The sequence below is a fragment of the Asaia astilbis JCM 15831 genome, assembly GCF_000613845.1.
Taxonomy (GTDB): domain Bacteria; phylum Pseudomonadota; class Alphaproteobacteria; order Acetobacterales; family Acetobacteraceae; genus Asaia; species Asaia astilbis.
On the sequence record NZ_BAJT01000007.1, the window covers coordinates 1 to 56357 of the forward strand.

The 56357-nt window shown below is 58.2% G+C and carries 55 protein-coding genes and 3 pseudogenes (1 of these 58 running past the window's edge); 30 read left to right on the plus strand and 28 right to left on the minus strand.

Annotated features, from left to right (window positions below):
- From JCM15831_RS06320 to JCM15831_RS06340, 5 genes are all read left to right on the plus strand, one after another.
- The coding region (locus JCM15831_RS06320; RefSeq protein WP_025823548.1) for a beta strand repeat-containing protein at positions 1-4869 on the plus strand (4869 nt) is incomplete at its 5' end.
- Positions 4870-5077: 208 nt separating this feature from the next.
- Positions 5078-5209 carry a hypothetical protein gene (locus JCM15831_RS23300; RefSeq protein WP_269530363.1) on the plus strand — a complete coding sequence of 44 codons (132 nt, stop codon included), beginning with the start codon at positions 5078-5080 and terminating at the stop codon, positions 5207-5209.
- Complete coding sequence (locus tag JCM15831_RS06330) at positions 5206-6651, plus strand: ShlB/FhaC/HecB family hemolysin secretion/activation protein (protein ID WP_025823550.1); 1446 nt, start codon at positions 5206-5208, stop codon at positions 6649-6651. The genes JCM15831_RS23300 and JCM15831_RS06330 overlap by 4 nt, the downstream gene beginning before the upstream one ends.
- A gap of 289 nt (positions 6652-6940) precedes the next feature.
- Entirely contained in the window at positions 6941-7297 is a 357-nt protein-coding gene (locus JCM15831_RS06335; RefSeq protein WP_373277613.1) for a VOC family protein, read from the plus strand.
- 206 nt (positions 7298-7503) lie between these two features.
- Positions 7504-8241 (plus strand): SDR family oxidoreductase, encoded by a 738-nt coding sequence (locus JCM15831_RS06340; protein WP_025823553.1) that lies wholly within the window; start codon positions 7504-7506, stop codon positions 8239-8241.
- Positions 8242-8326: 85 nt separating this feature from the next.
- Here the strand turns inward: JCM15831_RS06340 and JCM15831_RS23650 are convergent, their stop codons facing one another.
- The 3 genes from JCM15831_RS23650 to JCM15831_RS17135 form a co-directional block, all read right to left on the minus strand.
- Positions 8327-8833 (minus strand): transglycosylase SLT domain-containing protein, encoded by a 507-nt coding sequence (locus tag JCM15831_RS23650; protein ID WP_306301828.1) that lies wholly within the window; start codon positions 8831-8833, stop codon positions 8327-8329.
- A gap of 159 nt (positions 8834-8992) precedes the next feature.
- Complete coding sequence (locus tag JCM15831_RS17130) at positions 8993-10333, minus strand: hypothetical protein (protein ID WP_306301829.1); 1341 nt, start codon at positions 10331-10333, stop codon at positions 8993-8995.
- A gap of 155 nt (positions 10334-10488) precedes the next feature.
- Positions 10489-11304: a uracil-DNA glycosylase gene (locus JCM15831_RS17135; RefSeq protein WP_051528356.1), complete on the minus strand. Its 816-nt coding sequence runs from the start codon at positions 11302-11304 to the stop codon at positions 10489-10491.
- 51 nt (positions 11305-11355) lie between these two features.
- Here JCM15831_RS17135 and JCM15831_RS06355 point away from each other — a divergent pair, with 51 nt between their 5' ends.
- From JCM15831_RS06355 to JCM15831_RS22510, 3 genes and pseudogenes are all read left to right on the plus strand, one after another.
- A complete protein-coding gene (locus JCM15831_RS06355; RefSeq protein ID WP_025823554.1) occupies positions 11356-13140 on the plus strand; it encodes a tetratricopeptide repeat protein in 1785 nt (594 codons plus the stop codon).
- A gap of 8 nt (positions 13141-13148) precedes the next feature.
- Positions 13149-14041: pseudogene (locus JCM15831_RS23910) on the plus strand (4-(cytidine 5'-diphospho)-2-C-methyl-D-erythritol kinase).
- Positions 13965-14558, plus strand: a complete 594-nt coding sequence (locus JCM15831_RS22510; RefSeq protein WP_232228029.1) for a hypothetical protein — start codon at positions 13965-13967, stop codon at positions 14556-14558. Before JCM15831_RS23910 ends, JCM15831_RS22510 begins: the two are co-directional and overlap by 77 nt.
- 492 nt (positions 14559-15050) lie before the next feature.
- Here the strand turns inward: JCM15831_RS22510 and JCM15831_RS21400 are convergent, their stop codons facing one another.
- From JCM15831_RS21400 to JCM15831_RS06380, 3 genes and pseudogenes are all read right to left on the minus strand, one after another.
- Positions 15051-15587 (minus strand): SDR family NAD(P)-dependent oxidoreductase, encoded by a 537-nt coding sequence (locus JCM15831_RS21400; RefSeq protein ID WP_198024260.1) that lies wholly within the window; start codon positions 15585-15587, stop codon positions 15051-15053.
- Between the two features lie 20 nt (positions 15588-15607).
- Positions 15608-16185: pseudogene (locus JCM15831_RS17150) on the minus strand (YqaA family protein).
- A gap of 48 nt (positions 16186-16233) precedes the next feature.
- Positions 16234-16596 carry a YnfA family protein gene (locus JCM15831_RS06380; RefSeq protein ID WP_456303428.1) on the minus strand — a complete coding sequence of 121 codons (363 nt, stop codon included), beginning with the start codon at positions 16594-16596 and terminating at the stop codon, positions 16234-16236.
- A gap of 225 nt (positions 16597-16821) precedes the next feature.
- Here JCM15831_RS06380 and JCM15831_RS06385 point away from each other — a divergent pair, with 225 nt between their 5' ends.
- Positions 16822-17400 (plus strand): TetR/AcrR family transcriptional regulator, encoded by a 579-nt coding sequence (locus tag JCM15831_RS06385; RefSeq protein WP_025823560.1) that lies wholly within the window; start codon positions 16822-16824, stop codon positions 17398-17400.
- Between the two features lie 72 nt (positions 17401-17472).
- Here the strand turns inward: JCM15831_RS06385 and JCM15831_RS17155 are convergent, their stop codons facing one another.
- Positions 17473-18735 carry a Hint domain-containing protein gene (locus JCM15831_RS17155; RefSeq protein ID WP_198024261.1) on the minus strand — a complete coding sequence of 421 codons (1263 nt, stop codon included), beginning with the start codon at positions 18733-18735 and terminating at the stop codon, positions 17473-17475.
- Between the two features lie 685 nt (positions 18736-19420).
- Between JCM15831_RS17155 and JCM15831_RS06395 the strand changes: the two genes are divergently transcribed.
- Genes JCM15831_RS06395 through JCM15831_RS06405 form a run of 3 tightly spaced genes read left to right on the plus strand, consistent with a single transcriptional unit; the run spans position 19421 to position 21895 of the window.
- Positions 19421-20236: a MetQ/NlpA family ABC transporter substrate-binding protein gene (locus JCM15831_RS06395; RefSeq protein ID WP_025823564.1), complete on the plus strand. Its 816-nt coding sequence runs from the start codon at positions 19421-19423 to the stop codon at positions 20234-20236.
- Positions 20233-21264 (plus strand): methionine ABC transporter ATP-binding protein, encoded by a 1032-nt coding sequence (locus JCM15831_RS06400; RefSeq protein ID WP_025823566.1) that lies wholly within the window; start codon positions 20233-20235, stop codon positions 21262-21264. The genes JCM15831_RS06395 and JCM15831_RS06400 overlap by 4 nt, the downstream gene beginning before the upstream one ends.
- Complete coding sequence (locus JCM15831_RS06405) at positions 21245-21895, plus strand: methionine ABC transporter permease (protein WP_025823569.1); 651 nt, start codon at positions 21245-21247, stop codon at positions 21893-21895. The genes JCM15831_RS06400 and JCM15831_RS06405 overlap by 20 nt, the downstream gene beginning before the upstream one ends.
- A gap of 47 nt (positions 21896-21942) precedes the next feature.
- On the opposite strand, the gene JCM15831_RS06410 is transcribed toward JCM15831_RS06405, so the two are convergent.
- The 3 genes from JCM15831_RS06410 to JCM15831_RS06420 form a co-directional block, all read right to left on the minus strand.
- On the minus strand, positions 21943-23490 hold the full coding sequence (locus tag JCM15831_RS06410) for an ATP-binding protein (RefSeq protein ID WP_025823571.1): 1548 nt from the start codon (positions 23488-23490) through the stop codon (positions 21943-21945).
- Positions 23491-23494: 4 nt separating this feature from the next.
- Positions 23495-24214, minus strand: coding sequence for a response regulator (locus tag JCM15831_RS06415; protein WP_025823572.1), 720 nt, complete (start codon positions 24212-24214; stop codon positions 23495-23497).
- Positions 24215-24290: 76 nt separating this feature from the next.
- Entirely contained in the window at positions 24291-25346 is a 1056-nt protein-coding gene (locus JCM15831_RS06420; protein ID WP_035774010.1) for a cysteine synthase A, read from the minus strand.
- A 161-nt stretch (positions 25347-25507) separates the two neighbouring features.
- Here JCM15831_RS06420 and JCM15831_RS17160 point away from each other — a divergent pair, with 161 nt between their 5' ends.
- A complete protein-coding gene (locus JCM15831_RS17160; RefSeq protein WP_051528357.1) occupies positions 25508-25819 on the plus strand; it encodes a rhodanese-like domain-containing protein in 312 nt (103 codons plus the stop codon).
- A 3-nt stretch (positions 25820-25822) separates the two neighbouring features.
- Here the strand turns inward: JCM15831_RS17160 and bioD are convergent, their stop codons facing one another.
- From bioD to JCM15831_RS06460, 7 genes and pseudogenes are all read right to left on the minus strand, one after another.
- On the minus strand, positions 25823-27208 hold the full coding sequence (gene bioD / locus JCM15831_RS06430; protein WP_025823574.1) for a dethiobiotin synthase: 1386 nt from the start codon (positions 27206-27208) through the stop codon (positions 25823-25825).
- Positions 27209-27425: 217 nt separating this feature from the next.
- Complete coding sequence (locus JCM15831_RS17165; RefSeq protein WP_051528358.1) at positions 27426-27836, minus strand: alpha/beta fold hydrolase; 411 nt, start codon at positions 27834-27836, stop codon at positions 27426-27428.
- Positions 27833-29017, minus strand: a complete 1185-nt coding sequence (locus tag JCM15831_RS06440) for an aminotransferase class I/II-fold pyridoxal phosphate-dependent enzyme (RefSeq protein ID WP_025823577.1) — start codon at positions 29015-29017, stop codon at positions 27833-27835. The genes JCM15831_RS17165 and JCM15831_RS06440 overlap by 4 nt, the downstream gene beginning before the upstream one ends.
- Before the next feature lie 109 nt (positions 29018-29126).
- Positions 29127-29987 (minus strand): SDR family NAD(P)-dependent oxidoreductase, encoded by an 861-nt coding sequence (locus JCM15831_RS06445; protein WP_084490594.1) that lies wholly within the window; start codon positions 29985-29987, stop codon positions 29127-29129.
- A gap of 131 nt (positions 29988-30118) precedes the next feature.
- On the minus strand, positions 30119-30547 hold the full coding sequence (locus JCM15831_RS06450; RefSeq protein WP_025823582.1) for a hypothetical protein: 429 nt from the start codon (positions 30545-30547) through the stop codon (positions 30119-30121).
- A gap of 216 nt (positions 30548-30763) precedes the next feature.
- Positions 30764-31720: pseudogene (locus JCM15831_RS17170) on the minus strand (glycosyltransferase); the annotation flags it as partial.
- Positions 31713-32345, minus strand: coding sequence for an NUDIX hydrolase (locus JCM15831_RS06460; protein ID WP_025823584.1), 633 nt, complete (start codon positions 32343-32345; stop codon positions 31713-31715). The gene JCM15831_RS06460 and the pseudogene JCM15831_RS17170, both read right to left, overlap by 8 nt.
- Positions 32346-32558: 213 nt before the next feature.
- On the opposite strand from JCM15831_RS06460, the gene mtnA reads away from it, so the two are divergent.
- The 4 genes from mtnA to JCM15831_RS06480 all read left to right on the plus strand — a co-directional run bounded on the left by mtnA (position 32559) and on the right by JCM15831_RS06480 (position 36508).
- Positions 32559-33662, plus strand: coding sequence for an S-methyl-5-thioribose-1-phosphate isomerase (gene mtnA, locus JCM15831_RS06465; protein WP_025823586.1), 1104 nt, complete (start codon positions 32559-32561; stop codon positions 33660-33662).
- A gap of 115 nt (positions 33663-33777) precedes the next feature.
- Positions 33778-34731 carry a DUF2272 domain-containing protein gene (locus JCM15831_RS06470; RefSeq protein WP_025823588.1) on the plus strand — a complete coding sequence of 318 codons (954 nt, stop codon included), beginning with the start codon at positions 33778-33780 and terminating at the stop codon, positions 34729-34731.
- 15 nt (positions 34732-34746) lie between these two features.
- Positions 34747-36021 carry an adenosylmethionine--8-amino-7-oxononanoate transaminase gene (locus tag JCM15831_RS06475; protein WP_035773997.1) on the plus strand — a complete coding sequence of 425 codons (1275 nt, stop codon included), beginning with the start codon at positions 34747-34749 and terminating at the stop codon, positions 36019-36021.
- A gap of 22 nt (positions 36022-36043) precedes the next feature.
- On the plus strand, positions 36044-36508 hold the full coding sequence (locus JCM15831_RS06480; RefSeq protein WP_025823592.1) for a nuclear transport factor 2 family protein: 465 nt from the start codon (positions 36044-36046) through the stop codon (positions 36506-36508).
- Between the two features lie 70 nt (positions 36509-36578).
- On the opposite strand, the gene sodC is transcribed toward JCM15831_RS06480, so the two are convergent.
- On the minus strand, positions 36579-37106 hold the full coding sequence (sodC, locus tag JCM15831_RS06485; RefSeq protein WP_025823593.1) for a superoxide dismutase[Cu-Zn]: 528 nt from the start codon (positions 37104-37106) through the stop codon (positions 36579-36581).
- 237 nt (positions 37107-37343) lie between these two features.
- On the opposite strand from sodC, the gene JCM15831_RS20930 reads away from it, so the two are divergent.
- Positions 37344-37595, plus strand: a complete 252-nt coding sequence (locus tag JCM15831_RS20930) for a DUF1272 domain-containing protein (protein ID WP_084490582.1) — start codon at positions 37344-37346, stop codon at positions 37593-37595.
- A gap of 51 nt (positions 37596-37646) precedes the next feature.
- On the opposite strand, the gene JCM15831_RS06490 is transcribed toward JCM15831_RS20930, so the two are convergent.
- From JCM15831_RS06490 to JCM15831_RS06500, 3 genes are all read right to left on the minus strand, one after another.
- Entirely contained in the window at positions 37647-38066 is a 420-nt protein-coding gene (locus JCM15831_RS06490; protein WP_025823594.1) for a hypothetical protein, read from the minus strand.
- Between the two features lie 50 nt (positions 38067-38116).
- Entirely contained in the window at positions 38117-38269 is a 153-nt protein-coding gene (locus JCM15831_RS21410; RefSeq protein WP_156938768.1) for a hypothetical protein, read from the minus strand.
- A gap of 272 nt (positions 38270-38541) precedes the next feature.
- Positions 38542-38760 (minus strand): hypothetical protein, encoded by a 219-nt coding sequence (locus JCM15831_RS06500; RefSeq protein ID WP_025823598.1) that lies wholly within the window; start codon positions 38758-38760, stop codon positions 38542-38544.
- A 3-nt stretch (positions 38761-38763) separates the two neighbouring features.
- On the opposite strand from JCM15831_RS06500, the gene JCM15831_RS06505 reads away from it, so the two are divergent.
- On the plus strand, positions 38764-38988 hold the full coding sequence (locus JCM15831_RS06505) for a hypothetical protein (protein ID WP_025823600.1): 225 nt from the start codon (positions 38764-38766) through the stop codon (positions 38986-38988).
- A gap of 81 nt (positions 38989-39069) precedes the next feature.
- Here the strand turns inward: JCM15831_RS06505 and JCM15831_RS06510 are convergent, their stop codons facing one another.
- On the minus strand, positions 39070-39537 hold the full coding sequence (locus JCM15831_RS06510; protein WP_025823602.1) for a hypothetical protein: 468 nt from the start codon (positions 39535-39537) through the stop codon (positions 39070-39072).
- Positions 39538-39666: 129 nt separating this feature from the next.
- Positions 39667-40662 (minus strand): aldo/keto reductase, encoded by a 996-nt coding sequence (locus JCM15831_RS06515; protein ID WP_025823604.1) that lies wholly within the window; start codon positions 40660-40662, stop codon positions 39667-39669.
- Between the two features lie 210 nt (positions 40663-40872).
- On the opposite strand from JCM15831_RS06515, the gene JCM15831_RS06520 reads away from it, so the two are divergent.
- From JCM15831_RS06520 to JCM15831_RS06530, 3 genes are read left to right on the plus strand one after another with little or no spacing between them, the layout of a single operon-like run.
- On the plus strand, positions 40873-42108 hold the full coding sequence (locus JCM15831_RS06520; protein WP_084490583.1) for an O-antigen ligase family protein: 1236 nt from the start codon (positions 40873-40875) through the stop codon (positions 42106-42108).
- A 14-nt stretch (positions 42109-42122) separates the two neighbouring features.
- The gene (locus JCM15831_RS06525) at positions 42123-43085 is read left to right on the plus strand and encodes a CobW family GTP-binding protein (protein ID WP_035773999.1); all 963 of its coding nucleotides are present in this window, start codon (positions 42123-42125) and stop codon (positions 43083-43085) included.
- Positions 43086-43090: 5 nt separating this feature from the next.
- Positions 43091-44116 (plus strand): WD40 repeat domain-containing protein, encoded by a 1026-nt coding sequence (locus JCM15831_RS06530; protein ID WP_025823610.1) that lies wholly within the window; start codon positions 43091-43093, stop codon positions 44114-44116.
- Between the two features lie 66 nt (positions 44117-44182).
- Here the strand turns inward: JCM15831_RS06530 and JCM15831_RS06535 are convergent, their stop codons facing one another.
- A complete protein-coding gene (locus JCM15831_RS06535) occupies positions 44183-44956 on the minus strand; it encodes an adenosylcobinamide-GDP ribazoletransferase (protein ID WP_025823611.1) in 774 nt (257 codons plus the stop codon).
- Complete coding sequence (cobT, locus tag JCM15831_RS06540) at positions 44957-45979, minus strand: nicotinate-nucleotide--dimethylbenzimidazole phosphoribosyltransferase (protein WP_025823613.1); 1023 nt, start codon at positions 45977-45979, stop codon at positions 44957-44959.
- Between the two features lie 45 nt (positions 45980-46024).
- Here cobT and cobU point away from each other — a divergent pair, with 45 nt between their 5' ends.
- The 3 genes from cobU to JCM15831_RS06555 are packed head-to-tail and all read left to right on the plus strand — an operon-like array spanning position 46025 to position 48573.
- Complete coding sequence (gene cobU / locus JCM15831_RS06545) at positions 46025-46522, plus strand: bifunctional adenosylcobinamide kinase/adenosylcobinamide-phosphate guanylyltransferase (protein ID WP_025823615.1); 498 nt, start codon at positions 46025-46027, stop codon at positions 46520-46522.
- Positions 46519-47127, plus strand: coding sequence for a cob(I)yrinic acid a,c-diamide adenosyltransferase (gene cobO, locus JCM15831_RS06550; protein ID WP_025823617.1), 609 nt, complete (start codon positions 46519-46521; stop codon positions 47125-47127). The genes cobU and cobO overlap by 4 nt, the downstream gene beginning before the upstream one ends.
- 12 nt (positions 47128-47139) lie before the next feature.
- The gene (locus JCM15831_RS06555) at positions 47140-48573 is read left to right on the plus strand and encodes a cobyric acid synthase (protein WP_025823619.1); all 1434 of its coding nucleotides are present in this window, start codon (positions 47140-47142) and stop codon (positions 48571-48573) included.
- A 101-nt stretch (positions 48574-48674) separates the two neighbouring features.
- Here the strand turns inward: JCM15831_RS06555 and JCM15831_RS06560 are convergent, their stop codons facing one another.
- The gene (locus tag JCM15831_RS06560) at positions 48675-49145 is read right to left on the minus strand and encodes a hypothetical protein (RefSeq protein WP_025823621.1); all 471 of its coding nucleotides are present in this window, start codon (positions 49143-49145) and stop codon (positions 48675-48677) included.
- Positions 49146-49387: 242 nt separating this feature from the next.
- Between JCM15831_RS06560 and JCM15831_RS06570 the strand changes: the two genes are divergently transcribed.
- Positions 49388-50296, plus strand: coding sequence for a LysR family transcriptional regulator (locus JCM15831_RS06570; RefSeq protein WP_025823623.1), 909 nt, complete (start codon positions 49388-49390; stop codon positions 50294-50296).
- Positions 50297-50363: 67 nt separating this feature from the next.
- Here the strand turns inward: JCM15831_RS06570 and bluB are convergent, their stop codons facing one another.
- On the minus strand, positions 50364-51002 hold the full coding sequence (bluB, locus tag JCM15831_RS06575; RefSeq protein ID WP_025823625.1) for a 5,6-dimethylbenzimidazole synthase: 639 nt from the start codon (positions 51000-51002) through the stop codon (positions 50364-50366).
- A complete protein-coding gene (gene cbiB, locus JCM15831_RS06580) occupies positions 50999-51964 on the minus strand; it encodes an adenosylcobinamide-phosphate synthase CbiB (protein ID WP_025823626.1) in 966 nt (321 codons plus the stop codon). Before cbiB ends, bluB begins: the two co-directional genes overlap by 4 nt.
- Before the next feature lie 8 nt (positions 51965-51972).
- On the opposite strand from cbiB, the gene cobD reads away from it, so the two are divergent.
- The 4 genes from cobD to JCM15831_RS06610 form a co-directional block, all read left to right on the plus strand.
- Positions 51973-53010, plus strand: a complete 1038-nt coding sequence (cobD, locus tag JCM15831_RS06585) for a threonine-phosphate decarboxylase CobD (RefSeq protein WP_051528359.1) — start codon at positions 51973-51975, stop codon at positions 53008-53010.
- Between the two features lie 172 nt (positions 53011-53182).
- Positions 53183-54277: a tRNA dihydrouridine synthase DusB gene (gene dusB / locus JCM15831_RS06595; protein WP_156938769.1), complete on the plus strand. Its 1095-nt coding sequence runs from the start codon at positions 53183-53185 to the stop codon at positions 54275-54277.
- Between the two features lie 400 nt (positions 54278-54677).
- Positions 54678-55292: a helix-turn-helix domain-containing protein gene (locus tag JCM15831_RS06605; protein WP_156938770.1), complete on the plus strand. Its 615-nt coding sequence runs from the start codon at positions 54678-54680 to the stop codon at positions 55290-55292.
- 128 nt (positions 55293-55420) lie between these two features.
- A protein-coding gene (locus JCM15831_RS06610; protein ID WP_232228041.1) for a sensor histidine kinase NtrY-like crosses the window boundary here: on the plus strand, positions 55421-56357 show its 5' portion. The gene runs 1343 nt beyond the window's last position; the window shows 937 of its 2280 coding nt (coding positions 1-937); the start codon lies at positions 55421-55423; its stop codon lies off the right edge, out of view.

A 56357-nucleotide genomic window follows, 5' to 3' on the forward strand; every position in this document is an offset into this window, starting at 1 on the left:
ACGGCGAGCACGCAGGACGGTGCAGGCGGAACGATCCGGGCGAACGGACGTGAGGTGTCTCTGGGCAGTCGTGCGGTGCTCGATGCGTCAGCCACGCAATCGGGTAAGAAAGGCGGTCAGGTTCTGGTGGGTACGGATGCGATGGGCGGGGTCAATCTTGCCACGCGCACGACCATTGCCAGCGGGGCGACGCTGAAGGCGCGCGGCAAGGATAATGGGGCGGGTGGCGACATCGAGACCTCGGCGCATACCATGGCGCTGGGCAAAGCAACGATCGATGCAGGTGTCGGCGGGCAGTGGTTACTCGACCCGGATGACCTGACGATCGATGCCAACGCGGCCCAGACGATTAACGGCTCTCTCGCTGGCAACACCAATGTCACCGAGCAGACGACCGCAACGACTGCGACGTACACGAATGGCGGCGGCACGAGCTCATCGGGTAACGGCGATATCATCCTGAATGCGCCGATCTCGTGGAGCACAACCAGCACGCTGACGCTGAGTGCGTATCGCAGCATCACGCTCAATGCCGGGATTACCGTCACCGGCAGCGGCACGCTGGCTTTGGTCACGAATAATAATAGTGGCGGCACCAGCGGTGGCGGTACACTGGCCCTGAACGGCAGTGCCATCCAGTTTCCCAATCAGAGCCCATCAGCGGGCGTTAACGGCGTACTGACCATCAATGGCAATGCCTACACTCTAATTTCTAGCGTATCCGATCTGCAGAATATCGGAGCGAGCAGCTATTACGCTCTTGCGCATGCATTGGACGCGAGCAGCGTGAAAGATTTCTCCCCTATCCCAGCATATAGCGGGGACTTTAATGGTCTTGGCAATACTATCGCCAATCTAACTATTTCATCCCCTGATGCTTCGGTTGGTCTCTTTGGGGGTCTGGGGTCGAAGGGTACTATTGAGAATATTGGAATAATAGGGGGTAGTTTTACAAGCTTCCGCGGCTATAATGGTGGTTTAGTAGGTCAAAGCTACGGCATAATCAGTAATTCATACTCTACCGCGATCGTTAGTAGTTCTAACGGTGGTTCTATTGGTGGTCTGGTAGGAAAAAATAATGGGACGATCGTTAATTCCTATGCAACGGGTAGCGTCTCGGGTGGGACCGGCAGCTTTATCGGCGGGCTTACGGGGGCGAATGTCGGTATCCTCAACGGCTCCTACGCAACGGGTAATGTCACGGCAGGGGATGGGAGCCAAACCGGTGGTTTAGTGGGGTTGAACGACACCCCCTACCCAATCACCAATGCATACGCCACAGGGAATGTCTCAGGTGGGAGCGTCGTTGGTGGCCTAGTAGGAGAGAATCACAGTAGTATCAGTGATGTCTATGCTACGGGTGGTGTTTCAGGCAGTAACTATGTTGGTGGCTTGATAGGGCGAAACTATGGGCAGATGACCAATGTTTACGCTACAGGCAGTGTCTCAAGCGCAAACGATGGTCTAACGGGCGCTCTAGCGGGAGAGAACGATAGCATCATTACTAACGGCTATTGGGATACGCAGACGAGCGGGCAGTCGACGGGTGCTGGAGGTGGTTCCAGTTCTGGATTGACAGGTCTTACAACGGCGAAGCTTCAGGCGACCCTACCTTCGGGATTCAACACGTCCGTTTGGGGTAACGCGGGCAATCAGACGACGCCGTATCTTCTGGGGCTGAGTGGCAATCAGGTGTTCAGTGTCAATGACACGACTGCAAATCTGTACACCGTTGTGCTCAACACCTCCCAGCTTCAGGCCATACAGAATAATCTGGCCGGGCGCTACGTGCTGGGCAATACGATCGACGCGTCAGGATATACGGGCTTTGCGCCGATCGGCACTGACAGCACTGCCTTCACCGGCAAGCTCAACGGTCTGGGTTACACGATCAATAATCTCGTTATCTCCTCGGGCGCACAGAATGTTGGTCTCATCGGATATCTCGGCGCAGGAGGCAGCGTCCAGAATATCGGTATGAGCGGTGGTAGCGTCTCAGGCATTAATGGCGATAACGGTCTCATCTACGTTGGCGGGCTCGTGGGCTATAACTCTGGCACGATCAACAACGCCTACGCCACAGGCAGCGTCTCAGGCACAGGCTACAGTAGTAACGTTGGCGGGCTTGTGGGTTATAGCGACGGCACGATTAGCAACGCCTACGCCACAGGCAACGTATCAGGCACCGGTACCTATAATAGGGCCGGCGGGCTTGTGGCGAATAACTACTACCGCAGCACGATTAGCAACGCCTACGCCACAGGCAACGTGTCAGGCAGTTATCAGGTTGGCGGGCTTGCGGCCCAGAACGTCGGCACGATTAGCAATGTCTACGCGACAGGTAGTGTTACAGGCACCGGTTACAGCAATAACGTTGGCGGGCTTGTGGGCGAGAACGACGGCACAACCAGCAACGCCTACTGGGACAAGGAAACGACTGGGCAGTCGTCTAGCTCTGGGTCCACAGATGCGAGCGGCCTGACGACGGAGCAGCTTCAAAAATCGCTCCCGAGCGGTTTTGACAGTGCTGTGTGGGGCAATGCGGGTAACCAGACGACGCCGTATCTTCTGGGTCTGAGTGGCAATCAGGTGTTCAGCGTCAACGACACGGGGAGAAATTTCTATACGGTTGTGCTCAACACCTCCCAGCTTCAGGCCATGCAGAACAATCTGGCCGGGCGCTACGTGCTGGGCAATACGATCGACGCGTCAGGATATACGGGCTTTGCGCCGATCGGCACTGATAGCACTTCCTTCACCGGCACGCTGGATGGTCTGGGCTACACGATCAATAATCTCGTTATCTCCTCAGGCGCACAGGATGTTGGCCTCATCGGGTATCTCGGCTCAGGGGGCAGCGTCCATAATATCGGTATGGTCGGTGGTAGCGTCACAGGCATTAATAGCGATAACGGTCTCATCTACGTTGGTGGGCTTGTGGGCTATAACTCTGGCACGATCAACAACGCCTACACTACGGGCACCGTCTCAGGCAGCAATTACGTTGGCGGGTTGGTGGGCGAGAACGGTGGCACGATCAGCATCGCCCATGCTACCGGGAACGTCTCAGGCACAGGTAGCCACAGTGTGGTTGGGGGACTTGTGGGCGGAAACTTCAGCACGATCAGCGATGCCTACGCCACGGGCAACATCAGCAACGCGTTTGAAAGCATTATCGGTGGGTTGGTTGGTGTAAACTTTGGCACAATCAGCAATGCCCACGCTATTGGCAGCGTCACAGGTGCAGGGACTAGCAGCCTGGTTGGCGGACTGGTGGGTGGAAACGCGGGCTTGATTACCGACGCCTACGCTACAGGCAACGTCACAGGCACAGGCACAGGCACAGGCACAGGCACAGACATATTTACCAGCTCTGAGGTTAGAAATATCGTTGGTGGCCTTGTGGGCACTAATCTTGGTCCAATCACCAGTTCCTACGCATCGGGCAATGTGAAGGCTGAGGGCGTAGGGGGCATAGCTGGCGGCCTTGTCGGTTATTCTGGCTACAATGAAAAAATCAAAGGTCTCACTAAAAGCGTTTATGCCACTGGGAATGTCAGCGCTGATCGTGTTGCAGGCGGCCTAATCGGTGTAAGTTTCAGCGATATTACTGACGCCTATGCGACCGGTGCGGTCAGCTCTTTAAACTCGGGTGGGTATGCTGGTGGCCTGATTGGCGGTTACGCTCAAGGCACGATTACTAACGCCTATTGGGATAAGACGACCAGCGGCGCCGCTGTCGGGATAGCCATCACTCAAGATGGGCAAACGTCTCCTCTGGTGACAGGTCTGACAACAAATGAATGGTCTACCAAAGGTCCTCTGGTCAGTGGCAGTGAGAATACTTTCAGCAATACTGCTGCCTGGATTGCCGGTTCTCCCTATCCCGTCTTGTCTGCCCTGCCTTACATTGTGATCAGGGCCAACAGTGCGACGCAGGTTTATGGATCGAGCGTCATCAATGCCTCGGGCATTACTTACACGGACCAGACTGGCGCCGATGCCTCCGGCAAGGTGGATGGCGTGATCACGTGGCAGAATGCTGTTTTGTCCCCGACCAGCAATGCTGACTCCAAAGGTGCCATTTATGGCACGGGTGCGACCGCTGTTGGCTATCAGGTCACTTACGCTCCGACGGTTGTGAATTCCGGGATCAACATAAATACGATCACGCGTGCCCCGCTGACGATCTCGGCGAGCAACCAGAGCGGCGTCTACGGCCAGACGCCTGCGCTTGGCAGCACGGCGTTCACGACCAGCGGTCTTCTCAATGAAGACCGCGTGACGGGCGTGACGCTTGCGACCGATGCGACGGCCGAGAGCCCGGTGGGGAGCTATGCGCTGAGTGTTTCCAATGAGGTTGGAACCGGGCTTGGTAATTATACCATTACGTATCGATCTGCCCTGTATGAGGTTACAGCAGCACCTTCACCCGTGACGCCTGAGGTCATAACGCCTGCGCCGGAGACCGTGACACCTGAGGTGGTGACGCCTGTGGTGATAACGCCTGTGCCGGAGACCCTGACGCCTGAGGTTGTGACAACGATCCTGACGCCCACAACACCCGAGGCGGTGATCGTTGTGCCGACACCGACGGCGACGGCTGTGGCACTTTCGAGGGTTTACTGGCCCACACCGGTAACGGCGCCAGCCAATGGCAGCTTTGCAGGTTCTGCTTCCGGTTCTGGCGTCGGCCTCGCTTCCGGTTCGACGGTGCAGAAAAGCGATGCGAGCGGGAATACTGCCCAGAGCGATAGCAGCAACGCTGGCCTTGTCTCCGATCTGACCGCAGAGAACGGAGCCGGCCTCGCCTACCGGATCACCCTGCCGACCACGTCTATTCTCAACCAGCTGCGGAAAGCCCAGTGATGCGCTCGTTTCTTCTTTCGGGCGTTGCGCTCGTTCTTTTCCCTGTTCTGATGCCACATGCGGCGCATGCCCAGGCCTATAGCCGCCTTGCCCCGCAACAGCCTGCGTCTTCGGCGCAGCCTGCGGTGATTGCCCCGCCTGCCGGGGGGCAGAACCCGCTGCCGCAGACGGCGTCGTTGGTGACATCGTCCTCAAGGGGCTGGTCTTTGTGTCACGCAGCCAGGATGTGCAGTCCACGAGCGTACAGGCGGGTCCGAGCGGTATCTCGCATGCGTCTCTGCCGCTTCTGGGAGATCGCTCGATCCAGACGGCGCTGTCGGCGCATCTCGCAAGCCGGTGACGTTTGCGGATCTGAATGCGATTGCCCGTCAGGTGGATGCGTTTTACCGAAGCAAGGGCCATCCCTTTGTGACGTTCACGATCCCGCCGCAGAATGTGAGCAATGGGGTGATCCAGATCCTTGTGACGGAATACCGTCTGGGTGAAGTCAGGACGAAGGGTAATCGCTGGTTTTCTGACAGGCTGATTGTGCGGGAGAGTGGATTTGTTCCGGGTCAGACGCTGACGCTGAATGGCGTTCAGGAGAAGCTCGGCCGTCTGAACAGCAATCCGTTTCGCGATACCGATGCCATTTTCACGGCGGGTCGGACACAAGGCACGACAGACGTGATTTTGCAGACGCAGGACCGACTGCCGCTGCATGTCTATGCGTCGTACGATAATGCGGGCGTTCCGGTTCTGGGTCAGTCGGAATGGGCTGTGGGCGGCACCTGGGGCAATGTTGCGGGTCTGGGACAGACCCTGTCCTATCAGTTCACGCATTCTGTCAGCGATCGGTATAGCGGCCACGCCCTGACCTACACCGTGCCTATGCCGTGGCAGGCGGATCGTGTGCAGATCTTTGGATCCTATGCCTGGCAGAAGCCCGATCTCGGTCCTGATAACCGCGATCTTGGTCAGTCCGGTCGCAGCGGGCAGGCGAGCTTTCGCTATATTCACGATTTGCACACGGTGCAGCTCGGTAAGAAGATGCGCCTGATCCACGACATTCAGGCTGGTTTCGACTTCAAGACGACGAATAACACGCTTGAGTTCGGCGGGATCAATGTGTTCGACACCCAGGCCGAAGTGGCGCAGTTCCCGATTGTTTATAATGCAGCGATGAACGATCCCTGGGGTCAGACGGAGTTTCAGAACCAGCTGATCTTCAGCCCCGGAGGTCTGACAGGGGCCAATCACCGTCGCAATATCGAGGCGCTCATACCGGGCGGCAACGCTCGTTATGTCTATGACGCGATGAGCCTGACGCGCACGACCTGGCTGCCGGCGAAGTTCTCCTGGATCCTGCAGGCGACGGGGCAGGTTTCGAGTACCAATCTGATGTATAGCAACCAGCTGGCGCTGGGTGGTCTGTATACGGCCCGCGGCTACAACACGGATACGGCGCTGGGCAGCGAGGGGGTGAGTGTCACCAACGGTCTGCGTGCCCCGGCCTTCAGCCTGCTGGACCCGCTGGGTCTGCGCTCTGGACTGCGTGACAGCGAGCAGGTCGGTGTGTTCTTCGATTACGGGCACGTCACCCAGGTCAAGACCATTCCCAATGTCCGCAGTGCGACGGATCTCTCGAGCGTGGGTCTGGATCTGCATAGCGTGATCGGTCGTTACGCCAATCTTACCTTCAATGTCGGCTGGCGTCTGCGCGGTATTTCCGGCCCGATCGCGCAGAACCTCTTCGGTAATAAAGGCGCTTTCGGTAACCTCTCTCTCACCGTCGGGTATTGAGCGGTGAAAAATACAGCCCTAGTTTGAAACGACTGAGAGCAATTTAAGGCCCTCAGAAAGCTCGATCTGCTCGATTAGAAAATCTAGCAGATCAAAGCGCTAAAGCTGAGTTGTTCCAGACCGATCCGCCTTTTTTTCGCACTGGTGCGATGGATTGACGAGGCGTAAAATTGTTTATCGGCCTGGCAGCGAGTTTTTTAGCTAGGTCGAGACATAAAACGGGCGTGCGAGCGCAGCGGGTTCCCGCTTCCTGAGAGGGTCCTCGTGAAAAGGGCATGGAGGAGAGAGTTTGTTCCATCTGTCATTGCCAGTAGAAAATTTCTCTGCGTGTAAAGAATTCTACGTGAGACTGTTTGGCGCAGAACTGATCGACCTTAGTGAAACCTGCTCCAACATCTTCGTTTTTGGAGGCTACGTTACTCTCCATGATCGTGCGGGCTCATTGCTGACGGATGAAGTCAGAAAATCGATGCATTTCGGAGAAGAAGTCACACTCCAGGCGTGGAAAGAGAGAAAAGAAATCCTCGACAAGAACGTGGTAAGCTATGTTTTTCTGCAAGAGCCAGACACGATAAAAGGCGTACGTGGGAAAATGGTCGTCAAAGATCCGAGCGGAAATTTGGTCGAGATCAATTCAAGACTTTAAATACCAGTCGGCTCTTAGAGGGGCTTTCCGGCTCGGGTGCTGCCAAGATAGATCGCGGGGCATATTCTTATCTTTGACCCGACCTTAGGAAAGTCACTACTTATACTATGTCTGATCAATTATAGAAGTTATTAATTTTCATGCAGTTTATTGCGATAAAAAATAATGTGAGAGTGTAAGATCTCCTGGAAAAGGGATTTCGACGCATGAACAGATTCCAAAACAAAAATATTCTCATCACTGGCGGTACGAGCGGTATAGGGCTTGCTGGAGCTCGTCGTATTATTGCCGAGGGTGGACACGTCGTTATTACGGGTTCGAATGAAGAGAAAATACTCCCTGTTCGTCGGGAGTTGGGTGCTCAGGCCCAAATTGCTCGAAACGATGCCAGTGATCAGACCGCAAGCGCTCTCATTGAAATCGTGGATTCGGTCGGAGAATTGCACGGCGTTTGGTTTAACGCCGGTATCGCGACGCTCGGTTTCCCGGAAGAGCTGGATGCAGCGCTGTTTGATAAGATGATGGCGACGAATGTGCGCGGACCTATGCTGCAGCTCGCTGCACTCTCACCTAAGTTGGCTTCAGGAGCTTCTGTTGTTCTGACTGCATCCAGTTCGGTCTACGAGGGGGCGGCCGCAACAGGCCTTTACGCTGCAACCAAGGGGGCGCTAATCGCAATGGCACGTTCTTGGGCGACCGCACTGGCGTCACGCGGGATTAGGGTGAACGTTCTGGTTCCTGGGCCGATCGAAACCGGGTTTCGGGACTTTATGCCCGATAAGGTCCGCGAAGGATTTGAGGCTTTTGTCTTGAATCAGGTGCCGCTTAAGCGGGTTGGTACTCCCGAAGAGGCCGCTGCCGTCGCTCTGTTTCTCTTATCCGACGAAGCCTCCTTTGTGACAGGAAGCCAATACGCTGTTGACGGAGGGCTCGTGATGCTTTGACCGGTTGGTATATCGCGTATGTTGTTTTTCCGTCAGGAGATATTGAAAGCCCCTGACGGACACTTCCGTCCAGACCTCACGGTAATCAGTGATACGTAACGGGACGGGCTGCGTTATGCGCAGTCGCAGCAATTTCCTGCTCGTCGGCGAAGCGGGGCCACTGAGCCCGTGCAAGGGCATGGAGCGACGGCGCGGGCAGACCGAGCTTGTCGGCATAGATCCAGAGATACGCAAAGGCATGGTGAACGTAATTGCGCGTTTCGCAATTCGGGAGAAGCTCCATGAACAGCAGAGGATCATGGATCGGCCCGGCGTCATCGGGCGTGTTGCTCTCCCAACGTGCGATGGCTCCAGGTCCAGCATTATAGGAGGCAAGCGTGTGGATGAGATCGCCGCCTTTAGGAGCAATTTCGGAACGCTCCGAAAGCCCGGCGAGATACTGCACATAGAGCTGGCCGATTTCGAGATTCACGGCCGGGTTGTGCAAGCGTCCGACCATATCGTCAGGAACGGTGATGATCGCGACGCCATGTGCGTCCAGAGCAGGCTTGGGGCCGCTGACAAAGCTCGCTGTTAGCGGACGGATTTGCATCAGCGTGGGCTCCCGCGCTGGAAGATGCCTTGGGATCGAAATTGGATTCCAGACGGGTCAGTGCGTAGACAAGCGCCGGATCCATTTTAAAGCCGTGGCGTGGCGCCAGATGCGGGGTGGGAAAGCCAGCCAGATGGGCCGGGCTGCCGTCACGTGAGCCTAAGATCGTAGCAATCTGCTCCGAGAGATCATGCAGACCGGCAGCGGCGGCCACGAGCTGGACCGAATGACAAAGAGCCGTGTCGGAAACGATATCGGGCCACATCCGCCGCAGCAGGCTTCGGCGCGCGCCGTCTCGCCGATCTGAAGCAGAGCGAAAAGACGATGTCCCTGAGGGGTGGCGGCGACAGCCTCGACGTCGATTTCACCCATGACGGGGATCGGGTTCTCGAGGACTGTCTCATCGCTGGCAGACATCACGCCAACCTCAGCATCAGATCCTTGGGCCTTGCCTGCATGATGAAGCCCCAGCATTTGCCGGGCCAGGATGCCATAGAATGTCCCAGGCTCGGCGGCGGCGCGCTGCAACCACGAGGTGGTGAGCGTTGGGGCATCGCCGAGATGGCGATGGGCGCGCGACGCCCAATAGGCAGAAGCGGCGCGTGATTCGTTCGTCGTGGTGCCCGAACGGGACGCCTGTTCGAAGAAACCAAGCGCTTCGCGGAAAGCGCCCTGACGCCAGGCGGCGAGGCCTGCGACATAGCCCGCGTAAGCGAGTTGTTGGGCACTCTGCTTGAACCCGCTGCGCGCGGTTTGAAGGGCAAAATCCGTGGCTCCGGTGCTGAGCATCCCCAGAGCAATTTCTGCCTTGAGTTGCGCCGAATAGAGGGGGGTCATGCCCGGCGTTGCATCGACAAGTTTGACCGCGCTGATGCCGCCCTTGAGGCCCCAGGAGAGGCGCTCACTGATCGTGCGATCGAGCATGGGATTGCGGTTGAGAATTCGTGCCAGCGGATCCGGGGAGGTCGCTGTCGTGTTTGATGTGGTGTCTGTAGGCGCGAGCGGTGCCGGGAAGCTCTGAGAAGCAACGCCTCCCCTGGGGCTGAGAGAGATCAGCAGGGTCTGAATGGCGCTGGCATCGGCCAGGCTGGAGAAGGTCTTGAGCCAGAGGCGCAGCTGCACCGGCTCAGGGTGATAGGCCGGGTGAAGATAGCGCTCCGCAAGCAGGTCGCCCATCAGCACGCTGTCATGGACAGCGCGTGAGCGGTCAATGGCGGTTTTGAAGTCGCCAGCGCGCTGGGCACGGAAAGCCTCTCTCAGAAGCGCTGCATCTGAAGCGGAAAGGGGATGGGGAAGACCATTCGACCCACCAGGCGCAGAGGATCGCGGCGTCGCAAACGCCGTTTCCTCGCTTGGAGTGTTGTCATGGTCCGCAGGGGTAAGCGTCGATTTGCTTTCCTGGGCACGGAGCGGATTGAACGTCGCCCCCGCCACAAGCACAGCGCACAGCATCATAGCGCGTGCGCTGTTACTCGACGCGAAATAAGAAATTCCTCGCATGGTGGCGATGCTGGTAGCCCCTCTCGCTCATCGAAGCAAGAGTTGCCAAATGGACACACCAAAGGAGTTCGCTATTTTATGAGTGTTTCTCGAATTCTACCAGAGGGATAAGGCCGAAAATCTGCATTTTTCGAATCGTTTATAGATTTTTTTTATCACCATAAGAAAACCGTTAAGGTCTCGATAAGGAATCGAGCGTTTCCGCCAGGAAAACGAGGTCTTTCCACATCTCCCGGCGCGCGAGCGCTGGAAAGTAGCTGCTGCGGGTGCTGCATGACGAGCGACTCGACAATCAGGCCGTCCTCGAGTCGCAGCGTATGCCACTCACCTCGAGAGCGGGCGAGGCTGGCCTGCTCGTCAATCAGGAGTCGCAGCGGTGTCAGCCCGAACAAGATGAGCCGTTCGGGGCGTGCTTTCAAGATCGCGGCGGTCAGCAAAGGGCGGCATTCCCGGCTCTCGATCAGAGAAACGGCGCGCCCTCCTGGTGGACGCCAAGGTAAGGCTGGCGCCTGGGAGAGGTGGGTTCGTTCAAGCCCGATGCTTGGAAGGATCATATCGAGCAGGCGGCCTGTCTCTCCGGCGAAGACCTCGCCGGAGCGGTCTTCATCCGCGTCCGGAGCGTCACCGATGAGCATCAGCTTGGCGCCGGATACGATGCGGGGTCGGACACTTGTGGACGCTGTGCGGGCGAGGGCGCAATCCGGGAACGCTTCCACGCCCCAGGCTATGGCTGCCTCGGGATCGATCGGACCGGGACGTGAAGATGGGGGGGAAGAAGGTGCAACGGAGGGTGCTGTAGCGCGTGTCGAGCGTTGAGGACGTCGTGCGTCTGGGCGTGGCTGCAGAGACGCCGGGCGGTCCAGACGGAGGGGAGCGACGGCATCGAGCGTGCAGTCCACCCCCCAGTCCCGATAAAGGTCCAGCAAGGCGAGAATCTCGGAACGGTCTTGGCCGGACAAGGTGAGGGACATGGCTTCTTATCAGTTTGGTGTCTGAACGGGTTCAGTCTAGATTGTCACTCGATGCAAACCAAGCGCTCTCCGTCCCGGCTCCTCCTTCTTGCCTGTCTCACCTCTGTCTCCGGTGCTTCTGCCGCAGGAGTGCAGGGCGGCGTTGCTGCCTGGGCCCCCGATCACTCCCTGACAGGCAGTCTTCTCGGCAGTATCGTGTCGGTGCAGCGTAATAACGTCGCAGACGCAGACCGCGCCCTGTACCAGACTGTCATGCGCGGGTATCGCGAGCCCGATCTGATGATGATGGCGCTGCGTTTTGCAGCAATGGATGCCGGAGCCGATGCAGCAGCCCGTGCGCTGACTCTCGCAAAGCTCATGCCGAAGGAGAGCCTTGCACGGATCATCCTTGGCACAGCGGCATTCAGGGAGAAGCGCTGGAAAATCGCTGACGGTTATTTCTCTCTGCACAGCAAGGATCAGCAGGGATTTCTTCGTCTGGCCGGTCAGGGGCTCCGTGACTGGTGCCATTTTGGCGCCAATCCGGCCACCGGACAAAAAGAAACGGTGACCATTGGCCAAGGTCAGCTCGACCCGGTGACCTATCTTGCCTTGTTGCAGCAGGCCCGTATCGCCTCGTTACGAGATGAGGCGCGTACCGATAGTCTGTTCGATTTGCTTGATCGCAACGGGGCTGCAGTGCCGCCTCTTTTGCGGGTGCAGACCTTGCAATTCGAGGCTGACTGGCTTGCTTATCATCATCACGACGCTCAAGCGCGCGCGCGGCTCCGGGAAGTCGGGACGATCCTTCCCGCATTCCAGCTCGTTGCGGACCGGTTGAAGCCTCGCCCTCTCAGCGTTTCCTTCGCGCCCGATCTCGGTCTGGCCGAGTTCTACATCGGTGTCACGACCCTCCTTGGCGATACCGCCCCTCATGACCGTGCGAACAGTGCCGAACGCAATGACGACAAGCTGAAGGACCTGCGCCAGCTCAAGATCCTGCTGTTGCGTCAGGCCCTTCTTCTGCGTCCTGACTGCACATTGGCCAAGATTCTTCTGGCTGAGGAATTGCGGAATGACGGGCAGCTCGACATGGCCCAATCGGCACTCGATGGCGTCGCCGATAACGACCCGTTCGCGCCGCTCTCGGATCATGCACAGGCTCAGGTGGCGTTGAAGCGTCATGATCTCAAAGCCGCTCTTCACGCGCTTGAACGGGTCGTCAAAACCAACCCTGATAATGCCGATATTCTAAACGAGTTGGGTGCTACTCAAGACCAACTTGGACTGTCAGAGGCCGCTGTCGAAACCTATACCCGTGCGCTGGATCATGTCAGCGTCATGGAATCGCGCATCTGGCCGCTACTGCTCGGGCGCGCAATCGCCTGGGATCATCTCAAGCGACGTGACAAGGCGCAGGAAGATCTGGACCGGGCGCTTGCGCTTGCGCCCTCGGAGCCGGTTTTGCTCAATTATGCAGGATATTCCGATATCGAGCATAATGAGCGCCCCGAACAGGCGCTTCTTCTGCTGCGTCATGCGCTGGACATGGCTCCCGGCGATGCCGAAATACGGGACAGCTATGCCTGGGGCCTGCTCAAGCAGAAGGGCGATCTGGCGCAGGCTCTGCCGCTGCTGCTTTCCGCGATCAATGCCACTCCTGGCGATCCGGAGATCGCTTATCATCTGGGGGTCGCCTACTGGTATCAGGGACGGCAGCTCGAAGCGCGCGATCAATGGAGCCAGGCTTTGAACAACAAGCCCGAACCAGAGACGAAGGCGTTGATCGAGTCTGCGCTGTCCCGGGGGCCCGATCTGCCGATCATGCGCGGACGTGCCATTCCTTCGTCCCGTTGAGATCTGACATGTCTTTCGACCCTGCCTTTGCTCACGCCAAAATCAATCTGTTTCTCCATGTCACGGCGCGTCGCCCCGATGGATATCATGAGCTCGACTCATTGGCAGTCTTTGCCGAGACGGGGGATATTCTCCGCATTGAAGAACCGAGACCGTCGGCCGACGGCATGAGTCTGACGATAGACGGGCCTTTCGGGGCCGGTCTCGATTCCGGCGCTGACAATCTTGTTCTTCGCGCTGCGGCGTCTTTACGTGCTGCTGCGGGCCTGGACGCTGCGGCGCCGAGCTGGTCCCTTCGCCTGACCAAAAACCTGCCTGTAGCATCGGGGATCGGCGGTGGGTCGGCCGATGCTGCAGCCGCTTTGCGTCTTCTGGCACAAGCCTGGCAGTGTGCGGATGTCGATCTCGCTTCAATTGCCGCATCGCTTGGGGCCGATGTCCCGGTCTGTCTCGCCCAGAATACGCAGCGCATGCAGGGGATTGGGGAAATTCTTGTTGCAGCGCCGTCTCTGCGCGTGTTGCCATGCTTCTCGTAAACCCGGGAGTTGCCGTACCGACGCCGACCGTCTTCAAGGCTTGGAAGGAATCAGGCGCGTCTTTCAGGGCTCCTGCAGAGCTCCTGGCTCGGTGGGATGACGCACGGGACATGGCGGAGAGCCTGCGATCGACCTCGAATGATTTGCAACCCCCTGCGATCGCTCTTTTCCCTGTCATCGGTGAGGTTATTCAGGAGCTCGAGAGCTCCGATACCTGTCTCTTCGCCCGAATGAGTGGGTCCGGAGCGACCTGTTTCGGTCTCTATATCGATGTCGAGGCGGCAAAGCGTGAGGCAGAACGCCTGCGGATCAGGGGCTGGTGGGCAGAAGCTGGATGGGTGCAAACTGCAGGCGAGCTGTCCTGAGCTCTCTGACACCTGTATAAGTGTGGTCTGGATCGCCCGGGTTCGGTCGCTTGCCCTGCATGAGGGGCAGCGTCAGTTCTCTGCGAGCTCGAACGGCGTTCCGGGATTGCGGCAAGAGGGACTGTGCAACATGAGTGCGAGAATGCAGGTCATCCAGAAAGAGGATGGCACCGGGGCAACGCTCCGGTTTCTTGAGGGAAGCGGTGTCGAGGGCGAAATCGATCTCTCGCTCGAACAGCTGGGTCAGTTGATCGGTAGTCTGGGTCGTGTGCGCTACGCCATGACCGCGTCGCAGCCTCAGCCTCCGATCGGTAACGCGCCCTTTCTGCCCGTCTACAACACGAACTGGGCGCTCCAGATCGATGCGTTGACCGAGGGCTCGACCCTGGCCTTCCAACACCCAGCCTTTGGTCCGATTGGTCTGACGTTCACACCTGAAGACGTGGAAAAACTCGGGAAGGGGCTCTCGCAGCATCGCGCCTATATGGCCGCAGGCACGTCACGCCGCCCTAGCTAACGCTGCTTGCTCCTCCGGGCGGTAACTCTCAGCTTTTGCGACGTGCACTGGCGAGGGCGAACAAGGCGCCCCCGAGCAAGAGCAGCGTTGCCCCCAATCCGATCCGTCGGGGGATCGTGAGCAGCAGAGGTTTGCGTCCCTGGTCGCGAAGGGGAATACCTTCATAAGGACCATGTGCGGCATAGGCGCCGGGTAGCGTCTCATGCAGTCCGTCAGGCTCGTTATCGACCTGACCCGATGCAAACTGGCCGCTCAGGCCTTTTTTCGCGAGAAACCGGTCGCGGAGGGACGGGGCCAGACCACTGATCAGGCTAGGCAGGATAGACGAAGCACCGACCCAGATATCACGATGATGCCCGAGCACAGCCTGACAGATTGCGTGCGCGGCCACTTCGGGTTCGTAAATGCGTCCGCTTGGTTTCAGCACGTGACCGGACCGGTTGCGGCTCCATCCGAGGCGCGGTGTGTTGATCGAAGGAAGATGCACAACGGTCAGATCGATCCGGTCCGAGAGCGCCCGGATTTCGGGACGAACACTGTCGCAAAATGCGCTGATCGCGGCGTGGGCCCCATTGATCGCAGATTGAAGCGGCAAGCCGCGTAACGGATGGGCAAGACCGAGATTGACGATCGTCCCGCTTCCACGACGACGCATGCAGGAAAGCGCGGTCTGCGTGCCGAAGACAGAGCCAGATAGGTGACTTCGGTCACACGCCGAATTGTCTGGGCATCGAGAGAGAGAACCGGGCCGATAGCCGCTGCGCCTGCTGCATTGATCCAGACCGTGATGGGGCCGAGTTCGCGTTCGATCTTTTCTGCGGCTTGCGTGACGGCTGTGGCATCAGAAACATCGACCGGAAGCACGAGGGTGCGAATGGCACCTGCCTCAAGCTCTTCCGCTGCATCTTTCAGTCTTTGTTCGTTTCTGCCCAGGAGAGCAATATCGAAGCCGTAAGAGGCCAGCATGCGTACCGTGGCGCGCCCGATACCGGCTCCGGCGCCTGTGACGACGGCAATCTGGTTGGGCATGGCGGCAATCCTCATACGGTCTACAGGAAGGTAACGGCCAGAATGCCAGCGATGACCAGAAAGAGAAAGCCCGCCATGATCAGTGTCAGGCGGCGCTCGATGAAGTCGCGAATGGGCTCGCCGTAAAACCAGAGCAATGTCGCCACTAGAAAGAAGCGTGCTCCACGCGTGACCAGGCTGGCGGCGAGAAAGGGGAGTATGGCGAAATGCGAGGCACCTGCTGCGATGGTCACAATCTTGAAGGGAATAGGCGTCAGCCCCTTCAGCAGAATGATCGTGACACCATACTGACGAAATTTGTCCTGTAGCGCAGCAAGGCTGTGCTCGGCATGATAGAAATGCACAATGGGCATGGCGACATGCTGAAGGAGCATGGCGCCGATTATCCAACCCAGCATCGCTCCCATGACAGAGCCAATCGTGCAGATCGCGGCAAGGATAAAAGCGCGATCGCGTGTGGCCAGCACCATCGGATCAGCATCAGATCGACCGGGATGGGAAAAAATGAGGCCTCGGCAAAAGCAACGGCAAAGAGCCACCAGCCTGCGTAAGGCGAGGCAGCCAGAGCTAGAGTACGACGATAGAGCGGCTGGAACACGAAAGGCCTCCGAAAGTCAGGAAGCCAGTCAATGACCCAAGCCGGGTTTTATGTCGAGCGCGGACCCCATAAAATAAGGGCAGCACCACATAGGCAGATCACGGCGCCAATAAGTTCCCATCGATCCGGGCTGCGCCCCTCGAACAGGCGCATCCAGATCAGCGAAGCCGTGATGTAAACCCCGCCATAGGCTGCATAAGCTCTACCTGCGCTATCGCTGTCGACCCGGGTCAGGATCAGGGCGAAGAGCGCAAGGCTAAACAGACCGGGTACCAGCCACCAGGTCGAACGCTCAAGACGCAGGCACGCCCAGAAGGCAAAACATCCCGCAATTTCGGCAAAGCCGGCTGCAATGTAGAGAGCAAGGGTGAGCATGATGATTTTCCGGATGACGGGTACAAGGGCCGACATAGAATCATAGAGCACGCGGGATGGCCATGCCGATGTCTCTTGAGAGTTCATTTTGCGCGTCATCAGGGTCACGATACTGCACGACGACATAGTGCACATATTTTTACACGCTGAGAAGACCGATTGGCGTCGTACTTTCTGCTCAAGCCGACCATATCTTCTTGCAGATCTGTTCGTTAGACAGAGGTTTATCAGGCAACATCACAGGAAGAGACTCCGTCAGATATGCCCCCGAACAGCGACAAAAAAGGCCGCAGACGCAGCACGGCAGAAGAAACGCGTGTGCGCATCATGGATGCTGCGAAAATACTCTTCACCAAAGCTGGTTATGATTCGGTCGGTGTTCGCGATATTGCCGCAGCCGCCGAGGTCGACCCTGCGATGATACCGCGTCTCTTCGGTTCGAAAGAGGCGTTGCTTCAACGTATCGCCGATACAGCCTTCAAGCTTGAAGAAGCTTTCGAAGGCCCAGTTGAGGAAATCGGTGTCCGGACAGTGCAGTATCTGATCGGATCGATGCATGAAACCAGCGAGCATTCGTTTCATGCATTGCAGCTTCTCTTGCGTTCGATCGGGAGTCCAGCGGCGGCGCCGATTTTGTCTGAGGCGCTGCATGCCGGTTTCATTTCGCCATTATCCAAGCGCCTGACTGTCGATAATGCTGCAGCGCGTGCCTCCCTCGCTACGTCCTACCTGATTGGTTATGCCGTGGTCTCAGCGGGTCTGAACTCCGGAGAGCTCGGCGATCAGAAAACGCTCTCCCTTCTGGCGGACGCCATACAGGAAAGTCTGGGTCGGCACTGAGCAGGACAGAAGTGGGTGTTGCGTATGACCCAGAAAATGCGGTGTGAGATGAGGCGCTGAGAAGATAGTAATTCAACCACAAAGACGAACCTCGATCGGAGCATCGCAGGGTTTAGGCTGTTCCAGATACGGACCTGCCGAGATGATTTCCACGCTGATCACAGCCTCGCCCTCTATGTCAGGGCCGGCCTCGGAAAGATCGAGGTAAGCAAAGCCGTTGGTCCAGCGAAAGGGTGCTGACGGATCAACCGGCTCCCACCCTGGCAGATTGTGCTCAGCCAGATGGCTTGTGATGGACCTGCTTTTCGAGCATCCGAAGTAATCGATCGCGCCAATGAGGACGCCAAGCTTTCGGCGGTCATCGACGAAAGGCCCGATGCTCTCGGACGGCCGTGCCGCTTGTGAGGTGATCCAGATTTCCGAGACCCCATCTGGCAAGACGAAAACGGCTCGATTGCCCGATCGTCTGCAGGGCGCGATGATCTGGCCCTCGCGTGTCCGCAAAGCGATTTTGTCATCATGGGTGACGGCTGGAGGTGAATATCGCCCGTGACCTATTTGTTGAGCTCTCTGTCTTAGGGCGATGAACAGGGGTTCGACAAAGTCGCGGTGCGTGCAAAGCATGGCAGCCGCAACGCAATCCCAGCTTCGCCGTGTGTTGACGGAGCGGACGCCCGGCCCAACCTGCGTCAGGGTTTTTCTGTTGCCCGTATCGAGGTAACTCTCGGCAGTCAGGCCGTTCGCCCAGATGATTGAGTGATTTTCGGTCTCTATGTGGAAATAGTCGTAAGGGCCACTGTCCCGTACAAAGTAGATCGAAGTGCCGTTGACGAGCATTCTCGCTGGCACGAACGCGCCTCTGACGAAAAGGCAATGTTCGCTGGTCACATAGAGGTCGGAGTGAGGGACACCGTCCGAAAGGGCATTTTTTCTGATGCAGACAGGATGACCGCTTTGATCATTAACTTCTTCCTCACAGGGGACGGCGCGGCCTTTGCCTACCCAGCGAATGAAGAGCGTCTCTTTCATACCGCAGGTGGCATTCCATGTTTCTACAGCGTCTCCTGCTCGAAGGGATTCGACTGTTCTTTCTCCGCTCGGTGTAAGAATTCGGGTTCCAGCGAGATAGCAGACTTCAGTCTCGCCCGGTGATGAGTGCTTGCTGTTCAGATCGAGACGATCATTATTGACGATCATCATGACGCGCGTGTCATAATTGCGAAGATTGAACGGATTTCCGGTAAAAATGTACGTAAATCTTGCGAGGCCGAGTAACCCTCCAGTTGTTTCGAGGGTCGTCAGCTTGTCTTGCGGGTTATAGACAATACTCGTCATGAGGGGGGTGAGGGTGCTGTTGAAGATGCTGAACCGGATTGGAGCGTTATCAGCGATATGAAAGTAATAGGTATACCTTGCGGCCCTATACTCATTGATCCTCATATCTATCTGAATATCAGCCCCTTTGGAGCAAATATCCACATTGGTTAGATATCTCTGCCCAAAGAAACCCTTGGTAACATAACGTGTATCAACGGTGAATTCACCTCCGTCGATGAATTCTCTGTTTGATTTGTTGCTTATTCGAAATGGCATGGCACACACTTAACCTCGCGCATTCTGCGTTGAGAAAATTGTTTCCGGGCACAGGAGTACAGGTCGATTGGAAGGTGAAATTAGAGCTAGCCATGAAGTTTGTCAACGACTGTTGATAATTGGACGTAACTCAAAGAGCCGTGTCCGATTTTGTCACGTCAGGTGCGCAGACACAGATCTGGCCCAAACGGAGAGGATCGTGATTTCAGTATGAGGCGGTACGTTGAGCGTGGGGCTCGATGACTTCCGATTCGGAAAAACCCAGGCTTATGTTGGATGAACGCGGAGGAGGCAGATCGGCAGAAGATTGCTTTATGAGCCATTCTGTATAAAACACGGAAAGATCGTTGAATATGCCGAGACTCAACCTTCTAACGATTGTAAATCGTTCAATATGGGTTCTCGTGCCAGAACTGGGTTTCGCCTGATGTCCTTCACCTCGCTGCCGCGTCGTTCGGTATTGTCCACCCTTCTCGGGGCTCCCCTCGCTCTCAGAATGAGTGCCGCGCGCGCTGCGGATAAGCCGATCCGTGTCGGCATCATGGCGGGTGAGGATGAAGATATCTGGCGTCTGGTCAGTCAGAACGCCCAGAAAGCGGGACTGTCGCTCAAGATCGTCACCTTCTCCGATTATTCGACGCCCGATGAAGCACTGGCGTCGCATGATCTCGATGCGAATTCGTTTCAGCATAAGCCTTTTCTCAAGGCGCAATGCGACGCGCATGGTTTCAAAATCTCGCCTGTCGGTGATACCTATGTTGCGCCGATCGGTCTCTACTCGCGCAAGTGGAAGACGCTGTCTGCTTTGCCCAAAGGCGCTGTCATTGGGGTTCCCAACGATCCGAGCAACGAGGGGCGGGCGCTTCTCCTGCTGCAGTCTCTGGGGTTCATCAAGCTGTCGCCTTCTGCCGGCCTGCTGCCCACGCCGCTCGACATCACTGAAAACGCGCATGATTTCACAATTCGTGAACTCGATGCCGGGGTCGTCGGGCGCGCTTTGCCCGATCTCGATGCTGCTGTCATCAATACCGACTGGGCACATAAGGCCGGGGTCGATGTTGTCCATGAGCGCCTCGCCCGCGAAGGGGTGAAGGATAACCCTTATATCTGCGTGATCGCTGTCAACACCGACGAGGTTCAGGCTCCCTGGGTCAAGCCTCTGGTGAGTGCTTACCAGCAGCCCAATATCCGTCAGGCGCTCATCGATATCTATGCCAATACAGTGATCCCTGCCTTTCCATGACCCTTTTGAATGTTTCGGGTCTGTCGTGCCGTTTCGGATCGCAGACGGCCCTAACCGATGTGAGTTTCGAAGTCGAAAAAGGTGAGATCGTCGGGGTCATCGGCAGTTCCGGTGCCGGTAAATCGACCCTCCTGCGCTGCCTTTGTGCGCTGGAACGTCCCACCGAGGGGCGGATCCTGCTTGACGGTGCCGATCTGACACTTCTGACAGAGCGTGAGCTTGTCGCTGCACGTCGCAAGGTCGGCCTCGTATTTCAGCATTTCAATTTGCTGAATTCCCGTAGTGTTGCCGCCAATATTGCTCTCCCGCTCGAAATCGCGGGCTGGTCAAAGGCCCGCATTGCCGATCGCGTTGCAGAATTGCTGACGCTTGTCGGGCTCGAAAGTCATGGCAGCAAGCGCCCGTCCCAGCTTTCCGGCGGGCAGAAACAGCGCGTCGGTATTGCGCGTGCGATTGCGAACTCTCCCTCGTTGCTCCTGTGCGACGAGGCGACTTCGGCGCTCGATCCGCATACGACCGCCTCCATTCTTGAGCTGTTGGCCGATATCAATCGCACGCTCGGTCTCACCATCATTCTGATCACGCATGAGATGGAGGTCGTCCGTCGTTTTGCGCATCGTGTTCTGGTGCTGGATGATGGCGCCTTGATCGAAAATGGCAGCATGGCGACGCTGTTGCGCGATAGTCGGGGCGATCCACGACTGGAGCGGCTTTTGGCCGATATCCGCCCGACTTTGCCCGAGGCGATCAGGCGTAAAATGACCTCCGACCCTCAGTCCGGCGCCCAGACCCTTGTGCGTGTCGTGCTTGATTCCAAGGCTGCAGGCACTCCCTTTCTGTCCCGTCTGACGACCCGATTCGATCAGGAAGTTACCCTTGTTCAGGGGGGAAGCCTCGAATGTGGTGGCGATCTGATGACCGACATGATCCTGGGGTTATCAAAGCCTCTTTCTGCGCCACTCAGTATTTTTCTCGATCAGGAAGCTCATGTGACGGAGGTGCTCGGCTATGTACCAGCTCATCACTAGGCTTATCGCTGAATCGACCCTTCAGACCGTCGAGATGGTCGCAGCGTCGAGCCTTATTGCTGTGATTTTCGGTCTACCTCTGGCGGTGCTGATGATCGCGACCCGACGCGCCGATCTTTACGATCTGCCTTGGCTGGGACGCCCAGTGGGCTGGGTGGTCGATGCGTTGCGTGCGGTGCCCTTTATCATCCTGCTGGTGCTGTTGATTCCGGTCACGCGCTTTATCGCGGGCACCTCACTCGGCACGCTTGCAGCTATTGTCCCGCTCTCGATTGCGGCTATTCCCTATTACGCCCGTATTGCCGAAATCTCGTTGCAGGAGATCGAACCCGGTCTCATAGAGGCGGTGCGCGTCATGGGTGGCACGCGTTGGATGGTCATCCGGTATGTGCTGATCCCTGAAGCACTGCCCGGGCTTCTCTCGGGCCTGACAGTCACTGCGATCACGCTGGTTGGCGCTTCGGCTATGGCAGGCGCGATCGGTGCAGGAGGGCTGGGCGATCTGGCCATTCGCTACGGCTATCAGCGCTTCAATACCACCATCATGTTCACGGTGGTGGCTGTTCTCATTCTCCTCGTCGGTTTGATCCAGGGCGCTGGGACGCTCGCCGTCAAGGCGGTACGGCGCTGAGCGGCGCTGCTGAACCTGCCCGGAAAGGGCGTTCAGCAGCGGGGACGTCAGATCGGAAGGACGACGCTCGCTCTGAGGCCGCCTTCCGGACGGTTGCTTAGGGTCACGTCACCGCCCTGTACACGGAGTGTCGAGCGGGCGATGGCAAGACCGAGACCGGTGCCGCCGGTTTCGCGGTTGCGGCTCGTTTCGGCGCGGACGAAGGGTTCGAACATGCGTTCGAGATCTTCTGGAGGCAGGCCCGGGCCACGATCGTCAATATGGATGCAGACCGCTTTTTCCTGTTCAGCGGTGCGCGTGTCGATCACGCGGATAGAGACCGACCCGCCATATTTCAGGGCATTCATGACCAGATTGGTGAGCGCGCGTTTCAGCGCGAGTGAGCGTGCCTTGATCCGGATCGGTGTCTGCGGGGGCGCATAGCTGACCTCGTCAGCAAGATCGGGACGGGCTTCGGCAGCTTCGTCGGCGACGGTCTGCAACAGCGCGCTCAGATCGATCGTGGTCATGGGTTCCAGAGTCGAGCTGTCTCGCCCGAAGGCGAGAGTGGCGGCGACCATGCTTTCCATCTCGTCCAGATCTGCCAGAAACTTGTCGCGCAACTCATCATCATCGATGAACTCGGCGCGCAGCTTGAGACGCGTGATCGGTGTCCGTAGATCGTGACCGATGGCGGTCAGCATGAGCGTCCGATCGGTCACGAAACGACGGATGCGGGCTGACATGGTGTTGAAGGCGAGCGCTGCCTTGCGGATTTCGGTAGGGCCGGATTCGGGCAGAGGCTGAGCGTGTACGTTACGGCCGAGCGCAGTTGCCGCATTGGCCAGCGTTGCAACCGGCGCGATCAGCCGATGGGAGCCCCAGAGAATGAGTCCGCCGCCACAAATGGTCATCAGGGCGAAGGAAATCATGAAGGTGGGCGAACCGAAGGGGTTCGGGGGGCGCACCGTGTAGCTCATGACCAGCCAGCGATGATCGTCAGGCATTTGAAAGGACAGCGCATAACGTCGCGTGCTCGGCTTGTGGCCGATGATGACGTGCTGCGGGCGAAGCCGCATCGGCAGCATACCGATGGCGGCGAGCGGGGGAGGCATGAAGCTGGCTGGACGATGGTCCTCAGGAGGAACGCCGTCGGGGCTGTTCGATGGGGGTGGCCCTCCTTCGAACGGGAAAGGAGGACGGCCTTCTCCGCCTGAAAACTCTCCCGGGCCGCCGCCTGGAGGTGGAGGTCCTCCCATGCCTTGATCGTCCTGCCCCCCTGGGGGGCCGCCACGCATCATGGGATTGATGCCAAAAGGGATAGGGATGAACGCACCCGGAAGATGCGTATCAGGCTTGTTGTCGAAATTCACTTTGAAGTTCGACGGAATTTCCAGCGCGGCCAGGCTGGCTTCACGGTCCGAAGGCGGCAATTCGACGAGCGTATGGTAGATCGAAAACGCGTGATGCTCGTTCTCGTGCATCTCTGCCCGGTCGGCAATATTGAGATGATCGAGGGCATGAATGGTCAGACCGGCAGCCTGAACCACGCAGAGCCCTGAGATCAGAAGCAGATTGGTGCGCGCCCTTAACGAGCGCGGCAGAAGACGAAGCACGGAATCAGATGCGTTCGACATCGGTGGCGAGCACATAGCCACCACCGCGTACGGTCTTGATCATCTGGGCATTGCGACCGTCATCTTCGAGCTTGCGGCGCAGACGGCTCACGGCCACGTCGATGGCGCGATCAAACGGGCCGGCCTGTCGACCACGCAGCAGTTCAAGCAACATGTCACGCGTCAGCACGCGATTGGCTCGCTCGAGGAAGGCCAGCAGCATGTCGTATTCGCCGCCGGTCAGCGGCACTTCAGCCCCGTCCGGATTCAGCAAGCGACGTCGAGCCGGCTCCAGCGTCCAGCCCGAAAACCGGATCATGCGGGAATCGGCAGAGAGTTTCTTGTCGGAGCTGTCTGCGGTGCGGCGCAACACGGCGCGGACACGGGCCAGCAACTCGCGCGGATTGAAGGGCTTGGCGACATAGTCGTCAGCGCCGAATTCCAGACCGATGATGCGATCTGTCTCGTCGCTCATTGCCGTCAGCATGATGATCGGCACATTATCCTGGGTGCGCAGCCAGCGTGCGATGTCGAGACCGCTTTCGCCCGGTAGCATGAGATCCAGCACCACCAGTTGATAATGGCCGGAGGCCCAGGCGCGACGGGCTTCGCGCCCGTCGCGTGCGGCTGTCACGCGGAAATGATTGCGCTCGAGAAAGCGGCACAGCAGCTCGCGGATCTCGCGGTCGTCATCAACGATAAGAAGGTGTGGGTTCGTGTCCATGAATGTAACAGTGGTCCGAATCGATCCGCTGTTACAAGAGGGTGTTGCACTCCGTCACAACTTGCCAAAACCTGTCTCAATCGAGCCAGGGTGGGGTGGGCAGATTTTTTCCCCGTAAGAAGGCGGGATTGAAGATTTTGGACTGATAGCGCGCCCCGCCATCGCAGAGGATTGTTACAATCCGATGCCCCGGACCAAGGCGTTTTGCCACGCGAATCGCGGCAGCCACGTTGATTCCGGCCGAACCACCGAGCGAGATTCCTTCGCGATCCTGAAGCGAAAAGATCTGTTCGAGCGCTTCGGCATCCGGAATGCGTTCGGCATCGTCAATTGTCACGCCTTCCAGATTACCCGTGACGCGAGACTGGCCGATCCCTTCGGTGATCGAGCCGCCCGAAACACTGAGGTCATTGGACTTCACCCAGCCATAAAGCCCCGACCCTTCCGGATCGGCGAGAACGATTTCAGGGCGTTTGCGCCCCGCCTTGTCAGCAAGCTCCCCCAGGCCCAGCGCGACGCCCGCCAGCGTGCCGCCGGTGCCGCAGGCGCAGGTGAAGGCATCGACCTGCCCGTCGAGCTGGTTCCAGATCTCGACGGCAGTAGTCGTGCGATGGCCTTCGCGATTGGCTGTATTGTCGAACTGGTTGGCCCAGACGGCATTCTCAGTTTCTTCGGCAATGCGGTGCGAGACATGCACATAATTGCCCGGATCGCGGAATGGCTTGGCAGGCACGAGACGCAGATCGGCGCCGATCATGCGCAGAAAGTCGATTTTTTCCTGACTCTGGGTCTCTGGCATCACGATAATGGTGCGATAACCGCGTGCCTTGGCGACCAGCGTCAGGCCGATGCCGGTATTGCCGGCTGTGCCTTCCACGATCACGCCGCCAGGTTTGAGGGTGCCACGCGCTTCGGCATCCAGAATAATGGCCAGAGCTGCGCGATCCTTCACCGACCCACCCGGATTCATGAACTCGGCCTTGCCGTAGATGTCGCAGCCCGTCGCTTCTGACGCCAGCCTTAGGCGGATCAGCGGAGTGCCGCCGATCGCACCGATCATACCGTCAGAAGGGTGCTCCCATCCCGGTGAGATGCCCTTGGGAAGCGCTGTTTTCGGGGTCTGCGTGGTCATCTGCATTCCATCCTATACGTCTGCTATTTGAGAGTTTAACGTTGTCGCATGTATTATAAATGAGGAAAAACGATGGTCGACTGTATTTCAGCGCGCGACGCATGGGAACGCCTGAGTGCCGATAAGAATGCGGTTCTGATCGATGTGCGCACGCCGGTCGAGTGGCAGGCCGTCGGTTTACCCGACCTGTCCTCACTGGACAGGCAGGCCATCGCTCTGAGCTGGGACCTTATGACGCGGCAGGGTTTGCTCAGGCGCTGCGTGACGCCATTCCCTCTCTCCAGACTCCGATCCTGTTTCTCTGTCGCTCAGGCATGCGGTCGCAGCAGACGGCGGAACTGGCGGCTCATCTGGGGTACGAGACCAGCGTCAATATCATCGAAGGCTATGAAGGTCCGCCCGATTCATCCGGGCAGCGTGGCCGTGTCTGCGGCTGGCAGTTTCAGGATCTGCCCCGCTATTTCCCCGACTGACTGTCAGAAGCCGCAGGCGCGTAGCGTCTCGGCGAGTTTTTCGGCTTCAATGGCGACACGTTGCGGCGAAATGTCGTCGAGAAGCGGAATTTCTGCCAGAACAGTGACGTTGCCAAAATGCTCGATGGCGGCACGGTTCCCCGCATTGGGCACCCCACTCATGACCACCCCCGCGATCGGAATGGCGCGTTCACGCAAAGCTGCCAGACTGAGCAAGGTGTGATTGATGGTCCCCAATCCGCTGCGGCAGACAAGAATGACCGGCAGGGAGAGAGTGGTGAGCCAGTCAATGAGCAGCGTGTCGTCATTGAGCGGTACCATGAGGCCGCCGGCACCTTCGACGACCAGCGGCGCGTTTGCCTGGGGTAATGTGAGGTCGTTCGGCCGGACCGTCACGTTCTCAAGCCTGGCCGCGTCCTGAGGTGACAGCGGAGCCTGAAAGGCATAGGCAGGTGGAATGAGGCGCTCGGGCGTCAGTCCGGCGAGCCCGCTGACGCTTGCCGTGTCTCCGTCTTCCTCACTCAGACCGGTCTGGAAGGGCTTCCAGTAAGTGGCGTTGAGAGCCTTAGTGAGAATGGCCGAAACAAGCGTCTTGCCAATTCCCGTGTCGGTGCCGGTCACGAAAAATCCCCGCCTTTTTTCGGCCGAACCAAAGGCTACCTGATAATCCATGCTCTGAGCGCTCCTGTCGAAATGCTGCATGACCCGGCGCAGATCGCGCGTTGTAAGGGGGTGACTGCCTGCCCTGGGTGTCGTGGCACCGATCGATTTCAGCTCAAGCAGAAACTGTCGGGCCGAAGCGACGGGATCGGTCAGGGGTGCGATGGTCCATGTGCCGGTCAGCGTCGATGGCCATTCGGCCTGCAGGGCGCGGTGATCGGGATAATCGGGGAAGCCACAGGCAAGGTCCAGGTCGTCGCAGGAGCTCCGCCACTGGGCGAAACTCCCTCGGGCCAGCGTCGTGACCTCGATACGTCCCTCTGGTGAGAGCAGTGCGCTCAGTCGCGCAAAAGCTGCATGTCGATTGCTGAACCATTGCAGGCAGAAATTGGAGCAGATCAGGTCGAAGGGACCGTCGAGTTCTGGATATTCGGCGTCCATGACGTGAAAGACAGCATCCGGGACCGAAGCGCGCGCGCGCTCGACCATTCGGGGCGAGAGATCGAGAGCGGTCAAGGACGCGTCAGGAAAGAGACGGCGAAGCTGACGTGTCAGGAGTCCCGTGCCACAGCCGAGTTCGAGAATGCGCCCGGGGGCAGGGCGATCAGCGTAACGCTTGGCCAGACGATCTGCGAGTTTGGTTGCTGCGAGGGCCTGTACCCGTGCTGCGCCTTCATATCCCTCTGCACTGTCGAAACGCGCAGCAATCTCACGGCGTGCCTCCGTCATGAAAGAGACTGTCGTGCTGAAGCGATGATCGCAGCGCAGCGTTCGGGCGCTGTAAGCGGCAAGAGGTGGCCTCCCTCAAGGGTCACGTGACGGGCTTCAGGGAAACTGGCCTGATGGAGCGCGTCGGAAACCAGCGGGTCGGAGTCTCCCTGAACGGCGATTACTGACGGTCCCAGAAGAGACGCGCGGCTGCGACCGTCACACTCGATAAGGTCGCTCAGCCTTCCTGCAATCGCGAGAGGTCGAGAGGGGCTGGGCAGGGCGGGCAAAACTCGAATTGCTGCCTGAACTGCGTCACGGTTTCTGCCGGGGCGTCCGTTAACCTCGCGAGCATCCGTTTCAGAACACGCGTAGGAATTCCCTGTTCGAAATCAGCGGCCTGACTGAAGCGGGAAAATCCGTTGAAAGCGATAAGCCCCCGGCAGTGCGGAAGCATATGCGTCAAAGACCACAGCGCCCCTGCGGAGTGGCCAATCGCCAGATAAGGCTCTTGCGGAAGCGTAAGGCAGGGCTCTTCCCTAGTATAGCCTTGGTCCAGAAACACGGCATCCGATGGACCGAGCGCTGTCCGCACGGCTTGCCAGAAACCGGAATCAAAACTCCATCCGTGAAGAAAAACGAGTTTCACTTCCGGTGATGCCGCAGGGCCGTCATGACAGCCTCGCCAAGGTGACGGATGGCGCTTTCGCTATGGGCTGTGCTCAGAGCCAGGCGCAGCCGGGCCGAGCCGGGGGGAACGGTTGGAGGGCGGATTGCGATGGTAAGAAGCCCCTCCTGCTCGAGCGTCTGGGCTACGGCCAAAGACGTTCTTTCTTCGCCGATCATGACCGGGACGATTTGCGTGGTAGAGGCGCCTGTATCGATTCCGCCCTCCCGCAGCATCTCGCGCAGCATGGCGGCATTCTGACGCAGTCTGAGGCGGTCGCTCTCGAGGCCCGGGACAATGTGGAGTGCGGCATCCATCGCCCCCAGCATTGGGGGGGAAGGGGCTGTGCTATAGATGAATCCCGATGCGCTGGTCATGATCCAGTCGCACAGCGCGCGCGATCCAGCGATGTAAGCGCCCATACTGCCCAGCGCCTTGCTGAAGGTGCCCATCACAAGATCGACCTCGTGGCCATGCGACAGACCTCGTCCCTGTGGGCCGAGAACACCTGTTGCATGCGCTTCGTCGAGATAGAAAAAGGCGTTGTACCGCTTCGCCAGAGCGCTGAGGGCCGCGATATCGGCCACATCGCCATCCATCGAGAAGACGCTCTCTGTCAGAATGAACCGCATGCCGGGCTCACCGGCGTGACGCTTCAACAGCGCTTCGAGATGGTTGAGGTCATTATGCCGAAAGCGGATCTGCCGCACATTTGCTGCCGCACAGCCTTGATGCATGCTGGCGTGATTGAGCTTGTCGGCGAAGACCAGAGGAGTTTCACCAGTCTGCTCCCGGGCGACCCGGAACAAGGCAGGCAGGACGGCAGCATTGGCCTGCCAGCCTGAGGCGAAAAGCAGAGCCGCTTCGGTGCCCTTGAACGCAGCAAGCCGGGTTTCAACCTGCTCGTGAAGATCGAGCGTACCGGAAACAAGTCTGGAGGCGCGTGCACCCGTACCGTGCTGCAGTGCCCAATCGGCGCTGCGCTCACGCAGCAGGGGATGACCCGAAAGCCCAAGGTAGTCGTTCGATGAAAAATCGAAAACGGCCCGTCCCCGATGCCATAGCTGGTCCGGTGTGCGATGCATGGGACGCACCCGGCGACGCAGGGAACGGGAATCGAGGGAGTCGAGAGCCTGTTTGAGAAGAGGGTCGAAACGCGTCATGGCTTGTCCCTGCCGGTGCGGTCAGGCCTTGTCAATCTTCTGGACTGTTGCTCGGTCGCTGCAGATCAGTATGGCCTGTCATGATGAGCATCAGGCTAACAAGCCGCGCTTATCGAGCGCCTGTGGCTTTGCGATAACCACGGCGCCCGAGATAGGCGAGCAACGGCAGAGCCAAGCGGAGCAGGGCGGGATTCATCATGCAGAACCGACCAAACAGACCGTCGACGGCCGGTAGAAAACGCTCCGCTCTGGGATGAGCCAATTGGCTGACGATAGTTTTTGCGACCAGATCGGGATCGAGGGGCGTGCTGACATAGTTGAGGATCGATCCTCCCTCCTGCATTTCGCGAGCCAGCATTTCGGTCTGAACCGCACCGGGGAAGACCGAGCTGACATGAATGCCTTGCTTGGTCACTTCCTGTGCGAGCGAAAGAGCGAAGTTGCGGAGTCCCGATTTTGCGGCCGCGTAAACGGCGCTGCCTGAGAGCGGGATGACCGCCGCCATCGAATTGACGAACACGATCCGCCCTTCTCCTGCAGAAATCATTTGGGGAAGTAAGTGGCGTGTCAGCACGATCGGCGAGCTGAGATTGAGCATGATTTGCGCGGCGATGGCCTTGTCATCCGCCTGAGCGACCGGCGCGGGCGCGATTGTACCAGCACAGTGAATGACGGCGAAAACCGTTTTGTTCTCCTGCGTGATAAGCGCGCAGGCTTGGGTTACGGCGTCGGGCAGACCCAGATCGCACGGGATATGAGTGAGTGAGGGCGTCTCAAGAGCCGGTTTCGAGCGGCAGAGCGCGATAACATGGTAATTCTGCGCAAGAAGTCGTTTGGCGATGAGAAGGCCAATTCCGCCTGATGCACCGGTGAGCACGACCGTTTTGAGACGTTCGGGCATCTGGCCCTGATCGGGCGCATGCGGCAGAGGCGCGTGGGAGTTGTCCTGCAAGGGGGAAGAAGCCGTCATGGGTCTGTCATAACCCTGAATTCCGATGCGAGACATGCCCATTTGAAGCACTAAGTGGTTTTTTCGCTGCCGCTCCTGTCCTTCTCTTATGAGAGAGGGGCGGGAACGGCAGATAAGGTCTAGTCAGAGCTTCAGTTCAGGCGGCCAAAATTGCGAAAATCCTGCTTGGTCTTGTCTGAAAGCGCTTTGATGCGGTCGTGTTGTGCTTTCTGATCGGCCTTCAATCGGTCGATCTTCTCTGTGCGCTCATGTTTGAGCTCGTCGAGCTTGTTTTTCTGCGCATCGATTTTGCCTTGAAGCTTTTCGCGCTCACGTGCCGGAGCGTTGGTGTACTTGTCGCGCAGATTGTCGATTTTCTTCTGACGGGCTTCAGCCTCGGCGCGGTTTTTGTTTTGCCAGTTCTGCACGCGATCGTTGAGGCAATTTTCCTTGTTGGCCATACGGCCAATCAGGTCCGATCCGGAGGAATTCTTGTTGCATCCAGAAGTCTGGGCGTAGGACAGGGGCGATGAGATGAGTGCCGTCAATGAAAAGGCGACAGCGAGACTTTTCTTAAGCATAATGCCTCTCGTGTAACTACTAACTCCCTGTCATAGATCGTTTTAATGTGTCGAATATGCGGCACGACCTGATCGATTGTGCCGATCAGGTCGTCTTCTTCTTCGAACGGTTTCTTACCTTTTCGAGGAAAATTCGTGCATCGACCACGTCGAATTTCTGCGCCTGCGCCCGACCTCGCGCCATATAGTCGGCTCTTAAATCCGGGTCGTTAATCAGACTCAACATGGCCTGTTCGAGCGCATCGCCGTCATCCGGCAATGCGAGCAGGGCAGCGTTGCCGACGACCTCGGGGAGTCCGCCTCGGGGGGACGCAATTACGGCGGCCCCGCTTGCCATGGCCTCAAGGCTGTCAGGCCGAAGGGCTCGGGCCACCGACTGGGAACGACGACGATCGAGGCTGCCGCCATGGCTTCGAGCACCTGATGATGCATCTGATAGCCGCAAAGCGTGATCCCGGCAGCGCGGGCATTAGCCTCGACACGATCGACAAAGGTCGTGCGCGGTGAATTGAAGCGAAGACGGTCTGCGCCGATCATGGCGGCACGCCAGCCCGGAACCTTGGCGCTGATCGCGGCCCAGGCCCGGACAAAGGCATCGGCTCCTTTGTCTGAAACCATGCGGCCAGCAAACAGGATAAGCTTTTCTCGCTCGGCTGGCGGCGGAGGGAGCGTCGAGAGGTCGAGACAGTTCGGCATGAGCGTCACCGGACCATCATCCAGATCTTCCAGAAAGCGTCGACGTACCCAGAGCGAGACCGCAAACACGCGGACGCGCTGCATAAGCTCCTGCCTCTGGCGGGGGCGTCTGGCTCCCTGCATGTCCTGCGGGTCGTTATGCAGGATAAGATGAACCGGGATACCGCATTTGCTCAATGCCCGTGCCAGAGCCGGGCGATTATGTACTTCGATGAGGTCTGGTTTCTGCCGGCGAATCTCACGCTGGCACGCCACGCGGTATCGTGTGCCAGGGCGGCGCCAGCTGTGAATGCCCCCCGGTTTCGACATGCCGATGAAGCGTCCGCCCGGTAGGGGATCATCGGTGATTTCCGAGCCAAGGATGACATCCTCCGGTGACGCAAGGCGAGACACCAGCAGACCGATAGCCCCGGCCCGGTTGGGTGCGTAGCCTTCGCGGCGGGGAAGAACGGTGACAACCTTCATGGCCTTACTCATAATCCGTCGCGAGACCTGGCGTATCGTAGTGATCGAACATGCGCGCCAGTTGAGACGGCAGTAACCGACCCAATGAAAGGTCTTCCGGCAAGTCGGTGCGGCCAAACCAGCCGATGCCCGAGGTTTCCAGATTATCGATGGTGGGTTGGCCTCCGGTTAGTCGGCAGAGGTAGAAAACTTTCGCACAGCTGAAAAGATCGGGCGGGTGTCCCTGCCTTGTTCGGTCCCATAATGCCGCGAGTTTGACGATCTCGGCCGTATAGCCGCTTTCCTCAAGGATCTCCTTGAGCGTGTTTTGCGCGGTGGTGAGATTAACATCGGCCCAGCCGCCGGGCAGGGTCCAACGATCCTGATCGATGGCCTCCCGCACCATGAGAATCTGACCCTCATTATTGAAGACAGCACCCCGGACATCGATTTTTGGGGTCGCATAGCCAAGTTCATGCGTCAAAAGCGCGAATACGGCTTCAGGCGTCGACGTACCAAGCTCGGCGAGCATTTTCGCGGAGATCTGTCTCAGCTGCTCGTACCGCTCACGGTCATAGGGGTTCTGGCAGAAGGTAAGTCCATTCTGCGCGATTGCCTGCACGTCCCTTGCCCAGGTCAGCCATTGCGGTTCGCTCATCTCGGGGTCCCTTCGCTTACTCCCTGATATAGACCGGAAATCCGTGCGTGCAAAACGGCCTTCGTTCTGCAGGTGATGGCGTCCCGGCGCGTGTCAGAATGATGAAGACTCACGTTGGATGGCAGCCAAGGTCACGCGAATATCTTGAGTTTTGCCCCCTTCTTTGCCACATCCAACCCCATCTTTCATGACGCTCGGAAAACGGATCCTCACGTGAAAATTAATGGCACGCCTTATCGCAGCGTCTGGCGCGACGCACAGGACCCCAGGCTGGTCCATATTTTCGATCAGACCAAACTGCCCTGGTCGCTCGACATTCTCTCCCTGCGTGATGAAGCTGAAGTCGCGCATGCGATCCGTACCATGCAGGTACGCGGAGCCCCCCTGATTGGGGCCGTCGCCGTGTACGGGCTCGCCTTTGCGCTGCAAAAGGACGCTTCCGATGCCGGGCTTGAACAGGCAGCAGCAATGCTGGTCGAGACGCGCCCGACGGCGATCAATCTGCGTTGGGCCATCGAGCGCATGGTGGCCCATCTCAGCCCGCTCGATCCCGAAGCGCGCGTCGAGGCGGCCTATAAGGAAGCCGATGCGATCTGTGACGAAGATGTTCAGGTTAATGAGTCGATCGGGCGCCATGGTCTGGAGCTGTTCCAGGCGCTTTGGGAGAAGCGCCGTCCGGGTCAGGAGCGTCTGAACATCCTGACCCATTGCAATGCAGGATGGATTGCGACTGTCGACTGGGGCACGGCACTGGCCCCTATCTATATGGCCCATGATGCCGGGTTGCCCGTGCATGTCTGGGTCGATGAAACCCGCCCCCGTAATCAGGGCGCGCTTCTCACGGCATGGGAGCTCGGCGCCCACGGCGTGCCGCATACACTGGTCGCCGATAACGCAGGCGGCCATCTGATGCAGCATGGCGATGTCGATATTGTTATCGTGGGTACCGATCGCGTGACGCGTCAGGGAGACGTGGCCAACAAGATCGGGACGTATCTCAAGGCTCTGGCAGCTCATGACAATGACGTGCCTTTCTGGGTGGCTCTGCCGTCGTCCACCATCGACTGGCGTGTGACCGATGGCGTGACGGAAATCCCCATCGAAGAGCGCTCCGGCGAGGAAGTGACCTATGTTCATGGTCTCGACGAGCAGGGTCAGGCAGCCCGTTTGCGGGTTACCCCTCAGGGCACAAAGGCTGCCAACCCGGCTTTCGATGTGACACCTGCACGCCTAGTTTCGGGGCTGATTACCGAACGCGGACGCTGCGACGCCAGCGCCGAAGGTCTGGCTGCCCTGTTCCCCGATCAGGCTGGCTGAGGCAGAGCCAGGCAAGGGCGGCACTTGACCAGAGGGCCGCTCTTGTTCCTATTTCCTTATTCATGAACCCGCGCTGTTCGGCGCTCGTTACGTGTCTGAAGAATTGGAACAAATCATGAGCGCCGGACTGTCTCTCCTCTCATCGAGCCGTAAGCATGCAGGGTCTGTGGCCTTCAGGTCTTTAGGGGCCCTGACGGTTCTTGCGTTTCTGCCGAGCTGTTCGTCATCCACTCAGCCGGGCCAGAGTCCGGCCCGGACACCCTTGGCGCAATATGCCAATGGGACGACCGGTGCCTATGGCTATGACGGTCATGTTCCTGATTTTGCCTCACGCAACTTTGTGCCGTTCAATCGTCAGGATGTTGTGGCGATTGCCATGCGCGAATGGCGGATGTTCGGCAGCCCGGTGAGCGATGACGATCCTGAGGACCGTCCCGAGCCCAGCGCTCCGTCTCTCAAGCCAGAGCGCATTCCCGGGTTGTGGCAACGCGTGGGTGAGTATTGGTGGATCGGCCAGGATCCTTATGAGACCGAAGTGGCCTGGAGCGGTAAATACAATGCGGATGGCCAGCTCTTTCGCCCAGAAAATGACGGGCACTATGCCTGGTCCGCAGCCTTTATCTCGTATGTGATGCGTGTGGCCGGAGCGAATAGCCGCTTCCCCTATTCGCCCAATCACTCAACCTACATCAATGCCGCGGCTTCGGGTCAGTCGACCGGTCTGCGGGCGCAGGACCCCAAGACCTATGTGCCGCAAATGGGCGATCTGCTTTGTGTCGGGCGTGGCAAGAGCCGCAGCGTGACCTTTTCCATGCTGCCAACCTCCTATGGCTTCCCGTCCCATTGTGGTTTCGTCGTGGCGACACATCAGAATGCGCCGCCTTTCGGCAATGAGTTGAGCATAATCGGTGGCAATGTGGATGACACGGTGTCTCTGACCCATGTGCCCACCGACTCCCGTGGTGCGCTGGCGACCCCGGAAGGGCAGTTTTACGATACGCGCTATCCGTGGTGTGCGGTGCTTCAGGTGCTCTATGACGCCGATCGCGAGCCCGATAGCGGGCAGTGAGCTGAGCTGCCGAGCATGAGTGACAAGATGCCCTCCGGGTTGCCGAAGATCTGGTTGCCTTACACCCAGATGAAGACTGCCCCTTCTCCCTTGGTCGCGACCCGCACCGAGGGAACGCGGATCACGCTGGAGGATGGACGCGAGTTGATCGATGGCATTGCGTCTTGGTGGACTGCCTGTCACGGTTATAACCACCCCCACATTCGGGCGCGGGTCGCCGAGCAGCTCGGGCGCATGCCACACGTGATGTTGGGTGGGCTGGTGCATGAGCCGGTCAGGGAGCTCTCAGAGCGTCTCGCCGCCCTCCTGCCGGGTGATCTCGACCATTGTTTTTTCACCGATAGTGGTTCTGTTGCGGTCGAGGTCGCCATGAAAATGGCGATCCAGTACTGGATCAATCGTGGAGTTGTGGGGCGTAAGCGGCTTCTCTCTTTCCGCGACGGATATCACGGCGACACGCTGGCCACGATGTCGATCTGCGATCCTGATGAGGGGATGCACAGCCTGTTTGCGGGGGCATTTCCTGCGCAGGTTCTGGCCGATCTGCCACGTGATGAGACGCGTTTTGCAGCCCTCGACGCGCTGCTGACCGAGCGAGGCAGCGAGATCGCGGCGATTATTGTGGAGCCGCTGGTCCAGGGTGCTGGCGGGATGTTGTTCCATCCGCCGAAAGTGCTGTCCCGTCTTCGCGAACTAGCAGACAAGCATGATGTCCTCCTGATTCTCGATGAGATTTTTACCGGGTTCGGGCGCACCGGCACCATGTTTGCGTGTGAACAAGCTGGAATCGTTCCCGATATCATCACCCTGTCCAAAGCCCTGACGGGCGGAACTGTTGCCCTTGCGGCAACAGTGGCGCGTCGTGCTGTGTTCGAGGCGTTTCTTTCGGACGCGCCCTCTGCCGCGTTGATGCATGGCCCGACCTTTATGGCTAATCCGCTTTCCTGCACTGCGGCCTGTGCTTCACTCGAGATTTTCGAGCGCGAACCGCGTCTTGCTCAGGTGGTCGCGATTTCTCGTCAGCTTCGTGACGAGCTCGAACCCTGTCGTCTTTTGCCCGGCGTGCGCGATGTGCGCGTGCTGGGGGCGATCGGGGTCGTCGAGCTGGACTCGATCGATGACATGAATCGGCTGAAGGCAGCTCTTGTTGCCTGTGATGTCTGGGTGCGCCCTTTCCGGAATATTGTTTATCTGACTCCGGCTTTCACGATCGAAGCAGACGATCTGACCCGGCTGACGAGCGCCATTTACGGCGTTGTCAAAGACGGTGCGTTCCGCAAACCCGCCTGAAGGCAAAGCAAGGAAGCCATTCATGAGCCAGCTTTTGGTGCCTCCCTTCACCGTTGAGACAGCACGGCAGAAAGTGCGTCGGGCAGAGGATGGCTGGAACAGTCGCAATCCGGAGCAGGTCTCTCTCGCTTACAGCCCCGATAGTCGTTGGCGCAATCGCGACGAGTTTCTTGAGGGGCGAGAGGCTATTGTGGCGTTTCTGACCCGCAAATGGGCGAAAGAGCACGAATATTGCCTGATCAAGGAGCTCTTTGCTTATGAGGGTGCGCGTATTGCCGTACGCTTTGCGTATGAATGGCATGATGACACCGGGCAATGGTTTCGGTCATATGGTAATGAGAACTGGATCTTTGACGCGCAGGGACTGATGGCGTGCCGTATGGCGTCAATCAATGATCTGACGATCTCGGAAAAGGATCGTCTTTTTTTCTGGCCGCAAGGCAGACGCCCGGAGGATCATGCCTCTCTGAGCGATCTCGGCCTCTGAAAAAGGGGCGCCCAAAGCGCGCCTTTTCCTCTGAGTGAGAGAGGGAGCAGGGCCCTCTCTCCTAACGCTCTTATTTCAGAACCGCACAGGCGATGCGCGCTCCGGCGCCGCCGATCGGCTGAGTAGTATAATCGTCGGGGCTCGTGTGAATGATGAGGGCCGAACCATCTGCATCTTTAAGAGCAGGGCGGCCATCAGCGCCATGAAGGGATGCGAGGGTCGAATAGAGCTCGACCGTCGCGGTGCCGTCTTTGGTGACGTACAGATTGGGCAGATCGCCAGCATCATTGGCATTTGGCGTCAGCAGACCGTGCACGACAGGCATGACCGCATGAACATGGCCGCCTGCGCTGGTGAATTTCGGCGGTGTGCAGCTGCCTTTTTCATGAAAATGCATCCCGTGCCATCCAGGGGCGAGGCCCTCGGCAACGACGCGCAACAGCACCCCTTTGGGGGCTTCGGTCACCGTCACCGTGCCATGAGCTTTGCCATCCGCGCCCAGTAACACGCCACTGGCGGTATCGGCGGCTCGCACCTGAGAGGCCCCGGCGAAGGCGGTTGCGAGAAGCAGAGATGAGATTTTAAGAGCAGAGCGCATGACAGGGGCCTTTTGCAAAAAGCGTTGGGCGGGACACGAAAGTCGGAACAAAGTGAAAGTGCCTGAGCTGAGAGTGTTTCGCAACAATTAGGAGGCGAGGTCTGGAGCATGGCTCTGCATGATCGATCACAGTCTCGTTCGAGCATAACCGCATGGTGCGATGCTGTTTTTCATGTCATTCGGGAAACGACCCCATGCGTGTCATGGTGCAGCAGGTACCGATCAGAGGAAGACCCGATGCTTGAGCTCAGGCCTGGTTGTGAATGCTGTGACTGCGATCTCCCTCCAGAGACAGATCAGGCGATGATCTGTTCTTTCGAGTGTACGTTCTGCCAAAGCTGCGCGACGCAAAAGCTCAAAGGACTCTGTCCCAATTGCGGTGGTGATCTGGTCAGGCGCCCTGTCAGACCGGCACGCTATCTCGCAGAGGCTCCCCCATCGTCCCAACGGTTTTTAAACCCGCAGGGTGTGCGACAGCCTAAACGATAGACAGATATCAGCGGTCCTGCGTCCCGATGCTGCCGTTACCTTGGCGATGCGTCATCGGGGACTGACAATTTCTGTCGATAAACGGGTTAAGGCGGGGAAGGGTCCGGCCTTGCTGCCTATGTGCAGCGCTATGGTCCAGTTTTGACGACGATCGGTGAAGCCAATCTCAAGCTGCCAAATGATCTCAGAGACTTCGATCAATATGGCCCGTTTCATGGCTCTTCCGGCATCGCGGAGGGAATTCTCTTTTTGAGTGAAATCGAGCGATAAACGGTATACCGCGATTGTGTTCTGGATTGCGCTCATGTCCTGCGTCGCTGACGAGACTTGGGTTTTTGCCTTGAACAGGGGAGATTTCTCGTGATGACACCGCGTTTGCTTGTCGCTTCGGTTTGTATGCTCGGGATGCTGGAGCTGACAGTCAGGCCCGCCGAGGCCGATGATACGTCTGCGGACGCCCGGATCGATCAATCTGCGAGGCTGTTGCTCAGGTGCAGGCACCTGCGGGCGATGAACCCAGCTCAGAGCAGGCCGATGCGTTGAGCGGTTGCGACAGCGAAGCGCTCTATTACGGTATCGGTGTCGCTGCAGATCCGGTGAAGGCGCGGCTCTGCGCGTTTAGCCAGCAGGCACAGGAGAAGGATCCGGGTCTTGAGGGCTTCTCTGGCAGTCATATGCTGATGTTGATCTACGGGAATGGAAGAGGTGTCATGCAAAACATTGCCTATGCGACTCACCTTGCCTGTCTCAGTTCTTTTGCCCCCATGGAGAGGGAGCTGCGGGTCAAGCACCTTCAAACCATTGGTGAGAAGAGAGACGGCAGTGTCATCGATTTTTGTGATGATTCCACAGCGGGTCTGACGGGGGGTTTTTGCGAAAAGCATCTTACCCGGATCGCGGGTGTGGAGATTGATAACAAAATCTCTGCTTTTGCCGCACGCGTCCCTCATAGGCTCAGCGTCACTTCGTCACTCTCAAGGAAAAGCAGGCTCTGTGGGGTAAGGCCCGGGCGCAGAACGAAACGGATCTTTCCGGCACGCTGCGTGCAGCGCTGGAGATACAGGAAGAGGCCCTGCAGAAAAAAGACTTCGTCGAAATGCTGGAGCGTCTGGAACGTAAGCCGCTGCCCCCACTTGGCAAGGCGGAGCTGCAGGATGCTGCTCATCGTATGATGATCGATCTAGCGAAGCTTTCAGGCAAGACCGGGATCGGGGGCACGACGATCGACTACGCTGGAATCGATAAGGCGCAGGAAGCTTTTCTTGCTTATCGCAAAGCTTGGGGCGATTTTGCCGCTGCGGCCTATCCCCAGTGGGGAAGCAGCGGGGCTGAGGCCTGGGTGACGATGAAGCGGGCTGATATGCTCGACCATTTGGTTGCATGGTTCAAATAGAAAAGCCGACAGAGTTCGGAGCCTGAAAACAAAAAAAGCGGCCCAAAGGCCGCTTTTCCCTGTTCACCGAGTGTAAGGCGATCAGTCTTCGATCTGGAAGGACAGACCCTGACCGCCAGCGGCCAGATGGGCACCGCGTGTGGCCGTGGTGACCTTGATCTTCACGCCGTTGCTGTTGCTCAGGATGGCGCCGCCGATTCCGCGATCGAGCGTCGCATCACCATTGAGAGCCCCATAACCGCCATCGAAATCATGAAGGTTCTTGAGATTATAAACGACGCCAGTGGCTTCGATCTTCGAGAACCCGACAGCAGCAATATTGCCGCCCGTGATTTTGAAGCGATAGGTCTTGTGACCGAAGGTCAGCGTGCCCTGACCCCAGGTGTAACCAATGCCAACGTCAGCCGATTTGGCGGTGAGAGTGACATGGCCGACCGGCGTCCCCAGAGCGTCAGGAGCTTTCGGTGCGGCATGCGCTGCGGGCATGATGGCCAGAGCTGCGGCTGCGAAGGTCGAAGCGGCAACGGCACGGCGGGTAAGTGAGCGCATTGGTTCTGTTCCTCTCAAAGAGAATGCGTTGTGCGGCATTAACACTCTGCAACACCTTTCGTTCCCGATTTCGAAGAGATCACGATTCCGTGAAAGTTCCCCGCCAAGGATCGTGATCTCTCGCTCAGGTCAGTCGCGTTGCGGGGGTGCCATGAAGTCGGGTTCGATCGCGTCTGGCACATGTTTGTTCAGGATCGCTTCGATTTCGGCCTTGTCGTCGTCGCCCAGATGCCAGCCCAATGCTTCATCGATCCCTTCGATCTGTTCGGGCTTGCGTGCTCCCCAGAGGGCTACTGTCGGTCCCTGATCCAGAATCCAGCGAATGGCGAGGGCAAGCATCGATTTGTCGTGACGCGCAGCAATCGCCTTCAGGCCCTCGACGGCAGCAAGGTAGCGCTCAAAATTGGGAGCCTGGAATTTAGGATCGCTGCTTCTCAGATCATCCTTCGAGAACGTTGTTTCGCTCGTCATCTTGCCAGCGAGAAGACCGCGGCAGAGCGGGCCATAAGCCATCACGATGGCATTATGCTTTTCGGCATAGGGAAGGATGTTGCGCTCGGTCGTGGCGCGCTCGAAGAGATTATAGGGGGGCTGGATCGTGCTGATCGGCGTGACGGCGCCGAAGCGATCCATATCCTGAACCGAGAAATTGCTGACGCCGATTGCCCGGATCTTGCCCTCTTTACGCAGCTTTTCCAGCTCGTGAGCGGTTTCCTCAACCGGGGTCTTGCCGTCGGGCCAGTGCACCTGTTCCAGGTCGATCACATCGGTTTTCAGACGACGCAGGGAGTCTTCGACTTCCTGACGGACGCGCTCGGGCCGGCTGTCGCGGAAGACTTTCTGCTCGTCTGTCCAGGCTAGGCCAAGCTTCGTGGCCAGAACGACATCCTTGCGCTTGCCGCCTTCCAGAGCGCGTCCGATCACTTCCTCACTATGGCCAAACCCGTAAACAGGGGCTGTGTCGATGAAATTGATGCCGTGATCGAGTGCTCGATGGATGGTACGGATTGCGTTGTCGTCATCGGGGCCGCCCCACATCCAGCCACCAATGGCCCAAGTGCCGAGCGCGATACGTTTTACGGGTTTCTCGAGACCTGCGATCGTGATGGTGTCTGCCGTTTTCATGACTCTGCTCCGTTTGGAAAGGGTGACATCGTGTTCCTTACGGTTTTCCCGGCCAATCGTTGCGTCTCTTGCGCCCTATCTCTGGAAACGGCATCACCGTTTCATGACCCAAACTGACCGTCTTCGTTCTGCGCTCGATCATTTCGGCTTCTGGGCACGCTGCTCCTGCCAGTCTTTTTGACCCATGGCCGGGTTTTTTCCGAAATTGCGATGGATCTGCTGGCGCTCGGTCTTCTGGCCCGTTCGGCCCTGGGTCTCGGCTGGGGGTGGGCACGTCAGTTCTGGGTCCGCGTGGCGTTTCTGTGGTGGGGATGGCAGATCGTCTGCTCCTTGCCCCATATCGGACTGGGGTCGTCCCAGGCGCTCACGCAGGCGATCCTCGCGATACGGTTTCCTCTGATGGCCGTTGCCTTGCAGGTCTGGACGCTTTCGACAGAGAGGGCACGTCGCACGATGGCAGGGATGCTGGTCGCCTGCTGCCTTTATTTCGTTCTGCAGTTCCTGGTGCAGGCCGTCTTTGGTACGAATCTTTTTGGCTATCCGCGTTATGTCGATGGCACGCTGACGGGCCCTTATGCGCACCCCAGAGCGGCGGCACCCTTCTCACGTTTCGTTTTGCCCGTCATGATGCTGGGCTGTGCCTGGCTTGTCGCGGGCTCCGGCCGGAGTGGCAGCGTTTCGGAGAAAACGAGTCGTTTGCGGGCGTTCTTGTCGATGAGCCTCCTCGCTGTTGGGGTCGTGGCGCTGATGGTGCTGGCCGGGCAGCGTATTCCGATGGCCCTGACCATTCTCGGCATCGCAGTTTGCGCAGTGTTTTATCGTCCCCTGCGTCCGGCAGCTCTGGTGGCGGTGTTCAGTCTTCCGGTGCTGATCCTTCTGGCGCATCTCTTCGCGCCGCAAGCCTTTCAGCATCTTGTTATTCTGGCCGCCCATCAGCTCTCTCATTTCTGGCAGTCGCATTATGGCCTCGTGTTCACACGGGCCGTTGTGATCGCGCAGGGGCATCCCGTGACCGGACTTGGCTATGATGCCTTTCGTCACGCTTGCGCCAACCCAGCCTACCAGCACGGTCTCTCCTGGCTCAGCACAGCGCAAGACGGGGGCGGTGCAGGGATTTGTGTGCAGCACGCGCATAACCACTATCTGCAGGCATTGACCAATGCCGGACTCCCGGGGCTCTTCCTGTTCGGAGGGATGGTTTTCGGATGTTTGCGAGCCCTCTGGCCGGTGAAGGGCGCGCATCAGGCCTGGCGCATCGGGTTGTTCGCGGCGTTTTTCGTGCAGGAATGGCCTTTGGCCTCTGCGAGCGATTTTCTGAACCTGCCGCTTGGAGGGTGGGCGTTTACCCTGCTTGGCGTGGGTCTGGCTGAAGCTGTCGCATGCGTGGCCTCTGTTCCTCGTCCCGCTGCCACCCTATATGCTGAGCCCACGACAACATCTCGCTAGGACCCGGAGTACCGATGTCAGAGACCAAGATTCCCGTCACCGTTCTCACTGGTTTTCTCGGTGCCGGAAAAACAACATTGCTCAATCATATTCTTGCCGCAGAGCATGGGCGGAAATACGCCGTTCTCGTCAATGAATTCGGAGAACTCGGTGTCGATGGCGATCTCGTGGTCGATGCGGATGAAGAAGTCTTCGAGACCAATAATGGCTGTATCTGCTGCACGGTGCGTGGCGATCTGATCCGTATCCTTGGCAGTCTGCTGCGTCGTCGCGGCAAGTTCGACGGGATCATCGTCGAGACGACCGGGCTCGCTGATCCGGCTCCTGTGGCCCAGACCTTCTTCGTCGATGAAAACCTGCGTGAGAAAGCCCGTCTCGATGCGGTCGTGACCGTCGTCGATGCATATAATGTGCTGAAGACCCTCGATGAGAGCCATGAGGCTGTCAGTCAGGTTGCGTTTGCCGATGTGATCATCCTCAACAAGACCGATCTTGTGGATGAGGCAGGGCTCGTCGCTATTGAAGAGCGACTGCGCAGCATTAATGTCAGCGTGCAGATCCACCGTGCCAGCCATAGTGCCGTCGCGTTGGAGACGGTTCTTGATCGGGGTGGTTTCGATCTCGAACGCGCGCTCGAAACGATGCCGGATTTTCTGGAGAATAATGAGCACTCGCATGAAGAAGGCGTGACCAGCATGTCTTTCTCCGTGGCCGAGCCGCTCGATGAGCCGAAGTTCCAGGCCTGGATCGGCGCTCTCTTGCAAGAGCGGGGCGCGGATATTCTTCGGTCGAAAGGCATCCTGCACTTCGCTGGACAGGAAGAGCGCTTTGCCTTCCAGGCGGTGCATATGATGGCGGATGGCGATTACATCGGCAAAGGCAAGGAAGGGGAAAGCACAGAGTCCCGCATTGTCTTTATCGGACGCGACCTGAATCGTCCGCAGCTACGTCGTGGGTTTGAAAGCTGCCGCGCATGAATGAGATGACAGAACTTCTCGCAACGCGTGGCGCTGAGAAGGCGATAGGCTCGCCCGTGACGGCAGCCGCCTGTGCCCGCGATGGTCAGACTTTTGCCCTTGGGACTGTTGAAGGCGAGATCTTCCTCATTCCCGTCTCCGGTATCCTGCATCCTGATACCTGGCGGCGCGTCGAAGCTCATGATGGCGCCGTGCTCTGTCTCGCTGCCGATACAGGCACGAGTGGCTTTGTCAGTGGTGGCGAGGATAACCGACTTTGCCGCACAGAAGTCGATGGCAGCGTCACCGAGCTTTATCGTGGGCGCCGCTGGGTTGATTGCGTGGCGACCACGACAAGCAATCTGGCGTTTTCGGTCGGTAAACAGCTCGAAATTCGTAATGCGAGCGGCGATACCACGCTTAAGACCCTCGAACACCCCTCGACCGTCACCGGCATTACGTTCGATGCCAAGGGCAAGCGGGTCGCAGCCTCGCATTACAATGGTGTGTCGATGTGGTTCGTCGGCGCCAAGGTCGACACGGTGCGTCCTCTGGAATGGAAAGGCAGCCATACGGCGCTCGCCATTCATCCCGGTGGCGAAGCGCTCGTGACAGCCATGCAGGAGAATGACCTGCATGGATGGCGCCTTTCCGACGGTCACAACATGCGCATGAGCGGTTATCCCAAGCGCGTCACCTCGATGTCGTTTACCCGCAATGGTCGCTGGCTGGCTACGTCGGGCGCCGATGCCATCGTGCTTTGGCCGTTCTTTGGTGGCGGTCCGATGGGCAAGCCGCCGACGGAGCTGGCTCGCCTCCCCGGCGTGTTCTGTTCTGCGGTCGCAGCGCATCCCAAGAACGATATCATCGCTGCCGGTTTCGAGGACGGCTCTGTGCTGCTGGCAGAGCTTGGCTCTGAGCGCGTTCTGCCCATCTGTCTTGGCAAGCGCGGCAAGGTGACCGGGCTGGTCTTCTCGCCGATGGGCGGGGTAATGGTATTCGGCACGGATGATGGTGTGATCGCCGCAATCGATCTGTCATCAGCCGGATAAAGCCAGTTGGGGCCTCGCCCTATTTCAGCGAGGCCTCGCTAATCGAGGCCGATTTTTCCGGTTGCCTCAGAAAGGCAGCTTGTCGAAATCGCGTAGGCTTGCTCCGGTGAGGACAACCAGCTCCACAATAATCGCCGTGGCCCCCAGCACGTCGCCCGTGTAGCCGCCAATCAGTCTGTAAGCGAGGCTGCATAATCCGAGTGTCGCGAGACAGGCACCGAGAAACAGCGAGAGTGCTCCCAGAACAGAAAGCGAGTTGGCAATCAGAGCTGTGATCAGCATGGCAAGCAACAGACACCCGGCTGGCAGGTGACGGAGCTGATGCGCCAGGCCGTCGGCACGGGCCGGTCGCAGCCAGAGAAGAGGCAGCATGAGGGCGAGGCGTGAGAACGCCCCCGCGGTCATGAGGATGGAGATGATATGAAGCGGCTGCGCCGCGAGTTTAGCCATTGTGCCGGCGCGCAGCAGAACAACAAGGCTCAGGGCAAGACCGCCATAGCTGCCGATGCGGCTGTCACGCATGATCTCCAGCCGTCTGGCGGGTGAATTGCCCCCGAACAGCCCATCCATGCAGTCGGCAAAGCCATCTTCGTGCAGGGCACCGGTCAGGAGAAGCTGAAAGGCTATGGCCCAACCCGTCGCAACGATCGTGGACATGCCCAGCAGGATCCCCAGGACCAGAACACCCCCCGTCGAAGCGCCGATCGCACCGCCAATCAACGGCCAGCACCAGGTGGATCGAGGCAGATCGATGGCGCTCTCGGGCGCATGCAGCCAGCCGGTTGGCAAGCGCGTGAGGAGGCTGAGGCCTGCAGCGAAGTCGGCGCGTAGGTTCGACATTTACCTTCTTATAATGCGGTCGTTCTTGTCGTTGATGGCGACATCGGAAAAACTTGCCATTCCGTTGTGACAGGCCAGTGCCGCGCGCACAAGCGGTATGGCCATGGCGGCGCCGGACCCTTCCCCAAGCCGAAGCTGAAGGTCCAGAAGCGGGTTGAGACCGAGAAAGCGGCAAAGATGGCTGTGACCCTGCTCCTGTGACCGATGAGCGAGGCGCGTATGGGCCAATCCTGTGGGGGCGAGGGCGGCGAGAGGGGCAACCGCAGCCGTCACCACGAAACCGTCCAGCAGAACAGGAATGCGTCGATGGCGTGCGGCCAGCGCGGCTCCCAGAAGAGCCGCCAGCTCATGGCCGCCATACAGGCGGGCCAGATCGAGTGGGGAGTGGTTGCGTCCGTGCAGGGCCAGGGCTTTGTCGATGGCGCGCGCCTTGCGGGTGACACCCGCTTCGTCCAGCCCGGCCCCCATACCGGCCCAGTAAGTTCCATCCTGTCCGAACAGCGCGGCTGATAAGGCCGCAGCCGGTGTCGTGTTGCCCACCCCCATCTCGCCAAGCGCGAGGAGATCGCAGGAGTCTGGAACAGCGTCGTATCCGACTGAGACGGCGCGCAAAAATGCATCGCGTGAGAGAGCTGCCTGCTGCGTGAAATCTGCGCTCGGAGTCAGATCCTCCATGGGAAACACGCTCAGCCTTGCATCGACACTCCGGGCCAGCTGATTGATCGCAGCGCCATCCTGCGTGAAGTTCTGGACCATTGCTGCGGTGACACTGGCGGGCCAGCACGAGACATTCTGGGCCAGAACACCGTGATTTCCGGCAAAAATGCAGATATCGGCCTGATGGATGTGCAGCGGTCGCCAGGAGCCGAACCACTCGACGAGTTCTTCCAGACGGCCGAGGCTTCCGGCGGGTTTGGTCAGAACTGCTTCACGTTCGCCGATCTGGGAGATGGCGTCCAGATCGGGCTCTGGAAGTGTGGTGCAGGCGGTATGAAGGTCGTCGAGCGAACGGAAACGTGACATTGCGCCTTTCTGTTGTGATAAGCGCCGTTCTGCAAGGGGAAGTGGATGACGAATTCCATTCTGGTGCTCGGCGGCGCGCGTTCGGGCAAGAGCCGTCATGCTGAGGCTCTGGTCATGGCCGAGCCCGGTCCGTGGCGTTACGTTGCCACAGGGCGGGCCTGGGATGCCGAGATGGAGGCGCGTATTGCCCTGCATCGGGCGCAGCGTTGTGCGGGATGGGAAACAATCGAGGCGCCTGTTGATCTGGTTTCTGTCTTGCACGGAGTACAGCCGGTTTTGGTTGATTGCCTGACCTTATGGCTGACGAACCTAATTTTGGATGAACGACACATCGAGCGCGAGACGGAAGCGCTGCTTGATACGTTACGAAATCGCTCGGCTCTGACCGTGCTTGTCGGTAACGAGGTAGGCTTGGGTATCGTGCCTGAAAATGCCTTGGCCCGACGTTTTCGGGACGAGGCCGGAGTGCTGCATCAGAAACTCGCGCATGAAGCGCGACGTGTCTTGTTTGTCGCAGCCGGATGCGCATTGGAGATGAAATGACCGAGGATGCCGAGACCGCGCGCTATCGCGAGAAAATGCAGCATCGCAAGGCGGTGCAGGATCGTGAAGTCGCCGAAAAGACCATCGAAAAAGGCCTGATTGCCGTTCACACGGGGCCGGGAAAAGGGAAGTCGACGGCGGCCTTCGGCCTTGCTTTGCGCATGCTTGGCTATGAGCGCAAGATCGTGGTCGTGCAGTTCATCAAAGGTGCCTGGGATACGGGGGAGCGTCGTGCGCTCCAGCGTTTCGGCGATCTGGCGCAGTTTCATGCTCTTGGAGAAGGTTTTACCTGGGAAACTCAGGATCGCGCCCGTGATATCGCTGCCTGTACTCGCGCCTGGGAACAGGCGCTTGTTGCGCTCGGGCAGGAAGACGTGGCGCTGGTGGTGCTCGACGAACTGAATATCGCTCTGCGTTATGGCTATCTCGATGAAGCCACCATCCTGACCGGGCTTAGAAACCGCCCTCAGCACCAGCATGTGGTGATTACAGGGCGTAATGCACCGGGCTGGCTGACGGACGCGGCCGATCTGGTGACGGAGATGACGCTCGTCAAACATCACTTCAAAGCGGGTGTGAAGGCTCAGCAGGGAGTCGAATTTTGAGCTCACGCGCTGATGTTTCAGGGGACAGGGTCGAATGTCGGCAAATCGGTAATTGTTGCAGGTCTGGCTCGTGCGCTGACACGGCGTGGCTATGTGGTGCGTCCGTTCAAACCGCAGAATATGTCCAATAATGCGGCCGTGACAGCCGACGGAGGGGAGATCGGGCGCGCTCAGGCACTCCAGGCGCTCGCCTGCGGCGCTGCACCAAGCGTTCATATGAACCCGGTCCTGCTCAAGCCTCAGTCCGAGCAAGGCTCGCAAATCATCCTTCAGGGTAAAGTCTGGGGGCAGCGCAAGGCACGCGAGTATCAGGAGATCAAACCTCTTTTGATGCCAGCTGTGCTGGAAAGCTTCGCCCGATTGCAACGCGAGGCGGATATCGTGCTGGTCGAGGGAGCCGGATCGGCTTCGGAGATTAATCTGAGGCAAAACGATATCGCCAATATGGGGTTTGCCGAAGCGGCGAACCTGCCGGTTGTATTGATCGGTGACATCGACAGAGGGGGAGTAATCGCGAGTCTGGTCGGAACGCAGGCCGTGCTGCCAGATACCGATCATCAACGGATCAAAGGCTTCATCGTCAACCGGATGCGGGGTGATCCGAGTCTGTTCAACGCTGGGATGCGATTTGTCGCTGAGCGAACGGGCTGGACCGACTGCGGACTGGTTCCTTTTTTCGATCGGATGCGTGAACTACCCGCCGAGGACACAGAGGGTCTTGCATCAGGCTGGCAGGGTGACGGGCCGCTACGTATTGCCGTGCCTCTGATGCCAATGATTGCGAATTTCGACGATCTGGATGCGCTTCGTGCCGAGTCGGGGGTGACGCTTGCTTTCATTCGACCAGGCGAAGCCTTGCCACCCTGCGATCTCGTTATCCTGCCGGGGTCGAAAGCGACCCTGGCCGATCTCGCTTTTTTCTGCGATCAGGGCTGGGCCATCGATCTTCAGGCGCATCACCGCCGTGGCGGGCACATTCTGGGGATTTGCGGTGGATATCAGATGCTGGGTCGTCAGATTTCCGATCCGTCAGGGATTGAGGGGCCTTCTGCAAAACGCCCCGGACTCGGTTATCTGGAGATCGATACCGAGATCGCAGAGCAAAAGACCGTCCGGCCGAATCGGGGGAGATTGTTGCCTTCAGGAGCGGCTGTCTCCGGCTATGAGATTCATGCGGGGATGACGACAGGGTCGGGGTTGAAACGTCCCATGATCCGGTTTGCGGATGGCCGCGCCGATGGTGCGCGGTCTGAAGACGGACGCGTCTGTGGCACTTATCTCCATGGTTTGTTCGATGATAAAGAGTCGCGTTCCGCGTTCCTATCCCTGTTCGGGCTGATGTCTGAGTCTCTGGATCATAAGCTACGCATCGAGTCTACGCTCGACGCCTTAGCAGATCATCTGGAAAGCCATGTAAAAATCGAGAATTTTTTATCTTTTCTATGATGTGGAGAGAATAAAAAAGGATTGTTTCTGCGCTTTTGGTCGCAGAAACAATCCTCGAATAAAATCAGTCTAAATATAAATACTTGATGGTAGGTTAAATATCAGTATGACGGGGCTGTGCGTGTCTGTTCAGAGAACAGCATGCGGACGTAGTTGAGTGCATCAAGCATAACGCCGTTTTCCCGTACTGAATAAGGATCGCCTTTAACGGAGAGGCAGATGGTTTCCTGTTCCGAAGAGCTGGTCACCTTGGGTAGATAGACGCGGCTCACATTTTCAAGGAGATTCCAGACGACGCGCACCGATACAGGCTCTTGGGCGGCTTTTTGCAGTAGATCGGTGTCAGAACCTAGAAATGAGATCGCATCATTAAAATCATGGTCTACGCTGTAATTGACGCCATGGATGGAATTGTTTTCGCGAAGAGAAGTTTTTTCAAGTAGGATTTTTGATTCGTAATAGTCGTGATGGGTAATCGAGCTATTCAAAGATACTTCAGAGCTTACATTTGAATTATTCCAGCAGTTCTCTGCCATAAACTGACTGCCACTGGGTGTATTAAAATTATGCATTTCGACCTCCGGTCTTGATAATCATCTTATTTACCGAGTTTTCTAATGAGGAATTCGTAAATGCAATGTTACTAACCAATAATTTTTTCGAGCAATTAACGAATTGTAACGATAAAGATTTTGATGAATTTGGCGTTGATAAAGATTTTATGACTCAGGACTTACGCTGAAATGCTACGTAAAAACAAGGCAATTTTAAGAAACGCATCGTTCACTTTTTCGGAACACTTAGAGATCGAAAGATGAAAAAAAAGATCAATTTTAACGGGATGGTCTATTTCATTTCCGTCGTGGAGGCAGGTTCAGTCACAGCCGCTGCTCGAAGCCTTGGGGTGTCAAAAAGCGTTATTAGCAAGGCGATCAGTGACCTTGAGAGATCGCTGCAGACCGATCTTTTTATCCGAACGTCAAAGCAGATCTTACCGACACGCGCCGGCGAGGTCTTTTATCAAAAATGTACTGCCGGGGTACAGGCGATCGAGACAGCTTACCTCGATGCTCAGTACTACGGCTCTTCGCCCCAAGGGGAGCTTCGTGTCTTAGCCAATGCTGCCTACGGACGTTACGTGGTTTTGCCGGTCGTGAAGGCTTTCACCGCCCGTTACCCGGCATGCCGGGTAAGTCTCATTCTGACCGACGACGTGTCGCTATCCAATATGACATGGTTCGACGTAGCGATTCGAACACGAAGCTTTGACGATCCGTCGCTGCACGTCCGTCGCCTTGCTAACTTTAAGCGTCACCTCGTTATTAGCCGGGATTATCTGGACCGCTTCGGCCCCGTTGAGAGTTTCGATAAGTTAAAAGAGCTCCCATTCATTGATTACGTTAATCACGTCGACCAGACGGGATGGACCTTTAGCGATGGCATAAACCAGCGTCATATACGCTTTGAGGCCTGCTTTTTGCTTGGACCTCTCAATCTGGTCCTGGAGGCGATCCTGCAGGGATTTGGGTTCTCGGTACTACCGAGTTTTCTTTACGATCACCCGACCGTTCAGCCTCATTTGACAAGATTGATGCCCGAATGGTCAGCCGCTACAGGCAGCGTTCTTGCTTATACCTATCCGGCGCGTCAGCGTTCCGCTGCTGTAAGGCTGTTCGTCGAGTGGGTCGCCTGCGCCGCTCAGGGACTACCCTTTCCCGATTAGTGACTTTCGCTCGCATGTCATGTCGGTGAAATCGGAGAAGGGAATTTACGTCTGGACAGGGGTCTGTTTATCGGCTGATCCAGAGCTGGCGTTCGGGCGCACGCTTTTCCCAACCGCGGCGTTCCAGCTCAGGCGTATTATGCTCCTCGTCCGGGTAGCCGACGCAGAGATAGGCCATGAAGCGCCATTCTGCAGGAGCATCGAGCAGAGAATTCATCCGCTCCGGATCGAGAATTGAGACCCAGCCCAGGCCCACATTATGGGCCTGGGCGGCAAGCCAGAAGCTGTGGATAGCCATGACAGCCGACCACTGCACGGTTTCCGGCATGGTCAGGCGCCCTAATCCGCGGCCTTGCGAAGGGTCTGGATCGCAGAACACGGCGATATGGTGGGGAGCCCTATCCAATCCCGCGAGCTTGAGTTGTGCGTAGGCTCCGCTGTCCGATTGTCTTTGTGCAGCCAGCGCCTCGGCGTTTCGTTCGGAGAACTCGGCGCGTACGGCATTGCGTCGGGCCTCGTCATCCACGCGCAGGAAGCGCCAGGGTTGGCTCAGACCGACCGAAGGGGTTGAGCAGGTGAGCGCCAGCATGTGATCGAGCACGGACTCGGGAACCGGGTCGCGCCGGAAATGACGCACGTCCCGTCTCCAAAGAAAGAGCGAATCGAGTTGCTCGCGAAACGCTTCATCGAAAACGGGGACTGTCATGCATTCACTCCATAAAGCAGGATCAGCAGGCAGACCGCCTGCACCAGGCACGCCACGCGATAAAGCGTCAGAGCCCGTGCGAGATCCTGTTCTTCGGCCTCTTCCCGCCCATTCCCCATCCAGGAATCGGCGACGAGAACACCATTATACTGTCTAGGCCCTGCCAGACGCAAAGTGAGCGCTCCGGCCATCGCGGCTTCAGGCCACCCCGCGTTTGGGGAGCGATGTCGCCCAGCATCATGACGCACCGTTCGTATCGCTCGTCTCAGCGATCCTCCGGCGAAGGGGGCTGCAAGGCACAGCCAAAGGGCGGAGAGCCGAGACGCCGGGATATTGACGCAATCGTCGCATAACGCGGCAGCGCGCCCGAAATCCCGGTGACGAGGCGAAAGATGGCCGATCATGCTGTCCGCCGTGTTGATGGCCTTGTAGGCCACGGCACCCGGCAGACCGAACACGGTTAACCAGAAAAGAGGAGCGACAACGCCGTCGCTGAAATTTTCGGCCAGACTCTCGATCGCTGCGCGGACAACGCCAGCCGTCTCGAGGGTCTCCGGGTCGCGCCCAACAATCCGCGAGACGGCCAGCCTACCTCCCGCCAGCCCGTTTTCACGGAGCCCCTTCAAAACAGCGTTGACGTGGTCGAAAAGCGATCTCTGAGCAATCAGGGTGCTGGCGCACAGAGCTTCGAGAGCGAACTGGATCCAGTGTGGCAGGCAAAGCCTCATGAGAGTCTGCCCTGCAAGGGTGAGCCCGACAGGCAGGATGACGATCACACCAAGCGCCACAAGTCCCCGGCCACGCTGCTTTCGGACCGATCCCTCCCGGTTGAGGTGGTAGTCAAGTGTCGTGATCAGACGGCCGATCCATGTTACCGGATGGCCGATCCTGCGAAAGATCGCATCAGGATAGCTGAAGGTAGCCTCGATCAGGAGGGCGCAGAGCGTCAGTGAAAGGAACATGGAGCGAGATGAGAGGCCAGCATGATGAAACCGAGCATAGCATGACGCCCTGGCCGGTGCATGGTGGGCAGCTGAGCGAGCTGGCGCGCCTCTTCCCCGAAGCACTGACACCGTGGGTCGATCTGTCGACTGGTATCAATCCTCATGCTTATCCGGTTCCGAGACTCGATGTGGCTCTTTTGAATCGACTGCCCGACCCTCTCGAAGAACAGGCCCTACGCTTTGCCGCAGCGGAAGCCTATGGCGTGTCACCAGACTATGTTCTGGCTGGCTCCGGCACGCAGATGCTCATTGGTCTATTACCTGTCTTCCTGTCGCGCTTCTTCACCCCCTCTTCCGTGCGTATTCTGGAACCTACCTATAGCGGCCATGATGCAGCCTGGCGCGAAGCCGGGTTTTCGATCCAGCATGTGCCGTTTGATGCGTCGCTCGCCTTGCCAGACAGCAACATGGTGAGTGTCGTCTGCTCTCCCAATAATCCGACAGGTCGCTGCATGAGTGTGGCGGAAATTGCCTCTCTGGCAGATTGCCATGCCCATGCAGGCGGGCTTCTCGTGGTCGATGAGGCTTTCATCGATTTCAGCCCTGAGACGGCAGCTTCGCTGCTCCCTCATCCGGGTCTGGTCATCTGCCGCTCTTTTGGAAAAGCCTATGGCCTGGCCGGGCTGAGGATCGGTTTTCTGCTTGCCTCTCACCCTGTTCTGCACGCCATGCGTGCCGCTATGGGTCCATGGTCGATTAGCACTCCTGGCTGTCATATTGGGCGTGAAGCCCTGTCCGATCACGTCTGGCGCACAAACATGGCCACAAGGCTGGAAAACGAAATGGCCGCGTTACGCCGGATCGTGACGCGCGGCGGAATGGAGTTCGTCGGTGGTACGTCGCTTTTTAGCCTGTTTCGGTCACCTGATGCTCAAACCATCTGGGAAAATCTCGCCCGCGCAGGCCTTCTGGTACGCCGCTTCGACTGGGACGACACATTGCTCCGGTTTGGCTTGCCGTCAGATGAAGCGACTCTCAGGCGCTTGGCCAAAGTCTTTGGCTGAAGGGCGCGGATTGAGGCGACTCCGAGGTTCGCCGCAGTCGGTATAGGTAAAACGTAACCGTAAGGAGGGCTCTGCAGGGCTGTCTCTTCCTATGTGAGCGTTGAGCGAGCAGGCTGGGCCTTGGTGATCTTCGATTGCTTCGCGAAGGGCGCCTCGGTATTCTCGAGCAATCATGAGCATTTCATCTTCTTCTGACGTGGCTGGATCCGGCCGCGGCCTCGACCTACGCCCAATCGATCTCGGGGATGGCGTAGTGATCGAGACACCGGTGATTCTGGCGCCAATGTCGGGGGTCACAGATCTGCCTTTCCGCCAGTTGGCGCGTGATCTGGGCGCGGGACTGGTCGTGTCGGAGATGATCGCCTCCTGGGCGATGGTGCGTGAAAATGAAAACACCCTGCGCATGGCCCGAAGCGCGCAGAACGGTCCCAACTCGGTCCAGCTGGCAGGCTGTGATCCTGAGGCGATGGCGCAGGCAGCAAAGATCGCTGTCGACCAGGGCGCCAATCTGATCGATATCAATTTTGGCTGCCCGGTGAAGAAAGTGGCGGTTGGGCAGTCCGCAGGGTCTGCCCTCATGCGCGACGAGGTCAAAGCGGCAGCGCTGCTTGAAGCAACAGTCAAAGCGGTCTCTGTGCCTGTCACGCTCAAAATGCGCATGGGCTGGGATCATCAGTCTCTCAATGCTCCTGCCCTGGCCCGGATTGCCGAGGATGTCGGCATTCGTCTGGTGACAGTTCACGGGCGCACACGTCAGATGTTCTATAACGGAACGGCAGACTGGCATTTCGTTCGTACGGTCAAGGAGAGTGTGAAGCTCCCTGTCATCGTCAATGGGGATATCGTCTCGATCCAGAATGCGCGCGACGCGCTGGCGGCATCAGGGGCTGATGGCGTCATGATCGGTCGTGGCTGTTATGGACGTCCATGGTTCCTTGCACAGGTGGCTCAGTCACTTCGATCCGGGGAAAATATGCCTGATCCTGATTTGGTGGCGGAAAAGGCAATCGTTCTGCGCCATTATGGCATGATGCTCGATCATTTCGGCGAGCGTCCCGGCCTGCGTCTCGCGCGCAAGCATGTCTCCTGGTACTCGCACGGGCTGCCTGGGTCGGCGGCGTTTCGTGCCAGCATCAACAAGATGGACAACGCACAGGACGTGATCGATCATCTCTCGTCGTTCTACGATCAGCAGATCGCCAATGGCGTGATCCGAGACCGGGAGAGCACGCATCAGCCAACCGATTTGGTGGAAGATGCAGCCTGAGTGATGACTGATATCCTGTTTCGCTCGACTCCGACTGATGACGGCTTGGTTTTCTCCAGTTCTTTCGTAAATTTGTGATCCAGGCGGAGAAAGGTCGGGACGGCACCTTAACCCCAGTCCGTTTCGGGTTCGATGGCCAGTCCGACGCGGTCAAGCGGCTGCGGGAGAGGCTCGAAGCGGCCCTGACAGATTTTGGACTGCATATGCTGACCGGCGAACCGGGAAGTGGGCGTACTCGTGCTGCGCGCTATCTCTGGATGTCGTCGGGGCGAGAGAAGCGTTTGGTGTCGGTTTTCGATCGGCAATCTTTCGATGAGGCGTTGAGAGAGGAGCAACGTCCTGCCTCCTTATCGATGAAATCGGTCTCGCCGAACCGGCTTTTCAGGCGGCTTTGCTGGAAATGCTGCAAGCCCGAAAAGCGAGCGAGCGTCCGGCTGTGATCTGCACCAGCTCCTGGACGTCAGCGCGCCTTGTTCAGGACCGTCGACTTAGCGAGGGGCTGGGTTCGCTTCTGGCACCCCACAATCTCCCGATCCCGCCCGCGCGTGACAGACAGGCGGATTTGAAGACGCTCTGCGCGCTATGGGAGAGGCAGTTCGAGACGGGCACGAGTCTGCATGATGACTGCGCATCCTGGCTGATGAAGCAGGAGTGGCCGGGCAATTTTCGGCAGATTCGACAACTGCTCCATTGCGCAGTCGAGCGGGCTCAGGGCGGACGCTTGACGGCCGCCCATCTCTCCGAATCTCATCGGGTCGATACGACGGCTGACGCCGCGTCATTTCAGGGCTTGCTGGCGCGGTATCTCCCCTCCATGCTCGACCTTGAAACAGATATTCAGGGCACGCTTTATGCGCGTGTGCTGGCCGAAGTTGAGCGTCCGCTTTTCAGACTGGTGCTCAAGGCGACCGAGGGCAATCAGATCAGGGCAGCCGCTCTGCTTGGCATCAACCGGAACACGCTGCGAAAACGATTGCAGCTGCTTGGCATCGAAGTGGGTCGTTCCCGATCATGACAGACAAGGATGTGTCGCCCTGGATTGTGTCTCAGGAAGTGCCCGATGATGGCCATGGTGCAGCTGAGCTGAAAAATTCTTCGGTGTTCAGGCGAGTGGTCCAACATGTCAGTCGGCTGAAAACGGCCATGGTGCTGGCCTGTGCGGCATTGGTTCTGCTGATCACCACATTCGTTGTGCTCGCGCGTGGGCTGTCCTTTGCCTACCGCCCCCAGATCGAGGCGTTCGTATTTCTTCTGGATTTCGTCGTGCTGCTCCTTCTGGGTACAGCCGTCATCATCCGGATGGGGCGTATGCTGGCGGAGAGGCGGACAGGGCTGGCGGGCGCAAGGCTCCATGTCAGACTAATCACGCTGTTCGGCGTGGTGGCTGTTGCTCCGACTGTGGTGATCGGCGGACTTGCAGCCCTTTTCTTCCATTTCGGAATTCAGATCTGGTTTTCGAACCGGGTCAATACGGCGCTGTCAGAGGCGCGTGACGTCGCTGCGGGCTACCTGCAGGAACATAACGACAATATCCGCACCGAGGCGTTTGCTCTCGCCAATATCATCATTACGGCCAGTAATGACGAGATGTATCGTCACGGTGTCGATCTGATGCGCGATCCGGGTCAGCTCGGCATGATGCTCGATGTCGAGGCGACAGAGCGTGGGCTGAACGAGGCAGTCGTCTTCGATTCGTACACCAACAAGGTTGTCGCGTCAGGCGGTCTTGCCGCGTTGCAGGGCAAGCAGCTCGCTTTGCCGCCCAAGGATGCCACGACGCTGGCGCGTACCAATGATGTGGCCATTCTCGACAGCCCGGATGAGAAAACAGTACGGGCCGTTGTCAGTCTCGGACCGACGGCCGGGCTGATGCTGGTCATCACGCGTCCGGTCGATGCGAAGATCCTCGAGCACATGCATCACACCGACGCCGTGGTGTCGGAATACAAGCGCCTCAACGCGCATCGTTCGGCCATCCAGATCAGTTTCGTCCTGATCTTCGCCATGCTCGGCCTGCTCGTTTTGAGTATTGGCATGCTGACGGGGCTGGTTCTGGCCAAGCAGATCACCCAGCCTCTGG

Bases quoted from the DNA above. Each gene is read 5' to 3' on its own strand.
- JCM15831_RS06340 (WP_025823553.1), top strand. From the start codon at position 7,504: ATGAACAGATTCCAAAACAAAAATATTCTCATCACTGGCGGTACGAGC.
- JCM15831_RS23650 (WP_306301828.1), bottom strand. From the start codon at position 8,833: ATGCAAATCCGTCCGCTAACAGCGAGCTTTGTCAGCGGCCCCAAGCCT.
- JCM15831_RS17130 (WP_306301829.1), bottom strand. From the start codon at position 10,333: ATGCGAGGAATTTCTTATTTCGCGTCGAGTAACAGCGCACGCGCTATG.
- JCM15831_RS17135 (WP_051528356.1), bottom strand. From the start codon at position 11,304: ATGTCCCTCACCTTGTCCGGCCAAGACCGTTCCGAGATTCTCGCCTTG.
- JCM15831_RS06355 (WP_025823554.1), top strand. From the start codon at position 11,356: ATGCAAACCAAGCGCTCTCCGTCCCGGCTCCTCCTTCTTGCCTGTCTC.
- JCM15831_RS21400 (WP_198024260.1), bottom strand. From the start codon at position 15,587: ATGCCCAACCAGATTGCCGTCGTCACAGGCGCCGGAGCCGGTATCGGG.
- JCM15831_RS06380 (WP_456303428.1), bottom strand. From the start codon at position 16,596: ATGTCGGCCCTTGTACCCGTCATCCGGAAAATCATCATGCTCACCCTT.
- JCM15831_RS06385 (WP_025823560.1), top strand. From the start codon at position 16,822: ATGCCCCCGAACAGCGACAAAAAAGGCCGCAGACGCAGCACGGCAGAA.
- JCM15831_RS17155 (WP_198024261.1), bottom strand. From the start codon at position 18,735: ATGACGAGTATTGTCTATAACCCGCAAGACAAGCTGACGACCCTCGAA.
- JCM15831_RS06395 (WP_025823564.1), top strand. From the start codon at position 19,421: ATGTCCTTCACCTCGCTGCCGCGTCGTTCGGTATTGTCCACCCTTCTC.
- JCM15831_RS06400 (WP_025823566.1), top strand. From the start codon at position 20,233: ATGACCCTTTTGAATGTTTCGGGTCTGTCGTGCCGTTTCGGATCGCAG.
- JCM15831_RS06405 (WP_025823569.1), top strand. From the start codon at position 21,245: ATGTACCAGCTCATCACTAGGCTTATCGCTGAATCGACCCTTCAGACC.
- JCM15831_RS06415 (WP_025823572.1), bottom strand. From the start codon at position 24,214: ATGGACACGAACCCACACCTTCTTATCGTTGATGACGACCGCGAGATC.
- JCM15831_RS06420 (WP_035774010.1), bottom strand. From the start codon at position 25,346: ATGACCACGCAGACCCCGAAAACAGCGCTTCCCAAGGGCATCTCACCG.
- bioD (WP_025823574.1), bottom strand. From the start codon at position 27,208: ATGACGGAGGCACGCCGTGAGATTGCTGCGCGTTTCGACAGTGCAGAG.
- JCM15831_RS06440 (WP_025823577.1), bottom strand. From the start codon at position 29,017: ATGACGCGTTTCGACCCTCTTCTCAAACAGGCTCTCGACTCCCTCGAT.
- JCM15831_RS06445 (WP_084490594.1), bottom strand. From the start codon at position 29,987: ATGACGGCTTCTTCCCCCTTGCAGGACAACTCCCACGCGCCTCTGCCG.
- JCM15831_RS06450 (WP_025823582.1), bottom strand. From the start codon at position 30,547: ATGCTTAAGAAAAGTCTCGCTGTCGCCTTTTCATTGACGGCACTCATC.
- JCM15831_RS06460 (WP_025823584.1), bottom strand. From the start codon at position 32,345: ATGAGCGAACCGCAATGGCTGACCTGGGCAAGGGACGTGCAGGCAATC.
- JCM15831_RS06470 (WP_025823588.1), top strand. From the start codon at position 33,778: ATGAGCGCCGGACTGTCTCTCCTCTCATCGAGCCGTAAGCATGCAGGG.
- JCM15831_RS06475 (WP_035773997.1), top strand. From the start codon at position 34,747: ATGAGTGACAAGATGCCCTCCGGGTTGCCGAAGATCTGGTTGCCTTAC.
- JCM15831_RS06480 (WP_025823592.1), top strand. From the start codon at position 36,044: ATGAGCCAGCTTTTGGTGCCTCCCTTCACCGTTGAGACAGCACGGCAG.
- sodC (WP_025823593.1), bottom strand. From the start codon at position 37,106: ATGCGCTCTGCTCTTAAAATCTCATCTCTGCTTCTCGCAACCGCCTTC.
- JCM15831_RS20930 (WP_084490582.1), top strand. From the start codon at position 37,344: ATGCTTGAGCTCAGGCCTGGTTGTGAATGCTGTGACTGCGATCTCCCT.
- JCM15831_RS21410 (WP_156938768.1), bottom strand. From the start codon at position 38,269: ATGACTGCCAGAGAAGCCCTCAAGACCCGGATCCTTCTCCTGTGCCTG.
- JCM15831_RS06500 (WP_025823598.1), bottom strand. From the start codon at position 38,760: ATGAGCAGCATCCTGCAGCTCCGCCTTGCCAAGTGGGGGCAGCGGCTT.
- JCM15831_RS06505 (WP_025823600.1), top strand. From the start codon at position 38,764: ATGATGATCGATCTAGCGAAGCTTTCAGGCAAGACCGGGATCGGGGGC.
- JCM15831_RS06510 (WP_025823602.1), bottom strand. From the start codon at position 39,537: ATGCGCTCACTTACCCGCCGTGCCGTTGCCGCTTCGACCTTCGCAGCC.
- JCM15831_RS06515 (WP_025823604.1), bottom strand. From the start codon at position 40,662: ATGAAAACGGCAGACACCATCACGATCGCAGGTCTCGAGAAACCCGTA.
- JCM15831_RS06520 (WP_084490583.1), top strand. From the start codon at position 40,873: ATGGATCTGCTGGCGCTCGGTCTTCTGGCCCGTTCGGCCCTGGGTCTC.
- JCM15831_RS06525 (WP_035773999.1), top strand. From the start codon at position 42,123: ATGTCAGAGACCAAGATTCCCGTCACCGTTCTCACTGGTTTTCTCGGT.
- JCM15831_RS06530 (WP_025823610.1), top strand. From the start codon at position 43,091: ATGACAGAACTTCTCGCAACGCGTGGCGCTGAGAAGGCGATAGGCTCG.
- JCM15831_RS06535 (WP_025823611.1), bottom strand. From the start codon at position 44,956: ATGTCGAACCTACGCGCCGACTTCGCTGCAGGCCTCAGCCTCCTCACG.
- cobT (WP_025823613.1), bottom strand. From the start codon at position 45,979: ATGTCACGTTTCCGTTCGCTCGACGACCTTCATACCGCCTGCACCACA.
- cobU (WP_025823615.1), top strand. From the start codon at position 46,025: ATGACGAATTCCATTCTGGTGCTCGGCGGCGCGCGTTCGGGCAAGAGC.
- cobO (WP_025823617.1), top strand. From the start codon at position 46,519: ATGACCGAGGATGCCGAGACCGCGCGCTATCGCGAGAAAATGCAGCAT.
- JCM15831_RS06555 (WP_025823619.1), top strand. From the start codon at position 47,140: ATGTTTCAGGGGACAGGGTCGAATGTCGGCAAATCGGTAATTGTTGCA.
- JCM15831_RS06560 (WP_025823621.1), bottom strand. From the start codon at position 49,145: ATGCATAATTTTAATACACCCAGTGGCAGTCAGTTTATGGCAGAGAAC.
- JCM15831_RS06570 (WP_025823623.1), top strand. From the start codon at position 49,388: ATGAAAAAAAAGATCAATTTTAACGGGATGGTCTATTTCATTTCCGTC.
- bluB (WP_025823625.1), bottom strand. From the start codon at position 51,002: ATGACAGTCCCCGTTTTCGATGAAGCGTTTCGCGAGCAACTCGATTCG.
- cbiB (WP_025823626.1), bottom strand. From the start codon at position 51,964: ATGTTCCTTTCACTGACGCTCTGCGCCCTCCTGATCGAGGCTACCTTC.
- cobD (WP_051528359.1), top strand. From the start codon at position 51,973: ATGAGAGGCCAGCATGATGAAACCGAGCATAGCATGACGCCCTGGCCG.
- dusB (WP_156938769.1), top strand. From the start codon at position 53,183: ATGAGCATTTCATCTTCTTCTGACGTGGCTGGATCCGGCCGCGGCCTC.
- JCM15831_RS06605 (WP_156938770.1), top strand. From the start codon at position 54,678: ATGCTGCAAGCCCGAAAAGCGAGCGAGCGTCCGGCTGTGATCTGCACC.